Here is a 43,906-nt window from a genome sequence, read left to right on the forward strand (position 1 = left end):
GCGCCCCCCCCCCCAGGCGGCGCAACCGCGCCCCCCGGAACCCCCCCGCCCCCCCCCCCCCGGGGCCGCGCGGGGGGGGGGGCCCCCCCCCCCCCCCGGGGGGGGGGGCCCCGGCGGGGGGCCGCCCCCGGCCGTCGTTCACCCCCGGCCGTCGTCCGCCAGGTCCCTCCTCGGACATCCCTCGTTCGGCTGCAATCCCGTCACCTGGCCTACTGCCGTGCCCCATTCGCGCGACTCCAATCGCGCCGCCACCTCATCTTTCCTAGCGTTTCGATCACCGGGGTGCATTTCTGGCGCAAGCGGAAAAGGTCCGCAGCACGGCCCCTCGGGGACCTGGAGGCTCACCATGCGCGCGATACGCGTCGCTTCCGTCGCACTGCTGGGCGTCACCGCGCTCGGCTGCTCCGCGCCGGGATCCGCCGTCGGCGGGGGCGGGGGCACGAACGTCTCGGCCTTCGGCTATGACTTGCAGCCCACGAAACTCGGCCCCGGCGAGCGGGTCAACCTGCCCATACGGGGCTGCTCGGACAACGCCACGGTGTTCTCCGACGCCTTCGACACGGTCACCATCCCCAAGGGCCGGTCCACCGCCACGGCCACGGTCAGCCGCAACGCCCGGCCAGGCGCCGACTACGACGTCACCTTCCAGTGCGGCCACCAGTCCGGCCACAAGAAGCTCGCCATCGCGGCGGGCAGCAGGAGCGCGGGCGGGGGCGGCGGAGGCGACTACGGCGGTGGGGGCGGCGGAGGCGGGGGCGGGGGCGGCTTCTTCGGCGGCGGTGGAGGCGGCGGCGGCGGGGGCAACTCGTACGGCGGAGGCGGGGGCGGCGGTGGCGGCGGGGACTACGGCGGGGGTGGCGGCGGGGGCTCCTACGGCCAGCACGGGGTGAGGGCGGGCCTCGGCGGCAGCATCGGCGGCTTCGACCCGAAGGAGATCGGCATCGGCGCCGCGCTCATCGCCGGATCGCTGGGCACCGCCTGGTATCTGTCCCGCCGCCGCACCGCACAGGGCCAGTAGCGCCGAGGGACGAGGGAGCATGTCCGAGCCGCCGCGGAAGCGCGCCCCCTGGGGAGCGATCGCACTCGTCCTGCTGACAGGCCTCGCCTTCGTCCGGCACGGTTCCGGGGAGTTCGCCGTCGGGCCGCCCCAGCCCGCGTCGGCAGTGGCCCCGGACTCCTCCGGAGCCACCGGCGCGGCCTACACCGGGCCCGACGCGCTGCCCGAGTCCGGGGCCGTCCGGGTCGCCATCCCGGCGCTCGGCGTCGACGCCCCGGTCATCCCGGTCGCCCTGGACACCTCCGGCTGGGTGGACGCGCCCCCGCCCGACAACCCGAACCTGGCGGGCTGGTTCACCGGGGCTCCCACACCCGGCGAGAAGGGCACGGCCGTGGTCGTGGGCCATGTCGACAACGACCAGGGACCCGCCGTCTTCTACGGACTCGGCACACTGAAGAAGGGCGACCGGGTGGAGGTCCGGCGCCTGGACGGCAGGACCGCCGTGTTCGAGGTCTACGGCGTCGAGGTCTTCAGCAAGGCGAACTTCCCCGGGGACCGCGTCTACGGCAGCAAGGGCGTGCCCGAACTGCGCGTCATCACCTGCGGAGGAGCCTTCTCCGAACAGAACGGCTACGCGGGGAACGTGGTGGTGTTCGCCCGGCTGGCCGCGGTGAGCTGAGCACCGCGGCCGCGGGCCGGGGCGCCGGGCCGCCGGGGCGACCGCTTTCCGACGGCCTTGCGGCGACTTTCCGACGGCCTCCGACGGATTTCCGTCATGCCGTACAGCTGTCCGATGTCCAGCCGGTTCCGGACGTGGGGATTCCGATAGCCTCGGGTCGTGACAGAACAGCACGCGCAACAGTTCGAGCGGGGCACGGACGGACCCAAGGTCATCCTGGTCGGGGTGGACGGCTCCGACTCCTCGCTCCGGGCGGCGGCGTACGCCGGAGGGCTGGCACGGCGGCAGCACGCGCTGCTCGCGGTCGTCTACGTGCAGCCCGTGATGGCCGCGGGGGCGGCGCTCGGGGTGCCGGTGGCCGATACGACGGACGAGATCGCGGAGGACCTGGTCGGCCTCATCCGCGAGGCGACCGAGCGCGTCAAGGGGATATTCGAAGTGCGCTGGGAGTTCCACACCTTCCGGGGCGACCCCTACAACGGTCTGGTGAAGGCCGCCGAGGAACTCACGGCGGACGCGGTCGTGGTCGGCGCGTCCGAGCAGGCGGGCCACCGGATCGTCGGCTCGGTGGCGATCCGCCTGGTGAAGGCGGGCCGCTGGCCGGTCACCGTCGTACCGTAGGGAGACGCCTGCCGCCCGCGAAGAGGTGAGGCCCATGGCCAGGCTCAGCAGGGGCGAGGGCATTCTGCGCCGCAAGCCCATCGAGCACATCGAGGAGCCGGAGAGCGGCGAGGGCACCCGGCTGGAGCGTTCACTCGGCCTGTGGCAGCTCACCGCGATCGGGGTCGGCGGGATCATCGGCGCCGGCATCTTCACCCTCGCGGGCACCGTCGCGAACGGCACGGCCGGACCCGCGGTGCTGGTGTCCTTCCTGATCGCGGGCCTGGCGAGCGCGTGCGCCGCGCTGTCGTACGCCGAGTTCGCGGGGCTGATCCCCCGGGCGGGCTCGGCGTACACCTACGGCTATGCGGTGCTCGGCGAATACGCCGCCTGGTTCATCGGCTGGGACCTGCTGCTGGAGTACACGGCGATCGTGGCCGTGGTCGCCATCGGCATCTCCGGCTACTTCGGCTTCCTGGTCGGCGAGGCCGGAGTGCACCTGCCGGACTGGATGCTGGGCGCACCGGGGACCGGGGCGGGCCATCGCGTCGACCTCTTCGCGGTCGTGCTGTGCCTGCTGATCGCCTATCTGCTGAATCTCGGCATCCGCAACGCGGCCCGCTTCGAGACCTCCGTGGTGGCCCTGAAGGTCCTTGTCGTCCTGCTGGTCGTCGGCGTGGGCGTGTTCCACATTGACACCGCGCACTACCACCCGTTCTTCCCGTACGGCGTCGGCGGCGCGTTCACCGGCGCGGCCACCGTCTTCTTCGCGGTGTTCGGCTACGACGCGATGTCCACCGCGGCCGAGGAGTCCAAGGACGCGCAGCGCCACATGCCGAAGGCGATCCTGCTGTCCCTGGCCATCTCGATGGTGCTGTACGTGGCGGCCTGTCTGGTGCTGACGGGTATGCAGAGCTACCGGGACATCGACCCGGAGAGCGGTTTCGCCACCGCGTTCAAGGCGGTGGGCCTGAGCCGTCTGGCCGATGTCATCGCGGTGGGCGCGATCATCGGCATCCTCACGGTGATGTTCACGTTCATGCTCGGGGTCACCCGTGTGTGGTTCTCGATGTCCAGGGACGGGCTGCTGCCGCGGTGGTTCGCGAAGACGCATCCCACCCGCCATGTCCCGACCCGGGTCACCTGGATCGTCGGGGCCGCGTCGGCCGCCATCGCCGGTTTCCTGCCGATCGGGGAGGCCGCCGAACTCACCAACATCGGGATCCTGCTGGCGTTCGTGGTGGTGTGCACGGCGGTGATCGTGCTGCGGTACCGGCAGCCGGATCTGCCGCGCACCTTCCGCACCCCGTGGCTGCCCTTCGTACCGGCACTCGGGGTGGTCTTCTCGCTCTGGCTGATCACCTTCCTCCAGTGGCAGACCTGGGTGCGGTTCGCGGTGTGGTTCGCCGTCGGCCAGGTTGTCTACTTCGGCTATTCCTACCGCCGCTCGGCGCTGGCCGGGACGGGGCGGTCCTTCTGACCGCCGTCCGGGCGGGCGTTCGCCGCGGGGGCGGGTCGCCGCCGGACGGCCGCCCGGTGTGAAGACACTCACGCCCGTGGGCCGGTGAGTGCTGATGCGGGTGAGGGCCCGCGGGGCGGGCGGGGCGGCGGCCGTCCGGGGGCCGGGGACGGCACCCGGTACGGTGAAGTCCCGCCTGTACCGCACCCGGCGGGCCCCGCGCCACGTTTTTCCGGGACACTCGGCCGACCTGCGGTGAAACCGGGGCCCGGGTCAAACCTCCGTAAAGCGCCTTGCCGCGGACCATGGTTGGGCCATCAGCTTGCCTCATCCGTGTTCCGACCGGGACCCGGGAGCGGGCGACGCGCACGTACCGGAGGAAGGCAGGAAGGGATGCTGTACCGAGGCCAGGAGAGCACCGACGGCGACGGCGATCTCGCCGTCCCCATGGCGTGGCTGTACGCGGAGTACATCGCGGACGAGCTGCTGCGGACCGGCGACCTCATGCCGCCCACGTCCTTCGAGTTCCGTGCCGGGCGCGACGCCCTGGCGCTGACCATCTTCCTGTCGGACACCTGCGGCGAGCTGCCCGGCATCCGGGTCGTCACCCAGCTGGAGACCTGGCTGTCGCTGACGGCGTACGACCAGCCGTGGGAGGACTGGGTGCGCGAGCGGATGACACAGCTGGCCGCTGACGCGGCCCGGGCGGGCGGCCCGGCGCCGGACCTGGACCTGGCCTCGGCGGCGTGGCGCTGGCTGGAGGAGACCGAGCTGCTCGCGCCCGACCTGGACGCGGTGCCCGGGGGCAGACCGGCCGGGGAGGACGACGGCCCCCAGGTCTGGACGGCCGCCTGGCGGCTCGGCCTCCCGCTGGGGCATCTCGCCATCCACCTCTTCTGAATCCCTATCTCTTCTCCGTGTCGCTCCTCTGAGGGCCTCTCTCCTTCGAGGACGGTTTTTTCGAGGACGGACCAATCCGCCGGACCGGCGGCTCCGAATGTCTTGGCCGCGATTCGGTAACGGCCTTGAGTGATTCGGGCGCCTGGTCCGTACCGGTGGGCAACAGCAGCACCACCCCCACCCCGCCCACCGGCATGAGGATTTGGTATGAGGTCCCTGGAAAGCCATCGCGACGTCGGCGCCTATGCGCTCGGCGTGCTGGACGAGGCGGAAGCCTTCCGCTTCGAGGACCACCTCATGGAGTGTCCGAGTTGTACGGCGCAGGTGAGCGAGTTCCGGCCCGCCGCGCGGCAGTTGATGCTGTTCCGCAGGGCGACCCCGCGGACGGTGCACCCCTTCGCGGCCCCCGGACCGCGGCTGCTGGACCGGCTGCTGGAGGAGGTCACGACCCGGCACCGCGGACGGCGCAGGCGCCGCTTGTACGCGCTCGCGGCCGCCGTGGTGCTGGCGGTGGGCGGGCCGTCGGCGGCGATGGTGGCCGCCTCGCCGCACAGCTCCTCCGGCGCGGTGACGGCGATGAGCGCGACCGACCCGCACACGGGGGTGTGGGCGCAGGTCAGCACCACGGACCGGCTCTGGGGCAGCCAGATCGATGTGACGGTCAAGGACAGATCGGGGCCGCACTCCTGCCAACTCGTCGCGGTCGGCAAGGACGGGTCGGAGCAGACGGTGACGAGCTGGATGGTGCCCTCGGACGACGGCGGGGCGACCACCGTGCAGGGCGGCTCGGCCCTGACCTCCCAGCAGATCGACCACTACGACGTGCGGACCAAGGACGGGCAGCGGCTGGTCACGCTCAAGTCCCGCTGAGCGGCAGGGCGACCGGTGCGGCTACTTCAGCAGCCGTGACATCCTGCGGTCCGCGAGCGGTTTCCCGCCGGTCTGACAGGTCGGGCAGTACTGCAACGAGGAGTCGCTGAAGGACACCTCGCGGATGGTGTCGCCGCACACCGGGCAGGCCTCTCCGGTACGGCCGTGGACCCTGAGTCCGCTCTTCTTCTCCGCCTTCAGCCGCCCGGCGGCCAGCCCCCTGGAGCGCTCGACGGCCCCGGTGAGCGTGGTGCGCAGCGCCTCGTACAGGCGCCGGATCTCCTCGGGGGACAGCGAGGAGACCGGCTTGAAGGGGGACATCCGGGCCGCGTGCAGGATCTCGTCGCTGTAGGCGTTGCCGACGCCCGCGATCAGGCTCTGGTCGCGCAGGGCGCCCTTGAGCTGCCGTCGTTCGCCGCCGAGGAGCCCGGCGAGACGGGCCTCGTCGAAGTCGTCGGCCAGCGGGTCGGGGCCCAGCCGTGCCACGCCGGGAACCTCCTGGGGGTCCCGGACGACGTACACCGCGAGGCGCTTCTGGGTACCGGCCTCCGTCAGGTCGAAGCCCTCGCCCGTCTCCAGCGCGACCCGCAGTGCGAGCGGGCCCTTGCCCGGCCGGGGCTGCCCGTCGGGCAGCCGGTCCCGCCACTGGAGCCAGCCCGCCCGGGCCAGATGGGTGACGAGGTGGAGCCCGTCGGCCTGGAGGTCCAGGAATTTGCCGTACCGCCGTACGGCCGTGATCGCCCGGCCCTCCACGGCGGTGACCGGCGGGTCGTACGTCTTGAGGACGCTGATCGCGACGGGCAGCACCCGCACGACCTCGTGGCCGACGGCGCGGTCGGCCAGGAAGTCCCTGAGGGCCTCGACCTCGGGCAGCTCCGGCATGAGTCCAGGGTGCCACCGGCGGCCGGGGCCGCACCCGGTCAGCGGCGGTGCGCCACCCTGAACTCCGCCCAGACGACCTTGCCGCCGCCGCGCGGCTCCACACCCCAGACGTCGGCGAGCCGGTCGACGAGCAGCAGGCCCCGGCCGGAGGCGTCCCAGGGGTCGGCCTCGCGACGGCGGGGCAGGGCGGTGGAGGAGTCCTCGACCTCCACCCGGAGTCTGCGGTCGTGTCCGGTGAGGATGCGCAGGGTGACGACGGCGGAGCCCTCGGTGTGGACGATGACATTGGTGGCGAGCTCGTCGGCGACGAGTTCGATCTCGTCGGAGCGCTCTCCGGCGCCCCAGGAGCGGACGGCGCCCCGGATCATACGGCGGGCCTGGACCAGGGCCTCGGGGTCGCCGGGCGCGACATGCTGCTGGAGACGGCCCCCGGAGCGCTGGCTGAGACTTCCGCGCCGCAGCAGCAACAGGGCCATGTCGTCGTCCTCGCCCCGCTCGGCGGCCGCCTCGATGAGCAGGTCGGCGAGGTCCTCCACGTCGTCGGGCCCGCCGCAGACCAGCCGCCGCAGTGCCTCGACGCCCTCGGAGAGGTCGGTGCCCGGCCGTTCGACCAGGCCGTCGGTGCACATCAGCAGCGTCTGGCCCGGTTCCAGCTCGACACTGGTGACCGGGTAGGCGAGCCGCCCGAACTCCGCGGACAGGCCGAGCGGCAGTCCGCCCTCGACGGGCAGCGGGCGGCAGGAGCCCGGGGCGGTCCGCAGCAGCGGGTCGATATGGCCCGCCCGGACCAGTTGGACGACCCCGGTGGACAGATCGGCCTCGGCGTAGAGGCAGGTCGCGAAGCGGTGGGTGTCGAGTTCCTCCAGGAAGACCGAGGAGCGGGCCATCACCGCGGCCGGGTCGTGGCCCTCGGCGGCATAGGCGCGCAGCACGATCCGCAGCTGGCCCATGACGGCGGCAGCATGGGTGTCGTGGCCCTGGACGTCGCCGATGACCGCGCCGACCCGACCACCCGGCAGCGGGATCAGGTCGTACCAGTCCCCTCCGATGTCCCGGCCGAGGGAGGCCGCCCGGTACCGGACGGCGACGTCGGCACCGGGGACGCGGGGGATGGTGCGCGGCAGCATCGCCTGCTGGAGGCCCTGCGCGAGGTCCTTCTCCTGTTCGTAGAACATGGCGCGCTGGAGGCTCTGCGCGATGCTGGTGCCCAGCGCGAGGAGGACGTTGCGCTCCTCGGGGGTGAAGCCGTTGCGGTCGTCGTAGAGCAGGCCCATGGCGCCTATGGGGCGGGCCTGCACGATCAGCGGCAGATAGGCGGCCGAGGTGATGTGCAGGCCGGTGAGGTCGGGCCACAGGATCGGGTAGTGCTCGGCGAACTCCTCGGGGGACTCGATGAAGCGGGGGCTGAGGGTGCGGACCACCTCGCTCATCGGGTAGGGCTCGTCCGTGCGGGTGATCCTGGTGCCCGGTACGGAGGCGCCCGCGGGCCCCTCGGCGATCAGCCGGATGCGGCCCGCCTCGACCAGGCCCACGACCAGGCTGGCGGCGCCCAGATGGGTGAGACCGTGGCAGTCCTTGAGGACGTCGATGACGTCCTGGACGGTGCGGGCGTGGGCGAGCGCCGCCGTGGTGGTCTCCACGACATTGGTCTGCTGGCGCAGCGCCTCGTCCTGGACGGCCTGGTCGGTGCGGGCACGGCTGTCGCGCAGTTCCTGGGTGGCGTCCCGGAGGATGCCGACGATCCGCCGGGGGCGGCCCGTCGCGTCCCGCCGGATATAGCCCTGGGCGTGGGTCCAGCGCAGGGTGCCGTCGTGGAGGCGGAGGCGGAAGTAGGCGCCGTAGTTCTCGCTGCCGTCCTTGATGGCACGGGAGATCAGGGCGTCCAGGCGGCGGCCGTCGTGGCGCGGGACCCGCCCGGTCAGGGTGGTGATCCGGCCGTCGAACTCCTCGGGGCGCAGCTGGAGGATGTCGTGGGCCCGCTCGTCCAGGTGGATGAGTCCGGTGTCGAGGTCCCAGTCGTAGCTGCCCATGCGATTGAGTGCCAGGATCGGGTCCGGGTGGACCGGCCAGTTCTCCGGGAGTGCCAGGGCGCTCGCTCCCCGCTCAGCCATGGGGCCACCATGCCAGGGTTTCCCCGATTCTTCGAGTCCTGATCTTCTTCGGGTCCCGATCGTCTCCGGGGCGCCGACCGGCTTCCGTGCGGGGCGGCGCGCGGGGGTCACACTGGAGGGAGAGGAGCCCTCGCCGTGGACTGGTTCGTGGCACCGGAGTACTGGCTGAGCCGGCTGGTCTTCCAGCGGGCCCTGGCGGTGGTGTATCTGGTGGCCTTCGCGACCGCGGCCCTCCAGTTCCGTGCGCTGCTGGGGGAGCGCGGGATGCTGCCGGTGCCGCGGTTCCTCGCCCGGGTGCGGTTCCGGGAGGCTCCCGGCGTGTTCCATCTGCACTACTCGGACCGCTTCTTCGCCGTCTGGGCGTGGGCGGGGTGCGCGGTCTCGGCGGCGCTGGTGGCGGGCCTGGACTCGGCGGTGCCGCTGTGGGCCGGGATGCTGTGCTGGCTGGTGCCCTGGGCGATGTATCTGTCGATCGTCAATGTGGGCCAGACCTGGTACTCCTTCGGCTGGGAGTCGCTGCTCCTGGAGGTCGGCTTTCTGGCGGTGTTCCTGGGCAACGACGAGGTCGCCCCGCCCGTGGTGGTGCTGTTCCTGCTGCGGTGGATCCTGTTCCGGGTGGAGTTCGGCGCCGGGCTCATCAAGATCCGGGGGGACGCCTGCTGGCGGCGGCTGACCTGTCTGGACTACCACCATGAGACCCAGCCCATGCCGGGCCCGCTGAGCTGGTTCTTCCACCATCTGCCGAGGCCGGTGCACCGGGCGGAGGCGGCGGCCAACCATCTGACCCAGCTGGTCGTGCCGGTGCTGCTGTTCACCCCGCAGCCGGTCGCGACGGCCGCCGCCTCCCTGATGATCCTGACGCAGCTGTGGCTGGTGCTGTCCGGCAACTTCTCCTGGCTGAACTGGATCACCATCGTGCTCGCACTGTCGGCGGTCCGGCTGCCCGGCGCCGCGCCGAGGGTGCCGGGGCCGCCGCTGTGGTACGAGGTGCTGGTCCTGGCGGTCGGCGCGGGGCTGGTGTGCCTCTCGTACCATCCGGTGCGCAATATGATCTCCCGCGGTCAGGTCATGAACCGCTCCTTCGACCCGCTGCATCTGGTGAACACCTACGGCGCGTTCGGCAGTGTGAGCCGCGTCCGGTACGAGGTGGTGGTCGAGGGCACGGCGGACGACGTGCCGCGCGCGGACTCCGACTGGCGGGAGTACGAGTTCAAGGGCAAGCCGGGCGATCCGCGCCGTTGGCCGCGCCAGTTCGCCCCGTACCATCTGCGGCTCGACTGGCTGATGTGGTTCGCCGCGATCTCCCCCGCGTACGCGGGGCCCTGGTTCGGCGGCCTGGTGGAACGTCTGCTGGAGGACGACCGGGACACACTGCGGCTGCTGCGCCGCTCACCCTTCCCGCCGGGCGCGCCGCCGCGCTTCGTCCGGGCGGGCCTGTACCAGTACCGGTACACCACCTGGCGGGAGCTGCGGGAGACGGGGGCGTGCTGGCACCGGACGTATGTGCGCGAGTTCCTGCCGCCGACCCGGCTGGCCGCCCCGGTGACGCGGGAGCGGTAGCCGCGCCGGGCGGCCACCGCTCCCCTGGGTGCTCAAGCCCGCTTCAGCCGCAGTGTCACCAGTTCGAACGGGCGCAGCCGCAGGGCGATCCGGTTCCCCTCGCGCCGTGGCGCGGGCCCCTCGGACAGCGGGCGCTCCAGGAGATCCGTCGCGGTCACCGCGGCGACCTCGAAGTCCGCGGTCAGGGTGGCGGTGGTGCGGCCACCGAGCGACTCGTGGAAGCGTACGACGACATTGCCGCTGCCGTCGTCGGCCAGTTTGACCGCGGTCAGCACCACCGCGTCCTCCGCCACGCTCACCAGCGGCGCCACCGTGCGGCCGCCGGTCAGCCGCCGCTCGGGCAGATTGATCCGCCAGCCCTCGCGGACCGCGTCCCCGATGCCCGCGCCGGGGACCAGGGCGTGCCGGAAGCGGTGGACGCCCTGGTCGGTCTCGGGGTCCGGGAAGCGCGGGGCGCGCAGCAGGGACATCCGGACGGTGGTGGTCGTACCGGAGTCGGCTGCACGGACCGTCCGGGTCACATCGTGGCCGTAGGTCGAGTCGTTGACGACCGCCACCCCCCAGCCGGGCTCCTCCAGATGGACGAAGCGGTGGTTGCAGGCCTCGAACTTGGCGGCCTCCCAGGAGGTGTTGGTGTGCGTCGGCCGGTAGAAGTGCCCGAACTGGGTCTCGGACGCGTACCGTTCGGCGTGCACGTCCAGGGGGAAGGCCAGCTTGAGGAACGTCTCGGTCTCGTGCCAGTCCACCTCGGTGCCGATCTCCAGCCGCCGCTCCCCCGGTGCCAGCGAGAGCACCTGGGTGACCCGGGAGGCGCCGAAGGACCGTACGACCCGGACCGATCCGGGGTGTTCGCCGGGTCCGACCTCCTCGGCGTCCAGGAGGTCGGTGGCGGTGTTGCGGTAGAAGGCGTCCACGTCCCAGGCGTCCCACATGTTGGGGAAGTCGGGGTGGAGCTGGAGGAGGTTGGCGGCGCGCCCGGGGGCGACGCTCTCCCGGTCCGCCGCGAGGTCGTACACGGACACGACCAGTCCCCGGCCGTCGATCTCCACCCGCAGCAGCCCGTTGTCCAGGACGAAGCCGCCGTCCGGGCGGGGCTCGGAGGACACCTCGCCCGCGTCCGCGGCCGGGCCCGCGCCGCCCGCGGGGATCCCGGAGCGGGCGTGCGGGGCCGCGTTGAACGTCAGCGGCAGGCTGCCCTCGCCCGCCAGCGCCCGCTGCGCCGCCCGGACGATCCCGGTCAGCTCCTCGGCGACCCGGGCGTAGGTCGCGCGTGCCTCGCGGTGCACCCAGGCGATGGAGGAGCCGGGGAGGATGTCGTGGAACTGATGGAGCAGGACCGTCTTCCAGATGCGGTCCAACTCCTCGTAGGGGTAGGGGAATCCGGTGCGGACGGCGGCGGTGGCCGACCACAGCTCGGCCTCCCTCAGCAGCTGCTCGCTGCGCCGGTTGCCCTGCTTGGTGCCCGCCTGGCTGGTGAACGTGGCGCGGTGCAGCTCCAGATAGAGTTCGCCGACCCAGACCGGCGGGTGCGGGTACTCGGCCTCCGCCTTGGCGAAGAAGTCCCCGGGGGTCTCCCACACCACCGTCGCGGAGCCCTCCACATCGCACAGCCGGGCCGCCTTGCCCACCATCTCCCGGGTGGTGCCGCCGCCCCCGTCGCCCCAGCCGGTCGGCGCCAGGGAGTGCCGGGCGACGCCCTTGTCCCTGAAGTTGCGTGCGGCGTGGGCGATTTCGCTGCCCTTCATGGAGCAGTTGTAGGTGTCGACGGGCGGGAAGTGGGTGAAGATCCGGGTGCCGTCGATGCCCTCCCAGAGGAAGGTGTGGTGCGGGAAGGCGTTGGTCCGGCTCCAGGAGATCTTCTGGGTGAGCAGCCGCCGGGAGCCCGCCGCCTTGATGATCTGCGGCAGCCCGGCCGCGAAGCCGAAGGTGTCGGGCAGCCAGGCCTCGTCGTTCTCGATCCCGAACTCGTCGAGGAAGAACCGCTTGCCGTGCACGAACTGACGGGCCATCGCCTCGGAGCCCGGCATATTGGTGTCCGACTCCACCCACATGCCGCCCGCCGGGACGAAACGCCCCCCGGCGACCGCCTTCTTCACCCGCGCCCACACCTCGGGCCGGTGCTCCTTCACCCAGGCCCACTGCTGCGCCTGGGACATGGCGAAGACGAAGTCCGGCTCGTCGTCGATGAGCGCGGTCATGTTGGCGGTGGTACGGGCCACCTTGCGCACCGTCTCGCGCAGCGGCCAGAGCCAGGCCGAGTCGATGTGCGCGTGTCCGACGGCGCTGATGCGGTGGGCGGAGGCGGTGGCGGGCGCGGCCAGGACGTCGGCCAGCCGCGTCCGGGCCGCCGCGGCCGTGCCGCCCACGTCCTGGAGGTCGAGCGCGTCCAGGGCCCGGTCGACCGCCCGCAGGATCTCCCCGCGGCGACCCGAGTCCACCGGCAGTTCCGCCATCAGCTCGCCGAGCACCTCCAGGTCGAGGACGAGCTGCCAGACGGTCTCGTCGAAGACCGCGAGGTCCATGCGCCCGAGCCGGTACTGCGGCTCGCTGCCCGCGGTCTCCCGGTCGCCGAGGGGGGTGGGCAGGAAGGGGTGGTAGCCCAGGACGACCGGGTTGGACGCCGCCTCGATCCGCAGCTCGACCTGCTCGCCGCCCTCGGCGGGGGAGCCGATCCGCACCCACTGGTTGCGCGGGTTGAGGCCCTTCACAGGGGTGCCGTCGGGCCGGTACACCAGGCCCTCGCACTGGAATCCGGGCATGTTCTCGTCGAAGCCCAGGTCCAGCAGCGCTTCGACGGTCCTCCCGGCCCAGGCCCCGGGGACGGTGCCGGTGACCCGGAACCAGCTGGTGCCCCAGGGGGCGCCCCAGCGTGCGCCGGTCGCGATCGGTACGGCCGGGGCAGCCAGCCCCTCGGCGACCGCTACGGGCTCGCCGGGCGCATGCCACACCGCCACCTCCAGCGGTACGGACTCGGGGTACACGGCGGGGCGGACGCGCTCGTCGAGGACGCGCCTGAGCCGGCCTTCGACCAGGGTGCGGTCGTCATGCATGGGGTGCTCCGGGGGTGTGGGTGCGGGCTACCAGCGGTGGGTGACGGCGGCGGGGGAGGAGACGTTGTACAGCTCCCCGACCGCGCGCAGTTCGAACCGTGCCGCGCTCTCGTTCCGCTCCGGGGCGAGCCCTCCGGCGTAGTGGGCGCGCTGGCAGGTGCCGCCGAGGAAGCGGCGGGTGCCGTCGGGCAGGACGCGGTGCAGTTCGTAGTGGCGCGGGGCGGGGCCCGGGGCGGGTTCCCAGGCGAAGCGCAGGTCACCGCCGTCGGCGTCGGTGATACGCAGGCCGACGGGGGCGGCCGGAGCCGTCGCGGTGTCCCGGACCGCGAGCCGCCCGAGCCTCCAGCGTGTCTCGCCCCGGCCGGTGAGCCGTACGGCCAGGGTGTGCAGGGTGCCGGACAGGCCGCTCAGGGGCACGGTGGTGGTCTGCCAGTCCGCGCCTGGCGCGTCGAGAGGGATGCAGGTGTACGTGGGTGCCCGGCCGGGTCCGTCCGGCTCGGCGGTGGCGAGGGCCAGCTCCGGCCGGGGGGCTCCCGCGTCGGCCCGGTGGGTCAGTTCGACGACGGTGCCGGGGCCGATCGGCAACCGTACGGCGTACAGGTCCAGGACGGCCGGTGCGTCGAGGGTGCCGGAGACCAGCAGGCTGCTGCCGCCGCGCCAGGCGTCCGCGAAGTCGAAGGCGACGGTGGGGCGGGTGCCCGTGGTGCGCACGACCCAGCGGCGGGACGGCAGGCGGTCCTGGAGGCCGAGGTGGTTCCAGGGGGTGTCCGAGGTGACCTCGCCGTTCTCGTACCACCCGAGGCCGTGCCCGGTGTTGAAGACGGTCGCGAAGGGGAGGGCGGTGACGGTGGACCGGTCGGCGACGGAGAGCGCCGGGGCGCGCCAGCCGCCGGGGCCCGCGGGCCGGGACGGGTCGCGGGAGGCGCCGGTCCAGAAGAGGTCGTCGGCGGTGTGGAAGTCGCCGGGTGTGTGGTCCTCGGGGAGGTGGTTGCGGGTCCATTCGGGCCGGTAGAAGCCGATCAAGGTCACCTGTGCGCCCGTGGTCGGCACGATCGCGTCCCAGTCCACGGCGGTGCCCGTGCCGCCGGACTCCACATCGACGCCCGCCCACAGCGCATGGCGGCTGCGGCCGAGCCGCCCGGCGAGCGCTCCGGAGGAGGCCAGGGCGGACCGGGTCCAGCGGAAGTCCAGGAACATGGCGTCGGCGGCCTGGAAGAACGCCTGGTTGCGGCTGTTGAGGGCGCCCTGCCAGGCAACCGTGCCGTTCACCGTCATCGCGTCGTACCAGGTGACCCGGAGGCCCTGCGCCGCGCCCAGCGCCTTCAGCTCGGTGACGAAGCCGAGCATGGCGGCGCCGAGCGCGCTGTCGCCGCCGCCGGTCTCGGCGTTGAGGAACCAGCCGTCGAAGCCGTGGGCCCGGGCGACCTCGACGAGCCGCGCGGCGAGTGGATAGTGGCCACAGGTGTCCCGCCGCACCAGTTCCCGGGTCCAGGTGAGCTGTCCGCCGTAGGCCGCGGGCGGCAGGAAGACGGTGCCGAGGACAGGGACCCCGTGGCGGTGGGCCGCGTCCACGACCGGGGAGTTGGGCGCGAGGATCAGCCCCTCCCCCGCCGAGCCGCCCCAGAAGACCAGCTCGTCCAGATAGGCCCAGTGGGTGAGGGCGTAATAGTCGGCGGTGGGTGCGCCCTGGGAGGGGTTGGCGGAGGTGGGCGCGAAGGAGACCAGGGACTGGATACGGGCCTGGCCTGCGCGGGCGGTGGTGTTGGCGGGGGTGGGGGTGAAGCGGGCGGCGAGCGGGACGGACGCGGCGTTGAAGGCCAGGTCGGCGTCCGTGTCGGCGCTCCAAGTCGTCAGGCTGCGCCAGGTGATGCCCGGCCCCGGGGTGCCGGAGGGCAGGGAGTCGGGGTACCAGTAGGAGGCGTACGGCCGGAGGTCGCGGGCCGCCGCGGAGGCGGTGGGCGCGGGCAGCGCGGGGGTGAGCGCGGCGGCGGCTCCGGCCAGCAGGACGGTGCGTCGCTTGAGGTTCACGGTGTGCTCCGTTTCGCCGGGGGGACGGTGCGGTGACGGGCTACTCGGTGACCTGTGCGGGGGTGACGACCTCGGTGATGCCGCGGGCCGCGAGATGGTCCCGGTCGTCGGCGCGGCTCGCGAGCACGGTGGTGGGGCGGGCGCCTTGGGCGGTCAGCCGGGCGAAGGCCTCGAAGACCGCGCCGCCGGGGGCGCAGACGGACCGGCCGGGTGTGGTGTCCACGGCCAGCGCGGTGGTGCGGGGGGCGGGCGGCCCGGACGGCCGTTCCCGGACGATCCGGGAGAGCGTGTCGGCCGCGGGCTTGGGCCGCCGGTCGTTGGTGAGCAGGCCGAGCCCGTATTCGAGTTCGGGGAAGTCGGCGAGGTCCCGGCTGACATCGTGGGAGCACCACCAGGTGACGCCCCACAGATCGGGGCAGTCCAGGGCGTTGGCCACGGTGGCCTCGGTGAAGGCGGCGGCGTGTGCGGCGGGGATCAGCGGGGCGGGGGCGCCCACCTCCTGGAGCCAGACCGGGCGGTGCGGGTCGTCCGCCCAGGCCTTGGACAGTTCGACGAGGTAGGCGGCGTGGTGCTCGGTGGCGGTGCCGGTCGGGCCGTGGCGCTGGGCGGTGCCGTTGAAGACCCAGGAGTGCACGGCGGTGAGGTCCCCGAGGCGGGCCGCGTGCTCGGGGGTGAAGGGCTGGTCGTCCTGGTACCAGGTGGCGTCGTAGCAGGCGTGCAGATGGGGTGTGCCGGGGGCGCCCTCGGCGCATGCGGCGAGCAGCCGGGCGATCCACCGTCCGGCCTGTTCCGGGGTGACGGGATCCGGGTCGGGGTGCGGTCCGGCGGCGAACTGGTTGACCTCGTTGCCGATGGTCATGCCGAGGAAGGTGGGCCGGTCGGCGAGGGCGGCGGCGAGCGTACGGAGATAGGCGGCCTCCCCCTCGACGACATCCGGGTCGGTGAAGAGGTTGCGCCGGTGCCAGGTCGCCGTCCAGGCGGGCAGGAAGTCGAAGCTCGACAGATGCCCTTGCAGTCCGTCCACGCCGATGTCGAGTCCGCGTTCGGCCGCCGCGTCGGCGAGCGCGAGGAGCTGTTCGACGGCGCGGGGGCGGATCAGGGTGCGGTTGGGCTGGAAGTAGGGCCACAGGGGGAAGACCCTGATGTGGTCGAGGCCCAGTGCGGCGATCGAGTCGAGGTCGGCGCGCACGGAGTCCAGGTCGAAGTCGAGCCAGTGGTGGAACCACCCTTGACTGGGTGTGTAGTTGACGCCGAAGCGCACGGCTGGGGGCATACGGGCTCCTTCGGGCCAGGCTGCCGGGGGGACGGTGCGGTTCAGCCCTTGACGGCGCCCTCGCCGATCCCGCGGAAGAAGTACCGCTGGAGGCAGGCGAAGAGGGCGAGCAGCGGGGCCACCGCGATGATCGTGCCCGCGGCGACCAGGCGTTCGTCGTTGGCGAAGGTGCCGTGCAGATAGTCGAGTCCGACGGTCAGGGTGAATCTGTCCGGGTCGCTCAGCACGATCAGGGGCCACAGGAAGTCGTCCCAGGCGCCCATGAAGGCGAAGATCGCGACGACGGCCAGGGTGCCTTTCACCGAGGGCAGCGCGACCTTCAGGAAACGCTGCCAGGCGCCCGCGCCGTCGACGTAGGCGGCCTCCTCGATCTCGTAGGGGAGATGGCGGAAGGCGTTGCGCATCAGCAGCACGTTCATCGCGCCGATGCTGCCCGGCAGGACCACTCCGATCAGGGTGTTGTTCAGGCCGAGGTCCCGCATGGTGGTGAACTGGGCGATGACGATGCCCTCGACCGGGACCAGCATCGCCAGCACGAAGACCAGGGTGGCGGCACCGCGGCCGCGGTAGCGCAGCCGGGCGAGGGCGTAGCCGGCCAGGGCCGAACCGGCGCAGTTGGTGACGACGTTGGCGGCGGCGACCTTGAGGGAGTTGAGGGCGTAGTCCCAGACGGGGATGGTGTCCGCGACGCGTGTGTAATTGTGCAGGGTCGGGTGGTGCGGGAGAAGGCCGGGCGGCGACTGGAAGATGTCCTCGGTGGGGCCCTTGAGCGAGGTGGACAGCTGCCACAGGAAGGGGCCCGTGGTCAGGGCGAGTACGGCGAGCAGCAGCACATAGCGCAGCACCAGCTCCCCCCGGCGGACGCGGCGGCCCTCTCCCCCGCCGGTCCGGGGCGCCCGTACGGCGGCGGGTGCCGGGGCGGGCGGGGTCCGCTCGGCGACGCTCATGCGTCCCCCCTCCGGTCCGCGCGCAGGACCAGCAGCATCAGGGCGACGGTGACCGCGAAGACGACCACCGAGATCGCGGAGGCGTAGCCGACCCGGCCGGTCAGGCCGGTGCCGGTGCGCTGGACCAGCATGACCAGGGTGGTGTCCTCGCCCGCGGGGCCTCCCGCCGGGCCCGCCAGCAGATACACCTCGGAGAAGACCTTGAAGGCGGCGACCGAGGAGAGCGCGGCGACCAACACCATCGTGGAGCGGACCGCGGGCACGGTGACGCTGAGGAAGCGGCGGACCGCGCCCGCGCCGTCCACGGCGGCGGCCTCGTGCAGTTCGCGCGGCACATGGGCCAGCGCGGCCAGATAGATGACCATGTAGTAGCCGAGCCCCTTCCAGACCGTGACGGCCATGGCACTGAGCAGCAGCAGCCACTGGTCGCTGAGGAAGCCGATCCGGCCGATGCCGGCCGTCTCCAGCAGGGAGTTGACCAGTCCCCGTTCGTCCAGCAGCCACACCCAGATCAGGCCGACCACGACGACGGAGGCGACGACCGGGGTGTAGAAGGCGGAGCGGAAGAAGGTGATGCCGGGGATGTTCTTCTGCACCAGCAGGGCGAGCAGCAGGGGCAGCAGGACGAGCGCCGGGACGACCCCGAGGACGTAGAGCGTGCTGTTGCGCAGTCCGGTCCAGAACATGTCGTCGTGGAGCAGTTCGCGGAAGTTGGCGAGCCCGACGAAGCGGCCGGGGACCAGGGTGCGGCGGTCGGTGAACGCACCGGCCAGGGTGGAGACGAAGGGCCAGAGGACGAAGGCGCCGGTGATCAGCAGGCCGGGTGCGGCGAACAGCCAGGGTGTGGTGGGCAGTTGGCGCCGCACCCGGGGCAGGACGGGGGCCGCCATGACGGCTCAGCCCTGCTGCCGCAGCAGGCGGTCGCAGGCGTCGACCGCGTTGTCGAGGGCCGCCCTGGGGCTCTCCTTGCCCAGGAGCGCCTTGGCGACCTCGTTGCGCAGCGCGGTCTTCATCTGCTCGCTGAAGAGGACCGGGGTGTAGTTCACCGCGTTCTTCAGGGACTTGGCGGCGGCCACCCGCACCCGGGACTCGTCCGTGCCGTCCTGCCGGGTGAAGTACGGGTCGTCGAGGGAGCCGGTGGTGCTCGGGAAGACGGCGGCCTTCTTCGCGAAGGACATCTGGTTCTGCGCGTCGGTGACGTAGTGCGCGAAGGCGACGGCAGCGGGGGTGTGCCGGGTACGGGAGTTGACCATCACACCCATCACATACATGTTGACGTGGCCGGTGCTGGTGATCTGGTCGGTGATCCCGATGTTCCGGTACAGGGTCGGCGCCTGCTTCTTGAAGGTGCCGAGGTCCAGGGCGCTGCCGGGGTTCATGGCGACCGCCCCGGTGAGGAACTTGCGGCCGGTGGACTCGGGGGTGGCGGTCAGGGCGCCCGGGTCGAGGGCCTTGGCGTCGTACAACTCCTTGTATTTCGTCAGGAGTTCCACGCCCTTGGGGTCGTTGAAGGCGAAGCCGGTGCCCTGCTCGTTCATCAGTCCGGCGCCGTAGCGGCCGAAGTCCTCGACGGTGGGCACATTGGCGAGGGTCGCGACCTCGCCGTTGCTGCGCCGGGCCAGCTCCAGGGCGTCGCCGAAGAGTTCGGCGTACGTCCGCGGGGGCCGGTCGGGGTCGAGTCCGGCCTTGCGGAAGAGGCCCTTGTTGTAGAAGAGCGGGCCGGTGTTCAGATACCAGGGGAAGGCGTAGGTGCCGGGCATCCCCGGTATCCGGTTGCCGTTCCAGGCGCCCGCCAGGTATTCCGGCCGGTACGTCGCGGCGGCCTTGCCGAGGTCGAGGGCGAGACCGGCCTTGGCGAGCGGGGCGACCAGGTCGGGCGAGACATTGACGACATCGGGGAGGGTGCCGCCCGCCGCGTCCGCGCTGATCTTGTCGGCGTAGCCCTCGGCGGGCTGGTCGATCCAACGCACGTGTGTGCCGGGGTACTTCTTCTCGAAACCGGCGATCAGCCCGTCGAAGTACGACGAGAAATTGGCGCGCAGATTCCAGGTCTGGAAGGTGATGTCGCCCTCGGCCTTGCCGGAGGCGTCCTGCGCGCCTCCGCCGCCGCCCGAGGAGCCGCAGGAGCTCAGCTCCAGCAGGACGACGGCGGCAACGGCGGCGGCGAGTGCTCTGCGGGGGGTGGACACGGTGACACGGCTCCCTTGCGGCATCGGCGGCAGGTTGCGCAGTGACCATGCCCGGCGTCTTCCGGAGAAGTCAATGCATGCGCCGGGCCAAAGAAATCCGGCCGCCATCAGCGCAGGCGGGAGGCCAACGACCGGAAAGAGACGAGGACTTGTGGCCGTGCACTAATGCGCTTTAGGGTGCTGACCGCTCAAGCGCTTTAGCCGGTACCGCCGGGAGAGAGGGAGGCATCGTGCCCGCCAGACGTTCCCCGGCGCGCCGTCCGACCATGAAGGACATCGCCCGGCGTGCCGGTGTCTCCGAGAGCGCCGTCTCCTTCGCCCTGAACGGGCGGCCCGGTGTCTCCGAGGCCACCCGGGAGCGGGTACGGCGGGTCGCCGAGCAACTGGGCTGGCAGCCGAGCACGGCGGCGCGCCAGCTGTCCGGGGAGGGCGCGGCGACCGTCGGTCTGGTGGTGGCGCGCCCCGCGGACACCCTGGGCGTCGACTCGTTCTTCCTCCAGCTGATCTCCGGTGTCCAGGAGGTGCTGGCGGAGCGTCATCTCGGGCTGCTGTTCCAGGTGGTGGAGGACCTGGACGCCGAGTGCGCGGCCTACCGGCGCTGGTGGGCCGAGCACCGGGTGGACGGGGTGCTGGTGGTGGACCCCCGCACGGAGGATCCGCGCCCGGCGCTGCTGGACGAACTGGGCCTGCCCGCCGTCGTCATCGGCGGGGTGCCGGAGGCGGGCCGTCCGGGGCAGTCCACGGTCCGGGCCGACGACGCGGGCGCGATGGCCGCGGTCGTCGACCGGCTCCACGCCCTGGGGCACCGCCGGATCGTGCACATCGCGGGTCTGCCGGGCCTCGCGCACACCGAGCGCCGTATCCGCTCGCTGCGGGCCGAGGCGGAGCGGCGCGGGCTCACCGGGGTGTGGTCGGTGACCACGGACTACTCGGACGCGGAGGGCGCCGCCGTCACCCGCCGGGTGCTGGGGGCGGCCACCGCGCCGACGGCGCTGGTCTACGACAACGATGTAATGGCCGTGGCGGGCGTGGCCGCGGCCGCGGAGCTGGGCTTCTCGGTACCGGCCCGGGTCTCGGTGGTGGCCTGGGAGGACTCGGCGCTGTGCCGCATGGTCAGACCGTGGCTCTCCGCGCTGTCCCGGGACACGGCGGAGTTCGGCCGTACGTCGGCCCGGGAGCTGACCGCGCTGCTGGACGGGGGCCCGGCGCGCACGGTGCGGGTGCCGATGCCGCGGCTCATCGAACGGGAGAGCACCGGGGCGGCCCCGGAGGGCTGAGTGCTCCCCGGGCGGCCATCCGCGAACTCGCCCCGCCCGCAGGGGACTCGGGCCCCCGGCGGTACGGCGGGGGCGATCCGCGTGACGGAGGTGACCGGGCACCGCCGGGGCCTCGACGCGGGGCCCCGGGACCGTGCACAGTGCTCCTCGTACCCACCGGTACGTCCCCATCCGCCGAGCACCGACAGGGAGCGCCCGTGAGCAACTGGGCCGGCCGGACCGCCGCCGAGATCGCCGCCGCCGTACGCGAGAAGCGCGTCACCCCGCGGGAGGTCGTCGCGGACCATCTCGCGCGGATCGCCCGGTTCGACGGCCGGGTCGGCGCCTTCCGTCGGGTGCGCGGGGAGAGCGCGCTCGACGAGGCCGGGGCGCTGGCGGACCGCGCCGATCTGGACCGGCTCCCGCTGGCGGGCGTGCCGGTGGCGGTCAAGGACAACCTGGCGGTGCGCGGCGAGTCCACCCGCAACGGCTCGGCGGCGACCCCGGACAGGCCCGCCGAGCGCGACCATGTCACCGTGGCCCGGCTCCGCGCGGCGGGCGCGGTGGTCGTGGGTCTGACCAATGTGCCGGAACTCTGTGTGTTCGGCACCACGGACGGGGTGCACGGGACGGCCCGCAACCCCTGGGACGTCTCCCGCACGGCGGGGGGCTCCTCGGGCGGCAGCGCGGCGGCGGTGGCCGCCGGGATGGTGCCGATCGCGCTCGGCAACGACGGCATGGGCTCCCTGCGCATCCCGGCCGCCAACTGCGGTCTGGTGACGCTCAAGCCGGGCCTGGGCACGGTCCCGGCGGACATCGGCAACGGCGACTGGTTCGGCATGGCCGAAAATGGCCCCCTTGCTACCACGGTCGAGGACGCCCGGCTGATGTTCGACGTACTCGCGGACCGCCACGGGGCACCCGAACCGCGCCCGGCCGCGGGGAGTGTCGCCCTCTCCCTGCGCAGCCCGCTGCCCGGGGTGGCCGTGAGCCGTCCCTACGCGGACGCGGCCCGCGCGGCGGGCGCCCTGCTCGCGCGGGCGGGCCACGAGGTGCGCCCGGCCGAACCGCCCTACCCCTGGTGGCTGGGCACCACGGCGCTCGCCCACTGGACGGCGGGGACGGCACTCGACGCGGAGGGGCTCGATCCGCGGCGGCTGTCCCGGCGCACCCGGGTGCATGCGGCGGTCGGCCGCCGCTGGGTGCGGAGCGTGCGCTCCAGTGACCGCCGCGAGCGGTTGCGGGCGCTGCTTGAGCCGTTCTTCGCGGAGCACGACATCCTGCTCACTCCGGCGCTCGCGCGCCGGGGACCGGCCGCCGCGCCCTGGCACCGGCGCGGCTGGCTGCGCAATCTGCTGTCCAACGCGTACACCCCCATGACCCCGCCGTGGAACCTCACCGGATGGCCCGCCATGTCGGTCCCCTTCGGCACCCTGCCGGGCGGCGCGCCCTCGGCCGTGCAACTGGTGGGGCGGCCCGGCTCGGAGGCGGCCCTACTGGAGGTGGCGGGCCGCCTGGAGGCCCTGCGGCCGTGGCGGCGGACGGCGCCGCTGGACTGAGGGCCCGCACCACCCGCACCGGCCGCCGGAGGAGATCCACATCCGGGGTGTCGAACGCGCGCTCGGGGGGACTCGGAAGGCTCGGTACACGCCCGTCCCCCCGAGGGATTCCACGGAGGTGGAGCACCCATGCCCGTGACACTGTCCGCCGACGACCTGCGGAAGATCACCATCCGGCTCACCGAGGAGGCGGACGCGCTGCGGGAGGAGCTGACGGCCGCCGAATCGAGCCTGCCGGGCCTGCGCGCCGACTGCGAACGGGACGCGGCCGACCTGGGCGCCAAGGCCGTCGCGCTGGAGGCCCTGCGTGCGGACGCCGAGCGCGCCCGGGCTCAGCTGGACCAGGTCCTCGCCACCCTGCCGACGGTGGGCACGCCGGGCTACGGGCGGTGCGCGGTCTGCGCGGGCGCCATCGGCCGCGACCGGCTGCTGGCGCTGCCGCACACCAGAGCGTGCATCGACTGCGCCCGGACGGGAGCGGACGGAGCCGCCTGAGGCGGGACCACCGAGCCCGACCGGCGGTAGGGGCGCCCGTCCGGGACGCCCCTACCGTCAGCGATCATATGGGTGCGGTGAGTCAGTCGACGCTGGGCAGGATGTGCGGCTCGGCGAGGTCGTCCTCGTATCCCGCCAGACGGATGGGGGCGGATCTGGCCCACACGTCGAGGCTGCCGAGCTTCTTCTCCGTTCGGCGTCCCCCGCGGTCGCCGAGCTCATTGGGGTACTGATCGCTGTTCGTCTTCTCCGGTGTCACCGCGCACTCCTTATGTGTCGGGTAACCCTTGGGACGGGCCGGTCCAGTCTGCCGCTACGCCCTCGACGTCCGCTCGGGTCTGGTCGAAAACAGGTCGGACGCGGTGGCGCCGGCAACTCGTTCGAGAGCAGGCCGTGATGACCGGCTTGTCCCGGGGCGGACTACGGGTCGGGTGGACCCAAAGGCTGTCCGCACCGTTCAGATTAACCAAATGAGCAGGCACCTGCTCGATGGGGCTGAAACAACCAGGTAACCGTCTTGAGTCATCAGACGCTCATCCCCAGGAATTACCAGGCGTTTTCGTATCACTCACCCCCTTCGCCGTCACCCGATCGGCTCAGTCCTCGAACTGCACACCGGTACCGGCGGTACCGCCGGTACGCGCTCCGGCGCGCACGGTGCTCAGTTCAGACGCCGTTGGCCGCGGCGCAAGCTCGCCATGATCTGCTGCCACTCGGCAACGGCTTTTCTCGCGGGAGGACTGACGCATGGAGCTGCGCAGCGTCGAGGAGCTGATGGATCTGCTGCACGCCTGCCGAGGCGCCCGGCGCGCCCCGGACCACGAGGGCGAGGCGGTCGATGTGCACGAACACGCCCTCCAGACCGCGGCCCTGCTGCGCCGAAGTCACCCCGCCGACAAGGAACTCCAGGTGGCCGGGCTGGTTCATGACATCGGGCTGCTGCTCCGCCCCGAGGAGGGCACCGGACACCCGGACCGGGCGGCCGACGCGCTACGGCCCCTGCTCGGCGAGCGGGTCTCCCGTCTCATACGACTGCACGCCGCGGCGGAACGATATCTGGCCGCCTGCTCCCCGGTGCGCGGTCCGTCCGCCCCGGCCCCGGCGGGCGGCCCCATGACGGCCCGGGAGGCGGCCGCGTTCGCCCGTGACCCCCTGGCGGACGACGCCCTCACCCTGCGTCAGGCAGACGAGGCGGCCAGGGTGCGGGGCCTGGACGCGGGGGTGCTGGAGGACTGGCGGACCGTGCTGGAACTGGTGGCGGCCGGCCACTCCCGGCCGGGCCCCGCCTGAACCCCGTCCGGCCCGCGCACCGAACGCGGAAGAGCTGCACACGACACGCGCGGGCGTGAACGTACGACGTGAAGGGCACGGAAGTGCGACCTGCTGTCGGTCGGAGCAATGGCCCCGGCGGGCCGTCCCGCCGTGCCACACTCGGCGGGATGCACCGCCGACCTGCCACCGCCCCGGGCCGCGCCCGGGTCATCGGCACCTGGGCGGCCGAGCACGCGGGCTGGTGTCTGGCCGCCTCCCTGGCCCTCCATCTGCTGGCCGTCGTCCTCTCCCCGCCCTCCCCGCTGGATCTGCGCGTCTACCGCGAGGCCTCCCCGCTCCTCCTGACCGGCGGCCTCTACGACTACCAGCTGCACACCGCTCCGCCGATCCCCGTACTGCCCTTCACCTACCCGCCGTTCGCGGCACTGGTGTTCCTGCCGCTCGGGCAGCTGCCCTGGACGGTCGCGGTCGCGCTGTGGCAGACGCTCTCCGTGGCGGCTCTCGCGGTGATCGCGTACTGCGCCGCCCGGCTGCTGCCCGGCGGCCACGAACGGCCCCCGCACTCCCGCGTCCTGCTCTGGACCGCCGGGGGGCTCTGGCTGGAGCCGGTGCGCCACACCCTGGACCAGGGCCAGGTCAATCTGCTGCTGTGCGCCCTGGCCCTGGCGGCCATCGCGCTGCCGTGCCGCCCGGCGCTCCGGGGAGCCGGTCTGGGACTGGCCGCGGCGGTCAAACTCACCCCGGCGGTCGGCGGGCTGTATCTGCTGGCGACCCGGCAGTGGCGGGCCGCGGGCTGGGCGCTCGCCTCCGCCGCCGGGGCCACCGCCCTGGCCTGGGCGATCGCCCCGCGGGAGTCCACGCGCTACTGGTTCGGCCTGGTCACGGACACCCAACGCATCGGCCCCGCCTGGTCGGTGCGCAACCAGTCGCTGCGCGGGGCGCTCGCCCGGCTGCTCGGCCCCGGCGCCCCCGCCGCCCCGGCCTGGTGGACGGGGATCGCGCTGGTCAGTGTGGTGGCGGCGGCCGCGCTGTGGAGTGCCGTGCGCCGCCGCGATCTGCTGGGTGTGCTGGTCACGGCAGAGTTGTACGGACTGCTGGTCTCCCCCATCTCGTGGAGCCACCACTGGGTCTGGTGTCTGCCCACGATGGTCTGGCTGGCGCACGGGCCGGGGCGGCGGCACCCGCTCCACCGGGTGGCGCTGGCGGCCTGGGCCCTGGTCACGGTGGGGCGGCTGGTCCCGCTGCTGATCCGCGCGGAGGACCGGCTGCCGCACCCGGCCCCGTATCCGGCCCTGCTGGCCTGGCCCGGCACGGCCTATGCCGTCTGTGCCGTGCTCTCCCTGCTGGCCGTCGCCGCGAGCCCCCGCCCGGTGCCCGGCCCCCCGGCCGCGCGCCTCTCCCCCGCCCGGGTGTAGGGCACCGGGTCAGCTTTGCCCGCCGGGACCCCCGCGGACGGGCCGACCGGGGCGTCGGGGACGTAGAAGTGGGCGCGGACACGGCGCAGCCAGGCCTCGGCCGGTGCCTCGTCGGGGTGTTCGGACAGCACGGTGGCCCTCTCGTCGAAGGCGTTCTCGTAGAACCGCAGCAGGGGCAGTGCGACCGACGGGTCCGCTGCGACCCGCTCCCCGAAGTCGTGGTATTCGTCGGGGTTTTCGACGCGGATCGTCAGCCGTCCCGTCGTGTACAGCTCCAGGCCCTGGTGGCACAGCCGCTTGAGATGGCGGGCGTGTTTGGCGATCCGCCGCCCGGCCTCCGGCGCGAGCGGGCCCTCGGCGCGTCCTTCGAGACGTCTGAACTGCTGTGTCGCATAGCCGAGATAGGCCGCCCGGACGCGCCGTGCGCTCAGGAACGACGCCCGGATCCCGATCAGTTCCTCGCCGAGCGGTGTGCGCACCTCGTACAACTCGTCCGGCAGCCAGACGAGTTCCATCGCGGTCGGATTGCCGCCGAGGGCAAGACGGCACCACTTGGCGGCCTCGTGCAGGGTGCGGTCCGGGGCCGTGGTGACATGGGACTCCTTCGGCGTGTGCAGACCGTGCAGTTCCTCGGTCGGCGCCGCGAACAGTCCCAGCCGGTCCACGTCGGAGCCCGCGCGGGCGAGGCCGTAGGCCGTCGAGCCGACGATGCCGGAGAGCAGGAGATGGCGCAGGGTCATGCCGGGACGCTAGCCACCGGGACACCGTGTCGGCCAGCCATTTTTCGCACAGGCATGCGATCGTGCGTGCGATCGAAAGGGCGCGCCAGAAGGAGGGCGCGCGATCCGTCCGTGAACGGTGTACGCCCCCCCGAGGTCGGACCTCGGGGGGCGTACACCGTTCACGGACGGATCGGCGGCGCGGAGCCGCACAGGGGGGCGCTCACGGGAACAGGGCGATCCCGACAGCGACCAGCAGGACGATGCAGGCGATCACCGCGACCGCACTCCAGGTCCCGGGGTGCTTCCACGGGTCCGGCTCCCGGCCGCCGCGTGGCCGGTCCTCGGGCAGGACGGAGCCCGCCGGACGGTCGGAACGGTAGAACTGCTCGTCGCTCACATAACGATTGCGGGGATCGCCGACCGCACGCGGGTCGATGTGGTGTGGACTGGCCATGAGAACTCCTAGCGGATGCTCGTCAGGGCGAGTGCCCACCGGCGCCGGACTCACGCACCGGGGCGGAGGATCGCCGCCTGCCGGGCCGTGACCCGGCTCACCACTTGCCGGGCGCGTAGTCCTTCATGAAGACGCCGTACAGGTCCTCACCCTGCTCGCCGCGCACAATCGGATCGTATACCCGGGCAGCGCCGTCCACGAGGTCGAGCGGGGCGTGGAAGCCCTCGTCCGCCAGGCGCACCTTGTCCGGGTGCGGACGCTCGTCGGTGATCCAGCCGGTGTCGACCGCGGTCATCAGGATGCGGTCGTTGTCGAACATCTCCTGGGCGCTGGTGCGGGTGAGCATGTTCAGGGCGGCCTTGGCCATATTGGTGTGCGGGTGCCCCGCGCCCTTGTACCCGCGGTTGAAGACGCCCTCCATCGCCGAGACGTTGACGATGTACGTGCGCCGGGCGGCGGAGGCCGCCATCACCGGGCGCAGTCGGCTGATCAGCAGGAAGGGCGCCGTGGAGTTGCAGAGCTGGACCTCCAGCAGCTCGATGGGCGTGACCTCGTCGACGGTCTGCACCCAGCTGTTGGTGTCGTGAAGATCGGGGACGAGTCCGCCCGCGTCGATGGCCGTGCCGGACGCGATGCGCTCCAGCGAGGCCGAGCCGGAGACCAGCGCCAGGCCGGTGACGTCCTGCGCGGACAGGGCGCCGCCACCCGCCACCGGCAGCGCGGCCACGGCGCCGGATCCGAAGGTGCCGATGACCTCGGCGGAGGGCAGCTCACCCGCGGGCAGCGGCGCGGACTCGGCGGCCACCAGCTCGCTGTAGGCCCCCGGCGACCGGCGCACGGTCTGGGCGGCGTTGTTGATCAGGATGTCGAGGGGGCCCTCGGCGGCCACCGAGTCGGCGAGCGCCACCACCTGCGCCGGGTCGCGCAGGTCGATGCCGACGATCTTCAGCCGGTGGATCCACTCGTCGCTGTCGGGCTGGGCCTTGAAGCGGCGGATCGCGTCGTTGGGGAAGCGGGTGGTGACGGTGGTGTGGGCGCCGTCACGCAGCAGCCGCAGGGCGATGTACATGCCGATCTTGGCGCGGCCGCCGGTGAGCAGGGCCCGCTTGCCGGTGAGGTCCGCGCGGGCGTCCCGGCGGGCCCGGTTCTCGGTGGCGCAGGCCGGGCAGAGCTGGTGGTAGAAGTAGTCGACCTCGACATAGCGGGTCTTGCAGACGTAGCAGGAACGCGGGCGCCGCAGTATCCCCGCGATCTGTCCGGCGTCAGTGACCGAGGACGGCAGGATGCCCTCGGTCTCGTCGTCGATGCGCTGCGCGGAGCCGGTCGCCGTGGACTCGGTGACCGCCTTGTCGTGGGCGGTCTTGGCGGCCCGGCGCTCCTGGCGGCGGCGCTGCTTGACCGTGCGGTAGACGCTCGAGGTGGCCCTGCGCACCATGACCGCGTCGGGGTGGTCGACGTCCAGCCGGTCCAGTTCCTCCAGCACGCTCAGGCAGACGGCCAGGCGCTCCGGCTCGATGCCGGGACCGTACACCACCTCGTCCGCCGAGACACCGGGCGCGTACGGCACCTCGTCCGCGGCCGCCGGGCCGCCGCCCGTCAGGCCGTCCTCTGTCACCGTCATCGCGCTGCCGTCTCTCGCTCACCTGCGCAGCGCTCCGACCGCGCCCGCCTCCGAAGGCGGAATTTTACGGAGCGCCGGGCCGGGTCTCCAAACCCGCGTCGGTCACATCGACGGGATGTGACCGCGCGACGGCGCAGGGGCAGGGGAAACGGCGGCCCGGCCGCGCACCAGCCGCGCACCCGGCCGGAGCGTCCCCGGACGTCCGGGGACGGCTCCTCAGGTGCCGCAGGCCTCCAGCAGCGTGTCGACCTCCTCCGAGACGGCCCGGGCCAGCAGTTCCAGGTCCGGGACCGCCCGGCCGTCGGCGACGAGCCCGTAGTGGACCCGGCCCCGGTAGGTCGAGACGGCCACCGCCAGGGACTGTCCGCTGGCCAGCGGTGCGAGCGGATAGATCTCGGTGAGCGGGTTGCCGCCGAGCTTCAGCCCGAGACTGGGCAGCGGCACGCTGGTGACCAGGATGTCGAACCAGAGCCTGGCGGCCTGGCTGACCAGCGGTCCGCCCAGCCGGTGGCCCAGCGCGGGCACATGGTCCGCGAGCAGCGCGACGGCACCGGCGCCCCGGTTGGGCCCGGCGTCCTTGTTGCGGTCCATGGCCGTGCGCACCGTCCGCAGCCGTTGCAGCGGGTCGGGGTCGGCGACCGGGAGCCGTATCAGATAGCCGGAGAGCCGGTTGCCCTGCGGGTGGGCGGTGCGGGGGCGGCGGTTGGAGACGGGGATCAGGGCGCGGGGCTCCACGCCGTCGCTGCCGTCGCCGCGTTCGTCGAGCCAGCGGCGCAGGGCGCCCGCGACGACCGCGATGAGTACGTCGTTGACGGTACCGCCGGCCGACTTGCGCACCCGGTGCACATCGTCGAGGTCGAGGACCACTCCGGCGGTGCGGCGGGTGCCGCTGGGCTCGGAGACCAGCGCCGAGGAGGACCGCATTCCGAAGGTGGAGCGTGCGACGGAGGTGCCGATGTCGAGGGCGCGGCCCATGTCGGCGAGTGTGCCGCGCAGCAGGCCGGGGAGTTTGCGCACATCGGGCAGGAGGCTCCGGGCGGGCTCCGGGCGCCGGGGGCGGGGCTCCGGCAGGTCCATCGGGTCCATGATCGCGGCGGCGAGGGTGAGGGCGCGCAGCCCGTCGGCGAGGGCGTGGTGGAACTTGAAGAGGATGGCGAAGCTGGTGCCGGACTCCCCGGGCAGCACATGGGCCTCCCAGGGCGGGCGTCCCCGCTCCAGCGGGCGCTCCATGAGCCGTCCGGCGGCGGCGTGGAAGTCGGTGGTGGGCGCGTGCAGCCGGACGTGGTCCAGGGGGTCGAAGTCGGGGGCGGGTTCGCGGGTGGCGCCGCCGAGGGCGAGCGGGAGGCGTACGTCGGCGAGGTGGCGGGGCACGCGTACGTCGGGCAGCCAGACGTCGCGGATCCTCATGCGCAGGCCGGGCACCGCGGCGGCGCGCGCGGCGAGGAGGTCGGCGGCGTGGGCGCCCGCGGTGGGCGAGTGGCAGGAGAAGACGCCTAGGGCCCCGAGGTGCATCGGATGCCGGGCGGACTCGATGTTCCAGAACGCCAGGTCGAGTGGTGCGAGCAGGTCGTTGGAAGTCAAGGGCTTGCCTCGCGTCGACGGAGGATGAAGCAAGAAGTCAACCTCCGACAGATGATTACGGTCAAGTACGATCAAGCTACGTACAGTTAACGTCACGTGAAGTCCCGCCCCCGAGAAGGGGGCGGGACTCACGGGGCATACGAGGCGGCGGTAGGGTCAGCCCAGCGACGGCGGGGCCGCGTCCGCCGCCGTGCCCCACTCGGACGGGCGCGCGCCGACCGTGAACGCGAGCGTGCCCAGACGGCGCAGTGTGTCGGTGGTGACATAGGTCCGGCGGTAGTCCGCGCCGTCGAGGCGGACCGTCCGCACATAGCGGTCCCGGTCCGAGGTGCCCGGCGCGGTGACGGTCAGCCCGCCGCGCGGGTAGTGGGCCCGGTCCAGGACCAGGTCGACCCGGTCGAAGACGGGGGTGCTCAGGCCCCAGGTGCCGTAGCCGGGCTGCACCGGGAAGAGGCCGATCGAGGAGAAGACGTTCCAGGCGGACATCGTGCCGAGGTCGTCGTTGCCGGTCATGCCCGTCGGCCCGTCGGTGAAGAGGGTCAGCGCGGCGTGCACCACGTCCGTGGTCTGCCAGGGGCGGCCGGTCGAGAGATAGGTGTACGGGGCGATGAGGTCGGGCTCGTTCTGCGGGTTGTACTTGTCGGCGTTGTAGTACGCGTAGGGCCCGTTCACCCATACGTTCCGCGCCGTCCCCGCGGGGTCCTTCAGCAGCCGGTCGTAGGCGAAGAAGGCGTCGAGGCGGTCGTTGGCGGCCTTCTTGCCGCCGATGAGGCCGATCACCCCGCGCAGGTCCTGGGGCACCAGCCACTGGTACTGCCAGGCGGTGCCCTCGTGGAAGCCCTCGCTGCGGGCCGGGTCGGCCTGGCCGGTGAACGCCCCGGCGGCGTCGCGGGCGCGGAAGAAGCGGGTCGAGCGGTCGAAGACGGTGCGGTAGTTGCGGGAGCGGGCGGCATAGCGCGCCGCGTCCGCGTGGTGGCCGAGGCCGCGCGCCATCTGGGCGAGCATCGCGTCGGACAGGGCGTACTCCAGCGTGACCGAGGCGCCGTGGTGGTAGTCGGAGTCGCCCGGCTTGGCGTACGGGCGGCCCTTGATGTACGGGGCGAAGCCGCGCGCGAGGTACTCCCGGTTCGCCTCCCGGCCCACGTACATCGAGTCCGGGGGCGGCACGCCGTCGGCGTTCTTCCTCAGGGCGCGGTAGGCCCGCTCCTCCTGGCCCTTGAGCAGGCCCTGCTGATAGGCGTTGGTGAGGTAGGGGGTGACCGGGTCACCGCTCATGATGTTGGTCTCGACCGGGCCGTAGCCCCACTTGGGCAGCCAGCCGCCGTCCTCGTCGATCTTCAGCACGGATAGCGCCATGTCGCGCGCCTCGCGCGGGGCGAGCAGCCCGAGCAGCTGGGACTGGGTGCGATAGGTGTCCCACAGGGACCAGTTCTGGTAGTACGTGAAGCCCTTGGCCCGGTGGATCCGCTGGTCCCAGCCGGTGTACCGGCCATCCGCGTCACTGCCGGTGTTGGGCGCCAGGAAGGACCGGTACAGCGACGAGTAGAAGGTGGTGCGCAGGGTGTCGCCGCCGCCCTGGACGCGTACGTCGTCCAGGCGGTCCTCCCAGGCCCGGCGGGCGTCCTCCCGCAGCAGGTCGAAGGAACGCCCTTGCGCCGAGGCGAGGTTGACGTCCGCGCCGTGCGCGTCGACGTACGACAGCGCGGTGGTCGCCTCCACCGTACGGTCCCCGGTCGCGTCGAAGGTGACATACGCCCCGTTGCGCCCCGGCCCCGAGGTCCTGGTGCCGCCCGGGGTGATCGCGCCCTGGTGCCAGGTTCCCTGGGCGGTGAAGGGCCGGTTGAAGCGGGTGACGGTGTAGACGGTGTACGGGCGGCTGGAGCGGCAGAAGCCGCTGCCCGTGATCGAGGTGCGCACGGTCCGGTCGTCGAGGATCTCGACCGTGGACGAAACGTTCTTGTGCAGCGCCTGGCCCGCGTTGAGCAGCACATTGGCCTTGGCGGTCGCCGGGAAGGTGTACCGCTGCACCCCGGTGCGCCGGGTCGCCGTCAGCTCGGCCTGCACACCGCTGCCCAGCCGCACCCGGTAGTACCCGGGGCTCGCCTCCTCGTCGGTGTGCCGGAACGGGGCCGCGTACCGGGCGTAGTCCGTCTCGGTCACGTCCCCCGTCGTCGGCAGAACGGGCAGGTCCCCGCCGATGGCGCAGCCGACACCGGAGAGATGGACCAGGGAGAAGCCGCGGATCCGGCGCTGGGTGTAGTCGTAGCCGGTGCTGTGGCCGGTGTCCGGCGAGAGCTGCACCATGCCGAAGGGAACGGTGGCCCCCGGAAAGGTGTTCCCTTCGTTCTGGGTGCCGATGAAGGGGTTGACCAGGTCGGTGAGCCGGTCGGTGTGCGACTCGGCGGCATCGCCCGCAGACGGCGAGAACAGCGCCGAGACCGCCACCGCGCCCGCGGCACACACCCGCAGCCACCGGGTCCATCTCATCTCGGAAGACCTCCGGAAGATCGACATCGTTGGTGCTCATGGTGGTGGCGCGATGTCTGGTTCCAGAGGAATGAGCGGATTCTGCCTGTGGCGCGTCGCGGGTCACGGGCCCCTCGCGCGCCCCCCGCGGCCGCGTCTCACGGCACGTGCCGGCCCTTGCCCAGGGCGATCACACCGCCCGGGGAGACCGTGTACAGCTCGGCGTCCCGGTCGGGATTGACGCCGACCGTCGACCCCGGCGGGACCTCGACGTTCTTGTCCAGGACCGCTCCGCGGACGATCGCACCCCGGCCGACATGGACGTTGTCGTGCAGAACCGAGCCCTGGACCACGGCTCCGGGGTCCACCACGACCCCCGGGGAGAGCACCGAACGCGTCACCTGGCCCCGGATCAGACAGCCGGAACTGATGATCGACTCGCTTGCGATGCCGCCCGCGTTGAAGCGGGCCGGGGACAGCTGACCGGAGTGGGTGTAGACGGGCCAGCTGCGGTTGTAGAGATTGAAGGCGGGCCGCTCGGCGATGAGGTCCATGTGCGCCTCGTAGTAGGCGTCCAGCGTGCCCACGTCCCGCCAGTACCCCTGATCGCGGCTGGTCTCGCCGGGCACATGGTTCGCGCTGAAGTCGTACAGCCCGGCCTCCCCCCGGTCGGTGAGCGCGGGCAGGAGCGAACCGCCCATGTCGTGCACGGAGTCGGGGTCCTCCGCGTCCCGCTGGAGCGCCTCGATGAGCACCTTGGTGGTGAAGAGGTAGTTGCCCATCGAGGCGAACACGCACTCGGGGTCGTCCGGCAGCCCCGGCGGATCGGCCGGCTTCTCCAGGAAGCGCCGCACCGTCCGGCCGTCGGAGCCCGGAGTGATCACCCCGAAGGAGGAGGAGTCGGCGCGCGGCACCCGGATCCCCGCGACGGTGACGCCCGCGCCGCTGTCGATGTGCTGCTCCAGCATCTGCCGCGGGTCCATGCGGTAGACGTGGTCGGCGCCGAACACCGCGACGTACTCGGGCTGTTCGTCGTGGATCAGGTTCAGCGACTGGAGGATCGCGTCCGCGCTGCCCAGATACCAGCGCGGCCCCAGCCGCTGCTGGGCCGGGACCGGCGTGACGTAGTTGCCGAGCAGGCTGGACATCCGCCAGGTGGTGGTGATGTGCCGGTCCAGGGAGTGCGACTTGTACTGCGTCAGCACACAGATGCGCAGGATGTCGGCGTTGACCAGGTTGGACAGGACGAAGTCGACCAGGCGGTAGGTCCCGCCGAAGGTCACCGCCGGTTTCGCGCGGTCCGCGGTCAGCGGCATCAGCCGCTTCCCCTCGCCGCCCGCCAGCACGATTCCCAGCACCGAAGGTCCACCGCGCATATCGCCGCCCCCTCTACGGTCGTTGTGCCGCTGCCTGCTTCCCTCCTACCCCCGCTCGAGGACTTTCTCGTACAGGCGGACCGTGCGGCGGGCCACCGCGGCCCAGCCGAACTCCCCCACCGCGCGCTGCCGTCCCGCCTCACCCATGCGTCCCGCGGCCACCGGGTCGGCGAGGACGGCGTCCAGGGCGGCTGCGAGACGCTCCTCGAAGCCGTCGTCCACGTCGACCAGCAGCCCGGTACGGCCGTCGTCCACGACCTCCGGGATGCCACCGGTGCGCGAGGCCACCACGGCCGTACCGCACGCCATGGCCTCCAGATTGACGATGCCCAGCGGCTCGTACACCGAGGGGCAGACGAACACCGCCGCGTGGGTGAGGAGTTGGATCACCTCCGGGCGCGGCAGCATGGCCGGGATCCAGTGGACGCCCTCCCGCTGTCCGCGCAACTCCCGGTACAGCTCCCGGAACTCACGCTCCGTGGCCGGTGTGTCCGGGGCGCCCGCGCACAGCACGACCTGTGCCTCGGGGGTGATGTGCCGTACGGCGCGCAGCAGTTGGGGCACGCCCTTCTGCCGGGTGATCCGGCCGACGAACAGCACATAGGGGCGGTGCGGGTCGACGCCGACGCGGGTGAGCACCTCCGTGCCGTGGTCCGGCCGGTAGAGCGAGGTGTCGATGCCGTTGTGCACCACATGGACCCGGTCCGGGTCGAGGGCCGGATAGCAGCGCAGGATGTCTTCGCGCATGGCGCCGGAGACGGCGACCACCGCGTCCGCGGCCTCCATCGCGGTGCGCTCGGCCCAGCCGGACAGGGCGTAGCCGCCGCCCAGTTGCTCGGCCTTCCAGGGGCGCAGCGGCTCCAGCGAGTGGGCGGTCACCACATGGGGGATGCCGTACAGCAGCTTGGCGAGATGCCCGGCGAGATTGGCGTACCAGGTGTGCGAGTGCACCAGTTCCCGGTCCCGTACGGCGGAGGCGACGGACAGGTCGACGGAGAAGGTGCGCAGGGCGTCGTTGGCGGTGTCGAGGGCGGGCCAGGGCCGGTGGCGCACGACACCGCCCGCACCGCCCTCGCCCCAGCAGTGCACATCCAGCTCGGTCAGCGCGCGCAACTCCCGGGCGAGGAACTCGACATGGACGCCCGCCCCGCCGTAGACCTCCGGCGGGTACTCGCGGGTCAGCAGTCCGACACGCACCGAAGCCCCCCATCTCCGTGGCTGGTTCCCACATGGTCACCCAGATGCGGCCGGTGCGGAAGACCACGCGGGCTCACCCGCGGCCCGGCGGGCGGTCGAAGCAGCAGTCGCCGCACAGACCGCCGCCGGGCACCCGGTAGTACAGACAGCAGCTGCTGCGGCGGCCGGTGCCGGGGTCGACGGTTCCGGCCAGGTCGGGGTGGGTGAACCGGTCGGCGGCCAGCGCACGGGCCCGCTCGGCCGCCTCCGCGCTGCCGCCCGTGCGCGCCCACTGGCCGATCATGCGGACACTGCTCGCGAGGGCGGCGCCCGCGTTGCCCCACAGCAGCCGCGCGGAGACCCGGTGGCGGGCGGCGAGCGCGGCCGTGAGCGGGACGAGGTGTGCCTCGCGCACCACCGCGTCGAGCGCCCCCGACGGCAGCGGGCGGACCTCGTCGAGCCAGAGGTCGTCCGGCGCGCTGCCGTCCGGGTCCCAGCGCAGCAGCCGCGGATCGAGGTCGGGCACCTGCCCGTACAGGGCTGCGGCGCCGAGCGCCACGGACCACAGCCGGGCCGCGAGTCCCTGGTGGGCCAGCGAGGCGGCGACCCGGTCCTCCCGCACACCGAGCGCACGGGCGACCTTGCGGACGCGGAAGTCCAGCGGATCCGGGTACCCGTAGGGGGCCGCGGCCCCGCCGGGCGCGTACGCCCGTGCGAGGGTCGGCAGTCCGGCCCGGGGCGGCGCCCCGGTGTGCAGGACGAAGAAGCCGCCGAGGGGGCGGAGGGCGGCGAGGCCGGGGTCCATGTCCACAGAGGCCAGTAGTACCAAGCCGGGCGGCCGGGCTCCCCCGAGGGACCCACACCGCGCCACCCGTCCTGGGGAGGAGGGAAACGGGATCGTACTCCTTCGGCAGTACGAGGCAGTCGGTGCTCAGGGACGACGACAGGAACAGACCGGGACGGCATCGTGTTGACCATGCAAGCCGACCGTTCGCCGCGCCGGGCCGCGCGCCCCGGCGCCGCGCGAAGGAGCAGCCGATGAGCGCCCTCGCGTTGTCCGTGCTTCTGTCACTCGTCTCCGCCATCGCCTACGCGGGCGGAGCGATCGTGCAGGAGCGGGTCGCCGTGTCCGCACCCGACCGGCCGTACGCGCCGCTGCGCCGGCCGGCCTGGTGGGCCGCCATCGCGCTGAACGCCCTGGGCGGGCTGCTGCATGTCGCGGCGCTCGCCTGCGGTCCCCTGAGCCTGGTCCAGCCGCTGGGCGCGCTGACCATCGTGTTCGCGCTGCCGATGGCCGCCCTGTTCGTGCATCGCAGGGCGGGCGCGACCGCATGGCGGGGCGCCGTTCTCGCGACCGTCGGGCTCGCGGGCCTGCTGTCCCTGATCGGCACCTCCGACAGCCGGTCGCTGAGCGATCCCCAGCGGGTGACGACCGCCCTGGTGACGGCCGGGGCGGTCGCGGCGCTGATGGCGGCGGGCCGGGCGGCGCACCGGCGTCCGGCGGTGCGCAGTGTGCTGCTGGCGGTGGCGTCGGGCGTCGCCTTCGGCATGTCCTCGGTGTTCACCAAGACGGTCGCGGTGGACTGGACGGACGGTGTCTCACGCACCGATCTGCCGAGCCTCGCGGTGATAGCCGTCCTGGCCACCGTCGGCATTCTGCTGTCGCAGGCCTCCTACCGGGGCGCGGGCCTCGCGGCGCCGCTGTCCACACTGACGGTGGTGAACCCGGTGGTGGCGGCCGCGGCGGGCATCACCCTGTTCGGGGAGACCTTCCGCCACGGCACCACGGGCACCATGGGGGCGCTCGCCTGCGCGGCCGTCGCCGCGGGCGGTCTGATCCTGCTCACCTCGGAGCGGATCGGCGCGGAGAAGGGCCCGGTACCGGCTCAGCGGCGGCGGAGCCCCGCCGAGGACCCGGAGCCCGCTCCGCACGGTGAACCGCCGGAAGCGGACGGCCCCTTCCACGGCCGGGTGCTGGTGGCCGTGCCGGGACCCGGCCGGGAGCTCTACCCGATGCCCGCCCGGATCAGATCTTGAGTCCGCCCGCGCGGAGGTAGGCGACCGGGTCGATGTCGCTGCCGAACTCGGGCCCCGTCCGCACCTCGAAGTGCAGATGCGGGCCCGTGCTGTTGCCGGTGGAGCCGGAGCGGCCGATCCGCTGCCCGGCCACCACGTGCTGGCCGTCCCGCACGGAGATCGCCGACAGATGGCCGTACTGCGTGTAGCGGCCGTCGGCGTGGTGGATGACCACCTGGTAGCCGAAGGAACCGCCCCAGCCCGCGCTGACCACCTGCCCGGCCTCCACGGCCCCTACGGAGGTTCCGGTGGGCACGGGGAAGTCGACCCCGGTGTGGTAGCCCTTCGACCAGGAGGAGCCCTCCTCGTGATAGGGCGTGCCCATCGCGGCGTGCACCGGGGCGATCAGTTCCCGGGTGGCGGCCGCCCGGCCGGAGGCGGTCTTCCCGGCGGACGAGGTACGGGCCGGGTGCCGGGACGGCGGGTGCGCGGAGGTGCGGGTGTGGGGCGGCTCCGGGTGCGTGGGGGCCTTGGCCCGCAGATCGAGCCGCTCGCCGGGCAGGATCAGATCGGGATCCGCGCCGACAGTCGTCCGGTTGGTGTCGTACAGCCGCTGCCAACCGCCCTGCACCTGATGGGAGTCGGCGATGCCGGAGAGGGTGTCACCGTGCACCACGGTGTACATCTCGGCGGTGCCCGCGTGCGACTGCGGCGTGGTCTGCGGCTTCACATCGCGGACCGAGCGCGTGGGGGTGCCCGCGGTGGCGTGCTTGGTTCCGGTGGCGGTGTGCTTGGCCTCGGTGGCGGTGTGCCTGGGCTCGGTGGGGGTACGGGGGGTCTCCGTGGTGGTGCGGGTGACCGTGAGTCCGGCGTGCCCGGAACAGACGGGCCAGGCTCCGGGGCCCTGACCCGCGAGGACCTTCTCGGCAATGGCGATCTGCTGGTCCCGGGTGGCGAGGTCGGCGCGCCGTGCATAGGCCGTGCCGCCGTAGGCGTCCCAGGTGGACTGGGTGAACTGGAGGCCGCCGTAGTAGCCGTTGCCGGTGTTGATGCTCCAGTTGCCGCTGGACTCGCAGGCGGCCACCTTGTTCCAGGTGCCCGCGTCCGCGGCGTGCGCCACACCGGCGCCGATGAGCGGGAGCGCCATTCCCGCGCCGCCCGCCGTGACGGTGAGCGAGGCGCGGTTGAATCTGCCCGGCTGGTACCGGCGGTGCCGACCGCGTACGGCCATGGTGAGCCCCCCTCGGCGTGCGTCAGGAGGCCCAAAAATAGGGGCCGCCAACAGACCCCGGCAAGGCGGCAATCGGCCGCTCGCGGCCCCAACTGGCCGGTAAGCGCCTTTGCTTGGGGATCGGGGAGGAGACGTCCGGGGCGGGAGGGAACGATGGGACGCCTGTCCGACACGTCCGGATGTGCGGGGGCGGTACCGGCACGTCGGGATGGTCGTCGGGCAATACTGACGTGCACGACCGGCACCACCCGTCGAGGACATCTTCAGGACCGAATCGGTACCGACGATTCCCGTACCCCTAGGAGCCAACCGTTATGAACGCTTCCGCCCAAATCGGCGTCACGGGCCTCGCGGTCATGGGCCGCAACCTCGCCCGGAACTTCGCACGCAACGGCTATACGGTCGCCCTGCACAACCGGACCGCCGCCCGGACCCATGACCTGGTGAAGGAGTTCGGCCACGAGGGCGACTTCGTGGCGACCGAGGCTCCGGAGGACTTCGTGGCCGCGCTGGAGCGGCCGCGCCGTCTGATGATCATGGTGAAAGCGGGTGCGCCGACCGACGCGGTGATCGAGGAGTTCGCCCCGCTGCTGGAGCCCGGCGACATGATCATCGACGGCGGCAACGCCCACTTCGCGGACACCCGCCGCCGGGAGAAGGAGCTGCGCGAGCGGGGCATCCACTTCGTCGGCACCGGTATCTCCGGCGGCGAGGAGGGCGCGCTGCACGGCCCCAGCATCATGCCGGGCGGCTCGACCGAGTCGTACGCCTCCCTCGGCCCGATGCTGGAGAAGATCGCCGCGAAGGCGAAGGACGGCACCCCGTGCGTGACCCACATCGGCCCGGACGGCGCCGGTCACTTCGTCAAGATGGTGCACAACGGCATCGAGTACGCCGACATGCAGCTGATCGGTGAGGCGTACCAGCTGCTCCGCGATGTCGCGGGCTACTCCCCCGCCGAGATCGCCGACATCTTCCGCACCTGGAACACCGGCCGCCTGGACTCGTATCTGATCGAGATCACCGCCGACGTGCTCTCCCATGTGGACGCGGCGACCGGCAAGCCCTTCGTGGACGTGGTCCAGGACCAGGCGGAGCAGAAGGGCACCGGGCGGTGGACCGTCCAGATCGCCCTGGACCTCGGGGTCCCGGTCTCGGGCATCGCGGAGGCGGTCTTCGCCCGCTCGCTGTCCGGCCACTCCGCGCTGCGCGAGGCGTCGCGCCACCTGACCGGACCCCAGGCCGCGCCGATGGACAAGGCCGAGGCGGGGGCCTTCGCGGACCGGGTGGAGCAGGCGCTCTACGCCTCGAAGATCGTGTCGTACACCCAGGGCTTCCACGAGATCGCGACCGGCAGCGAGGGGTACGGCTGGGACATCGACCTCGGCGAGGTGGCCTCCATCTGGCGCGCGGGCTGCATCATCCGCGCCGCCTTCCTCGACCGGATCCGCGCCGCCTACGACGCCCGCCCCGACCTGCCCAGCCTGCTGTCGGACGAGGCGTTCGCCCGGGAGATCGCCGCCGCGCAGAACGACTGGCGCGAGGTCCTGGTCGCGGCCACCCGCCAGGGCGTCCCCGCACCCGGCTTCTCGGCCGCCCTCGCCTACTACGACGCCCTGCGCGCCGAACGCCTCCCCGCCGCCCTCACCCAGGGCCAGCGGGACTTCTTCGGAGCCCACACCTACCGCCGCACGGACCACCCGGGCTCGTTCCACACCCTGTGGGGCGGGGACCGGACGGAGGTGGAGGCGTAGCTTTCGGGACGGGGCGGCCCCGGGCGCCCGTCACTTCAGGGGTGAGCCCGGGCGCCCGTCACTTCACTTCAGGGGCGGGCCCGGTTCCGGCTGGGGAACGGGGTCCGGGCCCGGGGGTTCGGGGACCGGGGACGGGGGCGGCTCGGGCGTGGGACGCGGCCCCGGTTCCGGCTCGGGGACGGGCTGCGGCCGGTCGGGGCCGGGCCCGGGGGGTGCGGGCCCCGGCCCGGGCGGTGTCGGCCCGGGCGCGGGGGGCATGGGGGACGGCTCCGGCGGCACGGGCCCGGGACCCGGTGGTGCGGGTTCGGGGGACGGCTCCGGACCCGGGGTCGGTCCCGGTCCGGGGAGCGGTCCCGGCTGTACGGGATCGGGAAGCGGATGCGTCATCGCGTCCTCCAGCCATTCGATGCGTCGGCCCTGGACTTGTCCCCCGTGTACCCGGCGGCCCCGCCCGCAGTCACTCCGTCGGCCGGTACGCATCCTTGGCCGGGGCCCGCACCCGCGTACCGCCCCGTACCGGAATCCCGCCACTCAGGCCGGGACGGCCCCCGGGCTGCGCTTCTGGTCCGAGCCCGGCACCGGCGCGGAGGCGTCGGCACCCAGGGCCACGATCCGGTTGTCACCGTCCACATGCACGACCCGCGGCCGCAGCGCCCGCGCCTCGGCGTCGGAGACCTGGGCATAACTGATGATGATCACCAGATCGCCGGGGTGGACAAGGTGCGCCGCGGCCCCATTGATCCCGACCACACCGGACCCGCGCTCCCCCTCGATCACATACGTCTCCAGCCGGGCGCCATTGCTGATGTCGACAATATGGACCAGCTCACCGGGCAGCAGATCCGCGGCATTGAGCAGATCGGCATCAATGGTCACGGACCCGACGTAGTGCAGGTCGGCCTGGGTGACGGTGGCCCGATGGATCTTGGACTTGAACATCGTGCGCAGCACTTTGGACTCCTAGAAGACAGCTCCCTGCCAGCTTTCTGCAGGTCAAGGGCGTCACCCAATGTACACCGGTACACATCGTCGTACACCGGTACACATCGTCGAGTTGCTGCTGCCCAAGACCGGCATGGGCGGATCGACTGTTTCGCAGCCGTTGTACGCGCGGGCGTTGCGGAGCCTGGCGGGATGTCGGGGGTCCGGCGAGGGTGCGAAGGGTGCGAGTGTTAGGTTCTCAACAGGCGTTTATTTTTGAGGAATTGACCGTCCAGTCCGCAGCGGGACCCACGCCGTGGCGGCTGCATCGCATCGTGGAGATCGAGCACCATGCGCATTCTGATCACTGCACAGGCGATCTACTCGCACCTTGCTCCCCTGGTGCTGCCCGTGGCAGAACGGGCCCGGGCTGCGGGACATGAGGTGGCCGTCGCCACCGGGGCCGACGTCATCGGGCATGTCGAGAAGCGCGGACTCACCGCTGTGACCCTGCCCCACCTCCAGTCGATGGGGGAGGCGTTCCAGAGCGGGGCGCTCAAGCGTCCGCCGGGCATGGACAAGGCTGGATCCGTGACCGTCGAGCTGTCACCGGAGTTCTTCGCGGCATCCTTCGCCGGGTACCTCGCCGAATCCAGTGCCCAGGACCTCCTCGAAGCGGCGAGCACCTGGCGCCCGGATCTGATCCTCCACGAGTCGACCGAGTACGGCGGCTATCTGGCGGCGGAGAGTCTCGGCATCCCGCACGGCGCTCTGGACATCGCGCCGATGGCCCCCTACGACCACCCCGCCGTGACGGAGGAGGTCAACCGGCAACGGGCGAAGCTGGGCCTGGCACCGGTCGACGACGCCTGGCACCCGTTCCGCGCCTTCCGTGCGGGGGTGGTTCCGGAGGACTTCTACCCCACGGACAGCCGACTGCCCGGCGCCCGCTACTACCAGGTCCCTGCCCAGACGGCGCAGGCCGGCCTCGACCCGGATATCGCCCGGCTCCCCCTGGACCGGCCGCTCGTCCTCGCCACCCTCGGCTCCAACGCCTCCCGGCTTCCTGGTGGCGCCCGCACCCTGCTGAACACCATCGTCGAGACGCTGGGCGAGCTGCCGGTCACCGGCGTCGTCGCCCTGGGCGCGGACCATGACCCGCAGCAGTGGGACGGGGCGCGCCCCGACAACGTGCATCTGACGTCGTTCGTGCAGCAGGAACTGTTGCTCAGGTCCAGCGATGTGTTCCTCACCCATGCCGGTTTCAACGGGACCAGGGAAGCGCTGGCGGCCGGAGTTCCCATGGTTGCCGTGCCATTGTTCGCCGAGCAGTACCACAACGCCAACCGCCTGGAGGAGTTGGGCGTCGGGGCACGAATAAACGTCCAGGACGTCACACGCGACTCCCTCGCTGCCGCGGTGCGCAACGTTCTCGACGACCGCTCCTACCGGTCCCGCGCGCAAGGCATCCAGCGCCGGAGCCATGCCCTGCCCGACCTCGACCGGCTGGTGGAGGACGCGGCGGCGCTGGCTGCCTGAACGGGGCGACCGCCGCTCGCACAGGTCCGCCTTCTTCAAGCCCTGGCATCGCCGGGGACTTGTAGCATCAGGGACCGGCTGCGGAAAGGGGGCTGACAGTGACCTGGGCCGATGCAGTGACGGGTGTGCCCGGACCGGCCACGCGGTCGAAGGCCCCGGCCAGTGGGGCAGCTGTCGACGAGCGCAAGGGCGAGCGCACGCGTCGGCGCATCCTCACGGCCGCACGGCGCAGATTCGCCGAGGTCGGCTACGAGCGCGCCACCATCCGCGCCATCGCGACCGAAGCCGACGTGGACAAGTCCGCGGTGATCCAGTACTTCGGCTGCAAGCAGGACCTGTTCCGGGAGGCCGTCCGCTGGCAGATCCCCCATGAGGCATTCACCACGGACGATCCCCACCAGATGGTGGAGAACGGTCTGCGCCGGATGCTGGACAACTGGGCGGCGGATCCGGACAGTCCCATGGCGGTGCTCCTGCGGACCAGCATGACGAGTGACGAGGCCGCGGAGCTGCTGCGCCGGCATCTCACCGCGGAGGTCACCCGTCGCATCGCTGCCACCATCGACGCCCCCGACGCGCAGCTGCGAGCCGCGTTGTTCAGCGCGATCATGATGGGCGTCGCCACCCAGCGCTTTCTGCTGCACATGCCCGACCTGGCCGAGGCAGACGTGGAGGACATCGTTCGGATCGTCACCCCTCTGCTCCGCAGTCTCGTCGCCCCGGACGCGTAAGCAGGTGTTCTTGATCTCCGGACGCGTGAGCAGGCGTTCTTGATCCCCGGCCGTGCCGCGGGACGGCTGGCGGCGGGCCCGCTTCACTCCGTAGGGATGCGGAACTCGAATTCGGGGCGGTCCCACGGCACGGCGGGTGGGTTCGCGGGGGCGGTTCCGGTCCGTACCGCTCCGACGCGGTGGTAGAAGTCCTCGGCGGGACGGTGTGAGACGACCTTGACACGGTCGAGACCGGCGGTACGGGCCTCGGACTGCATATGCGCGACCAGCAGTCGTCCGATGCCCTGCCCCTGGGCTTCGTCGGCGACGAACAGCAGGTCGAGCTCTGGTGGGGCGAGGACCAGCGAGTAGAAGCCGAGGACCCGGCTGCCCTGCTCGTCGGCGCCGACGGCCGCGAAGACGCGGTGGGCCTCGATGTAGTCGGGGCCGACCCGGTAGCCCGCGACGGAGGCCGCGTACTTCCCCTCGTAGGCCCGCGAGCCGCGCACGAGCCGCGTGAGCCGTTTGGCATCCTGCGCGACGGCCCGCCGTATCGTGATCGGCCGGCGGAGCGGGGAAGTGCGTGAACCCATCGGCAGAGTATGTCGCACCGGGGACCGCCTTCGTGCGGCGGGTCGGCCGGCTCGGCAAGGTGCTCGTCGCCGCGCGCCTATGCACCGCCGTGGGGGGGGGGGGGGGGGGCCCGCCCCCCCCCCCCCCGCCCCCCCCCGGGGGGGGGCCCCCCCCCCCCCGGGGGCGGCGGCCCGCCCCCCCCCCCCCCCCCCCCCCCCCCCCCC

At 72.6% G+C, this 43,906-nt stretch carries 35 protein-coding genes and 1 pseudogene; 16 read left to right on the forward strand and 20 right to left on the reverse strand.

All coding sequences use genetic code 11. The annotated features are described in order from the left end of the window. Window positions 1-346: 346 nt before the first annotated feature. The 6 genes from ACIHAA_RS24270 (at window position 347) to ACIHAA_RS24295 (ending at window position 5,505) form a co-directional block, all read left to right on the forward strand. Window positions 347-1,018 carry a hypothetical protein gene (locus tag ACIHAA_RS24270; protein ID WP_399820551.1) on the forward strand — a complete coding sequence of 224 codons (672 nt, stop codon included), beginning with the start codon at window positions 347-349 and terminating at the stop codon, window positions 1,016-1,018. 19 nt (window positions 1,019-1,037) lie between these two features. Beyond that, a complete protein-coding gene (locus ACIHAA_RS24275) occupies window positions 1,038-1,676 on the forward strand; it encodes a class F sortase (protein ID WP_399820553.1) in 639 nt (212 codons plus the stop codon). 159 nt (window positions 1,677-1,835) lie between these two features. Further along, entirely contained in the window at window positions 1,836-2,297 is a 462-nt protein-coding gene (locus ACIHAA_RS24280; RefSeq protein WP_399820555.1) for a universal stress protein, read from the forward strand. 34 nt (window positions 2,298-2,331) lie between these two features. Continuing rightward, a complete protein-coding gene (locus ACIHAA_RS24285) occupies window positions 2,332-3,756 on the forward strand; it encodes an amino acid permease (RefSeq protein ID WP_399820557.1) in 1,425 nt (474 codons plus the stop codon). 372 nt (window positions 3,757-4,128) lie between these two features. Then, window positions 4,129-4,635: a hypothetical protein gene (locus ACIHAA_RS24290; protein WP_399820559.1), complete on the forward strand. Its 507-nt coding sequence runs from the start codon at window positions 4,129-4,131 to the stop codon at window positions 4,633-4,635. Window positions 4,636-4,842: 207 nt separating this feature from the next. Continuing rightward, entirely contained in the window at window positions 4,843-5,505 is a 663-nt protein-coding gene (locus ACIHAA_RS24295) for a zf-HC2 domain-containing protein (protein ID WP_399820561.1), read from the forward strand. 21 nt (window positions 5,506-5,526) lie between these two features. On the opposite strand, the gene ACIHAA_RS24300 is transcribed toward ACIHAA_RS24295, so the two are convergent. Then, complete coding sequence (locus tag ACIHAA_RS24300) at window positions 5,527-6,387, reverse strand: Fpg/Nei family DNA glycosylase (RefSeq protein WP_399820563.1); 861 nt, start codon at window positions 6,385-6,387, stop codon at window positions 5,527-5,529. A gap of 38 nt (window positions 6,388-6,425) precedes the next feature. Beyond that, a complete protein-coding gene (locus ACIHAA_RS24305; protein ID WP_399820565.1) occupies window positions 6,426-8,498 on the reverse strand; it encodes a SpoIIE family protein phosphatase in 2,073 nt (690 codons plus the stop codon). 135 nt (window positions 8,499-8,633) lie between these two features. Here ACIHAA_RS24305 and ACIHAA_RS24310 point away from each other — a divergent pair, with 135 nt between their 5' ends. Further along, a complete protein-coding gene (locus tag ACIHAA_RS24310) occupies window positions 8,634-10,058 on the forward strand; it encodes a lipase maturation factor family protein (protein WP_399820567.1) in 1,425 nt (474 codons plus the stop codon). 32 nt (window positions 10,059-10,090) lie between these two features. On the opposite strand, the gene ACIHAA_RS24315 is transcribed toward ACIHAA_RS24310, so the two are convergent. From ACIHAA_RS24315 to ACIHAA_RS24340, 6 genes are read right to left on the reverse strand one after another with little or no spacing between them, the layout of a single operon-like run. Next, complete coding sequence (locus ACIHAA_RS24315) at window positions 10,091-13,108, reverse strand: alpha-mannosidase (RefSeq protein ID WP_399820569.1); 3,018 nt, start codon at window positions 13,106-13,108, stop codon at window positions 10,091-10,093. A gap of 27 nt (window positions 13,109-13,135) precedes the next feature. Further along, window positions 13,136-15,136: an endo-beta-N-acetylglucosaminidase gene (locus tag ACIHAA_RS24320; protein WP_399820570.1), complete on the reverse strand. Its 2,001-nt coding sequence runs from the start codon at window positions 15,134-15,136 to the stop codon at window positions 13,136-13,138. 40 nt (window positions 15,137-15,176) lie between these two features. Then, window positions 15,177-16,409 carry a glycosyl hydrolase gene (locus ACIHAA_RS24325; RefSeq protein WP_399820572.1) on the reverse strand — a complete coding sequence of 411 codons (1,233 nt, stop codon included), beginning with the start codon at window positions 16,407-16,409 and terminating at the stop codon, window positions 15,177-15,179. A gap of 41 nt (window positions 16,410-16,450) precedes the next feature. Then, window positions 16,451-17,356, reverse strand: coding sequence for a carbohydrate ABC transporter permease (locus ACIHAA_RS24330; protein WP_399820574.1), 906 nt, complete (start codon window positions 17,354-17,356; stop codon window positions 16,451-16,453). Beyond that, window positions 17,353-18,246 carry a carbohydrate ABC transporter permease gene (locus ACIHAA_RS24335; RefSeq protein WP_399820575.1) on the reverse strand — a complete coding sequence of 298 codons (894 nt, stop codon included), beginning with the start codon at window positions 18,244-18,246 and terminating at the stop codon, window positions 17,353-17,355. The genes ACIHAA_RS24330 and ACIHAA_RS24335 overlap by 4 nt, the downstream gene beginning before the upstream one ends. Before the next feature lie 6 nt (window positions 18,247-18,252). Next, a complete protein-coding gene (locus ACIHAA_RS24340) occupies window positions 18,253-19,545 on the reverse strand; it encodes an extracellular solute-binding protein (protein ID WP_399820577.1) in 1,293 nt (430 codons plus the stop codon). A gap of 230 nt (window positions 19,546-19,775) precedes the next feature. On the opposite strand from ACIHAA_RS24340, the gene ACIHAA_RS24345 reads away from it, so the two are divergent. The 3 genes from ACIHAA_RS24345 (at window position 19,776) to ACIHAA_RS24355 (ending at window position 22,855) form a co-directional block, all read left to right on the forward strand. Next, on the forward strand, window positions 19,776-20,822 hold the full coding sequence (locus tag ACIHAA_RS24345; protein WP_399820580.1) for a LacI family DNA-binding transcriptional regulator: 1,047 nt from the start codon (window positions 19,776-19,778) through the stop codon (window positions 20,820-20,822). Window positions 20,823-21,019: 197 nt separating this feature from the next. Further along, the gene (locus ACIHAA_RS24350; protein ID WP_399820582.1) at window positions 21,020-22,360 is read left to right on the forward strand and encodes an amidase; all 1,341 of its coding nucleotides are present in this window, start codon (window positions 21,020-21,022) and stop codon (window positions 22,358-22,360) included. A gap of 129 nt (window positions 22,361-22,489) precedes the next feature. Then, complete coding sequence (locus ACIHAA_RS24355) at window positions 22,490-22,855, forward strand: TraR/DksA family transcriptional regulator (protein WP_399820583.1); 366 nt, start codon at window positions 22,490-22,492, stop codon at window positions 22,853-22,855. 82 nt (window positions 22,856-22,937) lie between these two features. Here the strand turns inward: ACIHAA_RS24355 and ACIHAA_RS24360 are convergent, their stop codons facing one another. After that, complete coding sequence (locus ACIHAA_RS24360) at window positions 22,938-23,114, reverse strand: hypothetical protein (RefSeq protein ID WP_399820585.1); 177 nt, start codon at window positions 23,112-23,114, stop codon at window positions 22,938-22,940. Between the two features lie 488 nt (window positions 23,115-23,602). Here ACIHAA_RS24360 and ACIHAA_RS24365 point away from each other — a divergent pair, with 488 nt between their 5' ends. After that, entirely contained in the window at window positions 23,603-24,145 is a 543-nt protein-coding gene (locus ACIHAA_RS24365) for an HD domain-containing protein (RefSeq protein ID WP_399820587.1), read from the forward strand. Window positions 24,146-24,294: 149 nt separating this feature from the next. Continuing rightward, window positions 24,295-25,542: a glycosyltransferase 87 family protein gene (locus tag ACIHAA_RS24370; RefSeq protein ID WP_399820589.1), complete on the forward strand. Its 1,248-nt coding sequence runs from the start codon at window positions 24,295-24,297 to the stop codon at window positions 25,540-25,542. A gap of 62 nt (window positions 25,543-25,604) precedes the next feature. Here ACIHAA_RS24370 and ACIHAA_RS24375 read toward each other — a convergent pair. The 8 genes and pseudogenes from ACIHAA_RS24375 to ACIHAA_RS24410 form a co-directional block, all read right to left on the reverse strand. After that, window positions 25,605-26,282 (reverse strand): annotated as a pseudogene (locus ACIHAA_RS24375) (DNA polymerase beta superfamily protein); the annotation flags it as partial. 202 nt (window positions 26,283-26,484) lie between these two features. Beyond that, the gene (locus ACIHAA_RS24380) at window positions 26,485-26,718 is read right to left on the reverse strand and encodes a hypothetical protein (RefSeq protein WP_399820591.1); all 234 of its coding nucleotides are present in this window, start codon (window positions 26,716-26,718) and stop codon (window positions 26,485-26,487) included. Window positions 26,719-26,815: 97 nt separating this feature from the next. Then, entirely contained in the window at window positions 26,816-28,339 is a 1,524-nt protein-coding gene (locus tag ACIHAA_RS24385; protein WP_399820593.1) for an SDR family NAD(P)-dependent oxidoreductase, read from the reverse strand. 216 nt (window positions 28,340-28,555) lie between these two features. After that, window positions 28,556-29,920: a wax ester/triacylglycerol synthase family O-acyltransferase gene (locus ACIHAA_RS24390; protein WP_399820595.1), complete on the reverse strand. Its 1,365-nt coding sequence runs from the start codon at window positions 29,918-29,920 to the stop codon at window positions 28,556-28,558. Between the two features lie 156 nt (window positions 29,921-30,076). After that, the gene (locus ACIHAA_RS24395; RefSeq protein ID WP_399820597.1) at window positions 30,077-32,407 is read right to left on the reverse strand and encodes a GH92 family glycosyl hydrolase; all 2,331 of its coding nucleotides are present in this window, start codon (window positions 32,405-32,407) and stop codon (window positions 30,077-30,079) included. A 137-nt stretch (window positions 32,408-32,544) separates the two neighbouring features. After that, window positions 32,545-33,762 (reverse strand): glucose-1-phosphate adenylyltransferase, encoded by a 1,218-nt coding sequence (gene glgC / locus ACIHAA_RS24400; protein ID WP_399820599.1) that lies wholly within the window; start codon window positions 33,760-33,762, stop codon window positions 32,545-32,547. 45 nt (window positions 33,763-33,807) lie between these two features. After that, a complete protein-coding gene (gene glgA / locus ACIHAA_RS24405) occupies window positions 33,808-34,959 on the reverse strand; it encodes a glycogen synthase (RefSeq protein ID WP_399820601.1) in 1,152 nt (383 codons plus the stop codon). A 73-nt stretch (window positions 34,960-35,032) separates the two neighbouring features. Next, window positions 35,033-35,749: a (2Fe-2S)-binding protein gene (locus tag ACIHAA_RS24410; RefSeq protein WP_399820603.1), complete on the reverse strand. Its 717-nt coding sequence runs from the start codon at window positions 35,747-35,749 to the stop codon at window positions 35,033-35,035. Window positions 35,750-35,976: 227 nt separating this feature from the next. Here ACIHAA_RS24410 and ACIHAA_RS24415 point away from each other — a divergent pair, with 227 nt between their 5' ends. Continuing rightward, the gene (locus tag ACIHAA_RS24415) at window positions 35,977-36,975 is read left to right on the forward strand and encodes a DMT family transporter (RefSeq protein WP_399820605.1); all 999 of its coding nucleotides are present in this window, start codon (window positions 35,977-35,979) and stop codon (window positions 36,973-36,975) included. Here ACIHAA_RS24415 and ACIHAA_RS24420 read toward each other — a convergent pair. Continuing rightward, on the reverse strand, window positions 36,965-38,185 hold the full coding sequence (locus tag ACIHAA_RS24420; protein ID WP_399820606.1) for a transglycosylase family protein: 1,221 nt from the start codon (window positions 38,183-38,185) through the stop codon (window positions 36,965-36,967). The genes ACIHAA_RS24415 and ACIHAA_RS24420 overlap by 11 nt on opposite strands. A gap of 314 nt (window positions 38,186-38,499) precedes the next feature. On the opposite strand from ACIHAA_RS24420, the gene gndA reads away from it, so the two are divergent. Beyond that, the gene (gene gndA, locus ACIHAA_RS24425; protein WP_399820608.1) at window positions 38,500-39,939 is read left to right on the forward strand and encodes an NADP-dependent phosphogluconate dehydrogenase; all 1,440 of its coding nucleotides are present in this window, start codon (window positions 38,500-38,502) and stop codon (window positions 39,937-39,939) included. A 531-nt stretch (window positions 39,940-40,470) separates the two neighbouring features. Here the strand turns inward: gndA and panD are convergent. Beyond that, entirely contained in the window at window positions 40,471-40,890 is a 420-nt protein-coding gene (gene panD, locus ACIHAA_RS24430) for an aspartate 1-decarboxylase (RefSeq protein WP_399820611.1), read from the reverse strand. 321 nt (window positions 40,891-41,211) lie between these two features. Between panD and ACIHAA_RS24435 the strand changes: the two genes are divergently transcribed. Both ACIHAA_RS24435 and ACIHAA_RS24440 read left to right on the forward strand, forming a co-directional pair. Next, complete coding sequence (locus ACIHAA_RS24435; RefSeq protein ID WP_399820613.1) at window positions 41,212-42,399, forward strand: glycosyltransferase; 1,188 nt, start codon at window positions 41,212-41,214, stop codon at window positions 42,397-42,399. Window positions 42,400-42,497: 98 nt separating this feature from the next. Next, on the forward strand, window positions 42,498-43,130 hold the full coding sequence (locus ACIHAA_RS24440) for a TetR family transcriptional regulator (RefSeq protein WP_399820615.1): 633 nt from the start codon (window positions 42,498-42,500) through the stop codon (window positions 43,128-43,130). Window positions 43,131-43,213: 83 nt separating this feature from the next. Here ACIHAA_RS24440 and ACIHAA_RS24445 read toward each other — a convergent pair whose 3' ends face one another. Beyond that, window positions 43,214-43,702, reverse strand: coding sequence for a GNAT family N-acetyltransferase (locus ACIHAA_RS24445; RefSeq protein WP_399820617.1), 489 nt, complete (start codon window positions 43,700-43,702; stop codon window positions 43,214-43,216). Window positions 43,703-43,906: the final 204 nt, after the last annotated feature.

It is taken from the genome of Streptomyces sp. NPDC052040 (genome assembly GCF_044548405.1).
Taxonomy (GTDB): domain Bacteria; phylum Actinomycetota; class Actinomycetes; order Streptomycetales; family Streptomycetaceae; genus Streptomyces.

Bases quoted from the DNA above. Each gene is read 5' to 3' on its own strand.
- ACIHAA_RS24270 (WP_399820551.1), top strand. From the start codon at position 347: ATGCGCGCGATACGCGTCGCTTCCGTCGCACTGCTGGGCGTCACCGCG.
- ACIHAA_RS24275 (WP_399820553.1), top strand. From the start codon at position 1,038: ATGTCCGAGCCGCCGCGGAAGCGCGCCCCCTGGGGAGCGATCGCACTC.
- ACIHAA_RS24285 (WP_399820557.1), top strand. From the start codon at position 2,332: ATGGCCAGGCTCAGCAGGGGCGAGGGCATTCTGCGCCGCAAGCCCATC.
- ACIHAA_RS24290 (WP_399820559.1), top strand. From the start codon at position 4,129: ATGCTGTACCGAGGCCAGGAGAGCACCGACGGCGACGGCGATCTCGCC.
- ACIHAA_RS24295 (WP_399820561.1), top strand. From the start codon at position 4,843: ATGAGGTCCCTGGAAAGCCATCGCGACGTCGGCGCCTATGCGCTCGGC.
- ACIHAA_RS24300 (WP_399820563.1), bottom strand. From the start codon at position 6,387: ATGCCGGAGCTGCCCGAGGTCGAGGCCCTCAGGGACTTCCTGGCCGAC.
- ACIHAA_RS24305 (WP_399820565.1), bottom strand. From the start codon at position 8,498: ATGGCTGAGCGGGGAGCGAGCGCCCTGGCACTCCCGGAGAACTGGCCG.
- ACIHAA_RS24315 (WP_399820569.1), bottom strand. From the start codon at position 13,108: ATGCATGACGACCGCACCCTGGTCGAAGGCCGGCTCAGGCGCGTCCTC.
- ACIHAA_RS24325 (WP_399820572.1), bottom strand. From the start codon at position 16,409: ATGCCCCCAGCCGTGCGCTTCGGCGTCAACTACACACCCAGTCAAGGG.
- ACIHAA_RS24330 (WP_399820574.1), bottom strand. From the start codon at position 17,356: ATGAGCGTCGCCGAGCGGACCCCGCCCGCCCCGGCACCCGCCGCCGTA.
- ACIHAA_RS24335 (WP_399820575.1), bottom strand. From the start codon at position 18,246: ATGGCGGCCCCCGTCCTGCCCCGGGTGCGGCGCCAACTGCCCACCACA.
- ACIHAA_RS24355 (WP_399820583.1), top strand. From the start codon at position 22,490: ATGCCCGTGACACTGTCCGCCGACGACCTGCGGAAGATCACCATCCGG.
- ACIHAA_RS24365 (WP_399820587.1), top strand. From the start codon at position 23,603: ATGGAGCTGCGCAGCGTCGAGGAGCTGATGGATCTGCTGCACGCCTGC.
- ACIHAA_RS24370 (WP_399820589.1), top strand. From the start codon at position 24,295: ATGCACCGCCGACCTGCCACCGCCCCGGGCCGCGCCCGGGTCATCGGC.
- ACIHAA_RS24380 (WP_399820591.1), bottom strand. From the start codon at position 26,718: ATGGCCAGTCCACACCACATCGACCCGCGTGCGGTCGGCGATCCCCGC.
- ACIHAA_RS24385 (WP_399820593.1), bottom strand. From the start codon at position 28,339: ATGACGGTGACAGAGGACGGCCTGACGGGCGGCGGCCCGGCGGCCGCG.
- ACIHAA_RS24395 (WP_399820597.1), bottom strand. From the start codon at position 32,407: ATGAGATGGACCCGGTGGCTGCGGGTGTGTGCCGCGGGCGCGGTGGCG.
- glgC (WP_399820599.1), bottom strand. From the start codon at position 33,762: ATGCGCGGTGGACCTTCGGTGCTGGGAATCGTGCTGGCGGGCGGCGAG.
- ACIHAA_RS24415 (WP_399820605.1), top strand. From the start codon at position 35,977: ATGAGCGCCCTCGCGTTGTCCGTGCTTCTGTCACTCGTCTCCGCCATC.
- ACIHAA_RS24420 (WP_399820606.1), bottom strand. From the start codon at position 38,185: ATGGCCGTACGCGGTCGGCACCGCCGGTACCAGCCGGGCAGATTCAAC.
- gndA (WP_399820608.1), top strand. From the start codon at position 38,500: ATGAACGCTTCCGCCCAAATCGGCGTCACGGGCCTCGCGGTCATGGGC.
- ACIHAA_RS24435 (WP_399820613.1), top strand. From the start codon at position 41,212: ATGCGCATTCTGATCACTGCACAGGCGATCTACTCGCACCTTGCTCCC.
- ACIHAA_RS24445 (WP_399820617.1), bottom strand. From the start codon at position 43,702: ATGGGTTCACGCACTTCCCCGCTCCGCCGGCCGATCACGATACGGCGG.